The organism is Jatrophihabitans sp., from assembly GCF_051960575.1.
In the GTDB taxonomy this organism is placed as follows: domain Bacteria; phylum Actinomycetota; class Actinomycetes; order Mycobacteriales; family Jatrophihabitantaceae; genus JBQCEE01.
Genome location: NZ_JBQCEE010000121.1, coordinates 1 through 41,592, shown reverse-complemented (window position 1 = coordinate 41,592; position 41,592 = coordinate 1). Strand labels below are relative to the sequence as shown.

Annotated in this window: 31 protein-coding genes and 1 pseudogene; 14 read left to right on the top strand and 18 right to left on the bottom strand. The window is 72.5% G+C overall.

The genetic code is table 11. The annotated features are described in order from the left end of the window. Positions 1–100 precede the first annotated feature (100 nt). Positions 101–1,516 carry a calcium-binding protein gene (locus ACTHMS_RS06630; protein ID WP_440305878.1) on the bottom strand — a complete coding sequence of 472 codons (1,416 nt, stop codon included), beginning with the start codon at positions 1,514–1,516 and terminating at the stop codon, positions 101–103. 105 nt (positions 1,517–1,621) lie between these two features. Continuing rightward, the gene (gene fdh / locus ACTHMS_RS06625; RefSeq protein ID WP_440305877.1) at positions 1,622–4,975 is read right to left on the bottom strand and encodes a formate dehydrogenase; all 3,354 of its coding nucleotides are present in this window, start codon (positions 4,973–4,975) and stop codon (positions 1,622–1,624) included. Between fdh and ACTHMS_RS06620 the strand changes: the two genes are divergently transcribed. After that, on the top strand, positions 4,974–5,981 hold the full coding sequence (locus ACTHMS_RS06620; protein WP_440305876.1) for a 4Fe-4S dicluster domain-containing protein: 1,008 nt from the start codon (positions 4,974–4,976) through the stop codon (positions 5,979–5,981). The two genes, fdh and ACTHMS_RS06620, sit on opposite strands and share 2 nt — an antisense overlap. After that, positions 5,978–7,102, top strand: coding sequence for an NrfD/PsrC family molybdoenzyme membrane anchor subunit (nrfD, locus tag ACTHMS_RS06615; protein ID WP_440305875.1), 1,125 nt, complete (start codon positions 5,978–5,980; stop codon positions 7,100–7,102). Before ACTHMS_RS06620 ends, nrfD begins: the two co-directional genes overlap by 4 nt. Positions 7,103–7,201: 99 nt before the next feature. Here nrfD and ACTHMS_RS06610 read toward each other — a convergent pair whose 3' ends face one another. Next, complete coding sequence (locus ACTHMS_RS06610; protein WP_440305874.1) at positions 7,202–10,546, bottom strand: S8 family peptidase; 3,345 nt, start codon at positions 10,544–10,546, stop codon at positions 7,202–7,204. Positions 10,547–10,722: 176 nt separating this feature from the next. Between ACTHMS_RS06610 and ACTHMS_RS06605 the strand changes: the two genes are divergently transcribed. Together ACTHMS_RS06605 and ACTHMS_RS06600 are read left to right on the top strand one after the other, a co-directional pair. After that, the gene (locus ACTHMS_RS06605) at positions 10,723–12,144 is read left to right on the top strand and encodes an NADP-dependent succinic semialdehyde dehydrogenase (protein WP_440305873.1); all 1,422 of its coding nucleotides are present in this window, start codon (positions 10,723–10,725) and stop codon (positions 12,142–12,144) included. A gap of 54 nt (positions 12,145–12,198) precedes the next feature. Next, positions 12,199–12,648, top strand: coding sequence for a PGPGW domain-containing protein (locus tag ACTHMS_RS06600; protein WP_440305872.1), 450 nt, complete (start codon positions 12,199–12,201; stop codon positions 12,646–12,648). A gap of 12 nt (positions 12,649–12,660) precedes the next feature. On the opposite strand, the gene ACTHMS_RS06595 is transcribed toward ACTHMS_RS06600, so the two are convergent. After that, a complete protein-coding gene (locus ACTHMS_RS06595; protein WP_440305871.1) occupies positions 12,661–13,530 on the bottom strand; it encodes an aldo/keto reductase in 870 nt (289 codons plus the stop codon). 44 nt (positions 13,531–13,574) lie between these two features. Between ACTHMS_RS06595 and ACTHMS_RS06590 the strand changes: the two genes are divergently transcribed. From ACTHMS_RS06590 to ACTHMS_RS06575, 4 genes are all read left to right on the top strand, one after another. Further along, a complete protein-coding gene (locus ACTHMS_RS06590; RefSeq protein WP_440305870.1) occupies positions 13,575–14,987 on the top strand; it encodes a glucose-6-phosphate dehydrogenase in 1,413 nt (470 codons plus the stop codon). Positions 14,988–15,087: 100 nt separating this feature from the next. Further along, positions 15,088–15,849: an SDR family NAD(P)-dependent oxidoreductase gene (locus tag ACTHMS_RS06585; protein ID WP_440305869.1), complete on the top strand. Its 762-nt coding sequence runs from the start codon at positions 15,088–15,090 to the stop codon at positions 15,847–15,849. 16 nt (positions 15,850–15,865) lie between these two features. Then, entirely contained in the window at positions 15,866–17,407 is a 1,542-nt protein-coding gene (locus ACTHMS_RS06580) for a long-chain-fatty-acid--CoA ligase (protein WP_440305868.1), read from the top strand. 88 nt (positions 17,408–17,495) lie between these two features. Continuing rightward, complete coding sequence (locus tag ACTHMS_RS06575; RefSeq protein WP_440305867.1) at positions 17,496–19,052, top strand: serine/threonine-protein kinase; 1,557 nt, start codon at positions 17,496–17,498, stop codon at positions 19,050–19,052. Here the strand turns inward: ACTHMS_RS06575 and ACTHMS_RS06570 are convergent, their stop codons facing one another. Together ACTHMS_RS06570 and ACTHMS_RS06565 are read right to left on the bottom strand one after the other, a co-directional pair. Then, positions 19,053–21,680 carry an ATP-binding protein gene (locus tag ACTHMS_RS06570; protein ID WP_440305866.1) on the bottom strand — a complete coding sequence of 876 codons (2,628 nt, stop codon included), beginning with the start codon at positions 21,678–21,680 and terminating at the stop codon, positions 19,053–19,055. Between the two features lie 116 nt (positions 21,681–21,796). Next, positions 21,797–22,660 (bottom strand): metal-dependent hydrolase, encoded by an 864-nt coding sequence (locus tag ACTHMS_RS06565; protein WP_440305865.1) that lies wholly within the window; start codon positions 22,658–22,660, stop codon positions 21,797–21,799. A 129-nt stretch (positions 22,661–22,789) separates the two neighbouring features. Between ACTHMS_RS06565 and ACTHMS_RS06560 the strand changes: the two genes are divergently transcribed. Then, positions 22,790–24,382, top strand: a complete 1,593-nt coding sequence (locus tag ACTHMS_RS06560) for an alpha/beta hydrolase family protein (RefSeq protein ID WP_440305864.1) — start codon at positions 22,790–22,792, stop codon at positions 24,380–24,382. 125 nt (positions 24,383–24,507) lie between these two features. On the opposite strand, the gene ACTHMS_RS06555 is transcribed toward ACTHMS_RS06560, so the two are convergent. Continuing rightward, positions 24,508–25,125 carry a TetR/AcrR family transcriptional regulator gene (locus ACTHMS_RS06555; protein ID WP_440305863.1) on the bottom strand — a complete coding sequence of 206 codons (618 nt, stop codon included), beginning with the start codon at positions 25,123–25,125 and terminating at the stop codon, positions 24,508–24,510. A 59-nt stretch (positions 25,126–25,184) separates the two neighbouring features. Here ACTHMS_RS06555 and ACTHMS_RS06550 point away from each other — a divergent pair, with 59 nt between their 5' ends. After that, positions 25,185–26,033 (top strand): alpha/beta fold hydrolase, encoded by an 849-nt coding sequence (locus ACTHMS_RS06550; protein ID WP_440305862.1) that lies wholly within the window; start codon positions 25,185–25,187, stop codon positions 26,031–26,033. Between the two features lie 20 nt (positions 26,034–26,053). Here ACTHMS_RS06550 and ACTHMS_RS06545 read toward each other — a convergent pair whose 3' ends face one another. The 6 genes from ACTHMS_RS06545 to ACTHMS_RS06520 form a co-directional block, all read right to left on the bottom strand. Further along, positions 26,054–26,803, bottom strand: coding sequence for a hypothetical protein (locus ACTHMS_RS06545; protein ID WP_440305861.1), 750 nt, complete (start codon positions 26,801–26,803; stop codon positions 26,054–26,056). Between the two features lie 87 nt (positions 26,804–26,890). Beyond that, on the bottom strand, positions 26,891–27,277 hold the full coding sequence (locus tag ACTHMS_RS06540) for a DUF1801 domain-containing protein (RefSeq protein ID WP_440305860.1): 387 nt from the start codon (positions 27,275–27,277) through the stop codon (positions 26,891–26,893). A gap of 84 nt (positions 27,278–27,361) precedes the next feature. Continuing rightward, positions 27,362–28,504 (bottom strand): glycoside hydrolase family 26 protein, encoded by a 1,143-nt coding sequence (locus ACTHMS_RS06535; RefSeq protein WP_440305859.1) that lies wholly within the window; start codon positions 28,502–28,504, stop codon positions 27,362–27,364. Between the two features lie 97 nt (positions 28,505–28,601). After that, entirely contained in the window at positions 28,602–29,747 is a 1,146-nt protein-coding gene (locus ACTHMS_RS06530) for a hypothetical protein (protein WP_440305858.1), read from the bottom strand. A 112-nt stretch (positions 29,748–29,859) separates the two neighbouring features. Continuing rightward, a complete protein-coding gene (locus ACTHMS_RS06525; protein ID WP_440305857.1) occupies positions 29,860–31,026 on the bottom strand; it encodes an SPFH domain-containing protein in 1,167 nt (388 codons plus the stop codon). Positions 31,027–31,088: 62 nt separating this feature from the next. Next, positions 31,089–31,604: a hypothetical protein gene (locus ACTHMS_RS06520; protein ID WP_440305856.1), complete on the bottom strand. Its 516-nt coding sequence runs from the start codon at positions 31,602–31,604 to the stop codon at positions 31,089–31,091. 182 nt (positions 31,605–31,786) lie between these two features. Here ACTHMS_RS06520 and ACTHMS_RS06515 point away from each other — a divergent pair, with 182 nt between their 5' ends. After that, on the top strand, positions 31,787–32,638 hold the full coding sequence (locus ACTHMS_RS06515) for a helix-turn-helix transcriptional regulator (RefSeq protein WP_440305855.1): 852 nt from the start codon (positions 31,787–31,789) through the stop codon (positions 32,636–32,638). A 9-nt stretch (positions 32,639–32,647) separates the two neighbouring features. Here the strand turns inward: ACTHMS_RS06515 and ACTHMS_RS06510 are convergent, their stop codons facing one another. After that, a complete protein-coding gene (locus tag ACTHMS_RS06510; RefSeq protein WP_440305854.1) occupies positions 32,648–33,061 on the bottom strand; it encodes an HNH endonuclease in 414 nt (137 codons plus the stop codon). A gap of 25 nt (positions 33,062–33,086) precedes the next feature. Between ACTHMS_RS06510 and ACTHMS_RS06505 the strand changes: the two genes are divergently transcribed. Further along, positions 33,087–34,001 carry an oxygenase MpaB family protein gene (locus ACTHMS_RS06505; RefSeq protein ID WP_440305880.1) on the top strand — a complete coding sequence of 305 codons (915 nt, stop codon included), beginning with the start codon at positions 33,087–33,089 and terminating at the stop codon, positions 33,999–34,001. A 67-nt stretch (positions 34,002–34,068) separates the two neighbouring features. Here ACTHMS_RS06505 and ACTHMS_RS06500 read toward each other — a convergent pair whose 3' ends face one another. Next, positions 34,069–34,704 carry a TetR/AcrR family transcriptional regulator gene (locus ACTHMS_RS06500; RefSeq protein ID WP_440305853.1) on the bottom strand — a complete coding sequence of 212 codons (636 nt, stop codon included), beginning with the start codon at positions 34,702–34,704 and terminating at the stop codon, positions 34,069–34,071. 87 nt (positions 34,705–34,791) lie between these two features. Here ACTHMS_RS06500 and ACTHMS_RS06495 point away from each other — a divergent pair, with 87 nt between their 5' ends. Then, complete coding sequence (locus ACTHMS_RS06495) at positions 34,792–36,348, top strand: MFS transporter (protein ID WP_440305852.1); 1,557 nt, start codon at positions 34,792–34,794, stop codon at positions 36,346–36,348. A gap of 98 nt (positions 36,349–36,446) precedes the next feature. Here ACTHMS_RS06495 and ACTHMS_RS06490 read toward each other — a convergent pair whose 3' ends face one another. Together ACTHMS_RS06490 and ACTHMS_RS06485 are read right to left on the bottom strand one after the other, a co-directional pair. Then, complete coding sequence (locus tag ACTHMS_RS06490) at positions 36,447–37,988, bottom strand: alpha-amylase (protein WP_440305851.1); 1,542 nt, start codon at positions 37,986–37,988, stop codon at positions 36,447–36,449. Positions 37,989–38,075: 87 nt separating this feature from the next. Beyond that, positions 38,076–39,419: a cytochrome P450 gene (locus ACTHMS_RS06485; RefSeq protein ID WP_440305850.1), complete on the bottom strand. Its 1,344-nt coding sequence runs from the start codon at positions 39,417–39,419 to the stop codon at positions 38,076–38,078. 252 nt (positions 39,420–39,671) lie between these two features. Here ACTHMS_RS06485 and ACTHMS_RS06480 point away from each other — a divergent pair. After that, positions 39,672–41,138 (top strand): annotated as a pseudogene (locus tag ACTHMS_RS06480) (cryptochrome/photolyase family protein); the annotation flags it as partial. An 18-nt stretch (positions 41,139–41,156) separates the two neighbouring features. Here the strand turns inward: ACTHMS_RS06480 and ACTHMS_RS06475 are convergent. Beyond that, entirely contained in the window at positions 41,157–41,531 is a 375-nt protein-coding gene (locus ACTHMS_RS06475) for an FAD-dependent oxidoreductase (RefSeq protein ID WP_440305879.1), read from the bottom strand. Between the last annotated feature and the right edge of the window lie 61 nt (positions 41,532–41,592).

Here is a 41,592-nt window from a genome sequence, read left to right as displayed (position 1 = left end):
GCCCCCCGGCGGGCGGGTGCGGGGGGGTGGCCGGCGCGGGCAACTTACCCCCCCCGGGGCCCCCCCCCCCGACGGCGACCTCTGGACGTTGGACGCTGCCTCAGTCGAGCGGGGCGAGGCTGTAGCTGTAGACCTCGGTGCACCCGTTGTCGTCGGTGAACGTCCGCTTGCCCGTGATGGTGCCGGACGTGTCACGCACGATGCGCTCACCGTCGAACTGCTCGCCCGCGTCGACGCGGGTCACGTGCCGCACGACCTCGCTGCCGCACGTCGCGGTGTCCTCGATGGCGCCGAGGCCGCCCCAGTCGAGGCCGTAGGTGTGCGGCCCCGGCAGGAAGTGCGCGATGAGGTCGAGGTCCCGGTCGGTCATCGAGCCGCTGGCCTCGACGGTGCAGGAGCCGCCATTGGCGGTCGGGTACGAGCCCTTCGTCGACCACTGGCCGCTGCGTGCCGCGATGTCGTCGGTGTAGACGACGATGCCGTTGTCGTGCGCCTCGAGGTGCAGCGTGGTCGCCATCGTCCACTCGGTCGTCTCGACCGTGCCGTAACCGTCCCGGGAGGTGGAGGTGCCGCGCAGCGTCGCCCGCCATCCGGCCGGCAGGTCGGTCTCATGACACGAGACCATCACCTCGGCCTCGCAGATATCGGGATCGCTCGGGGTGTTGGCGTACGTACCGGGTGCACCGCCGTTGCACTGATCGGACCCGCCCTCGCCGTAGCAATGGTCGATGCCGGCGCCACCGTCGAGCCAGTCGTTGCCCGCGCCGCCGTCCATGACGTCGTTGCCGTCGTCGCCCTCGACGTTGTCGTTGCCCCCGCGGGCGTCGATGCGGTCGTTGCCCGCCCCGCCGCTGATGAGGTCGTTGAACGGCGAGCCGGTGATACGGTCGTCGCCGTCGTCGCCCGCCAGCACCGCGCGCACCGACGCGGTGAGGACGTCGTTGCCGGCGTCGCCGTCGAGCTCCGTGCCGGCGGCGGAGGTCGAGAGGCGGTCGTTGCCGCCGTCGCCGAACGCGAAGGCGCGGGTCTCGCGGACGACGATCACGTCGGCACCGGGGCCGCCGTGCAGCGCGCCGTCGGCGCCGACACCCGAGTCGAGGTGGTCGCGGCCGGCGCCGCCGAAGAGGCGGTCGCTGCCGGCATCGCCGTCGAGGATGTCGTTGCCGGCGTCGCCGGAGAGCCGGTCGTTGCCGCGCCCGCCGTCGAGCACGTCGTTGCCGGGACCGCCGCAGATGATGTCGTTGCCGCCGTCGCCGTAGATGGTGTCGTCACCGCCGAGGGCGACGATCACGTCGTTGCCGGCGGTGCCGTGGATGTGGTCGGCGCGCGACGTGCCGACGATGGTCGCGCGGTGACCCAGACAGCGTGGCACGGACGCGGCGTCGGCGGACGCGACCGCGAAGGTCCCCGGCAGCACGAGCACGGACACGGTGAGCAGGGCCGCAGGCAGCGAGCGTCGCCGCGTGCGGGGGTTCCGATGGTGGCGCGCAGCGGTGCGCGCATCGATGAAGGTCATGGCGACGAGCCTGCTGGCGGCCGCCGTGCCCGACCATCCGCCAGACGTAGGTGGTGCGGCGACGACACCCCTACGAACGGGGGATTGCCCGACCTGCCCTCGTGCTCAGCCGCCCTTGCCCTGCGGCTCCACCGTCGGCTCGCCCTCGTCCACCACGTCGCCGCGGCGCCGGTAGGCGTCGACGAACGTCAGCAGCTCGGGCCCGCGCGGGCGGCGTCCGGGGACGATGTCGCACACCGCGGCCTTCGTCTCCTGGATGTGCACGTTCGGGTCGAGCACGAGCGGGAACAGCTCGTTCGCCGCGTCACCCGTGACGTAGCCGTTCGGGCCCCAGTGGTACGGCAGCCCGATCTGGTGCACGACCTGGCCGCCGATCGTCAGCGGCACCATGCGGTCGGTGACGATCACCCGCGCCTCGATCGCCGTCCGTGGCGTCACGATCGTCGCCCAGCCGAGATGCTCGAGCTTGCGCTCGCGCGCCAGCTCGGGGCTGATCTCGCAGAACCTCTCCGGCTGCAGTTCGGACAGGTACGGCACCCACCGGCTCATGCCACCGGCGGTGTGGTGCTCGGTCAGCCGGTAGCTGGTGAAGACGTACGGGTATGCGCCGTGGTTGTCCGGCGGCGCGTAGGCGTTGTCCTTGCGCGGGAACTGCTCGCGCCCGGGGTTCGACCGCTGCGACGGGTACAACGCGTTCGACACCGGCGACTCGTGCGGCTCGTAGTGCGTCGGCATCGGGCCGTCCATCAGCCCGGTCGGCACGTACAGCCACGCCTTGCCGTCGGTCTGCATGATGAACGGATCGGCGCCGCCGATCGCGTCCTGTGCCTTCGCGCCGTCGGGCGGCACGTAGTCGGGGCGCTTGGTCGCCTCGAAGTCAGGGACGTCGTGGCCGACCCACTTGCCCTCCGACTCGTCCCACCAGACGTAGGCCTTCCGCTCGCTCCACGGCTTGCCGTCAGGGTCTGCGGACGCGCGGTTGTAGAGGATGCGGCGGTTCGCCGGCCAGGCCCAACCCCATTCGGGCGCGACCCATGACTGCTCCTTGCCGGGCTTGCGGCGCGCGGTCTGGTTGACGCCGTCGGCGTAGCAGCCGCTGTAGATCCAGCAGCCGCACGTCGTCGAGCCGTCGTCCTTCAGCTCGGTGTAGCCCGACAGCGGTGAGCCGTCGGACGCGTACCCGCTGATCTCCTGCAGCACGGCCTCGGCGCTCGGCTCGTCGAGCGGCCCCTCGGTCGGGTAGTCCCACGCGAGGTCCAGGATCGGCCGGTCGCGCGGGTCGGTCGAGTCCTTGAGCTTCTCGCGGATGATCCGGCCGAGGTGGTAGTAGAACCACAGGTCGCTGCGGGTGTCGCCGTCGGGCTCGACTGCCTGGTGGTGCCACTGCAACAGGCGTTGTGTGTTGGTGAACGTGCCGCTCTTCTCGGTGTGTGCGGCCGCCGGCATGAAGAACACCTCGGTCGCGATGTCCTCGGTGCGCTGCTCGCCGGTCTCGATCTCCGGCCCGTCCTTCCACCACGTGGCGGACTCGATCAGCGAGAAGTCGCGGATCACCACCCAGTCGGTGTTGGACAGCCCGAGCCGCTGCATCTTCGCGTTCGGCGACCCGACCGTCGGGTTCTCGCCGACGATGAAGTATCCGCCACCGCCGCGGTCCATCTGCTGCATGACCGTCGCGTGCGTCGAGTGGTCGCCCGTGATCCGCGGCATGTAGTCGAAGCAGTAGTCGTTCTCGGCCGTCGCCGCGTCCCCCCAGTAGGCCTTCAACAGGCTCACCGTGTAGGCGCGCATGTTGCCCCAGAAGCCCTTCTTCCCGGCGTCGGCGGACACGAAGTCGTCGAGCGTCTGGTGCTGGTGCGCGTGGGGCATCGGGATGTAGCCCGGCAGGATGTTGAACAGCGTCGGGATGTCGGTCGAGCCCTGGATCGACGCGTGGCCGCGCAGCGCCATGATGCCGCCGCCGGGACGCCCCATGTTGCCCAGCAGCGTCTGCAGGATCGCCGCCGTCCGGATGTACTGCACGCCGACCGTGTGGTGCGTCCAACCGACGGCGTAGCAGAACGCGGTCGTGCGGTCGCGGCCCGAGTTCTGCACCAGCGCGTCGGCGACCTTGGCGAACAGCTCCGGCGGGATGCCGCAGACCTCCTGCACCATCTCCGGCGTGTAGCGCGCGAAGTGCCGCTTCAGCACCTGGAAGACGCACCGAGGGTGCTGCAGGGTGTCGTCCCGCTTCGGCTGGCCACCGATCGTCGCGCCGCCGCTGCCGTAGCTGTGCGAGCGTTGCGAGTCGTCGGCCGCCTGGCTCTCGTGCTGCTCGCCGGACGTGTTGCCGCCGGCGCTGCTCTCACCGGCACGGTCCTGGTACTGGGTGTCGCGGTGCCCGGCGGCCGCGGCCGCCTCGGTGCCCTCGTACTGCCAGGTCTCGCTGTCGTAGTGGTGGCTCTCGGGGTCCCAGCCGGAGAAGACGCCGGCGAGGTCCTCGGTGTCCTGGAAGTCCTCGCGCAGGATCGAGGCCGCGTTGGTGTACGCGACGACGTAGTCACGGAACTCGTGACCGCCCTGCAGCACGTGGTTGATCAGCGCGCCGAGGAAGGCGATGTCAGCGCCGGCGCGGATCGGGACGTGGATGTCCGCGACCGCCGACGTGCGCGTGAACCGTGGGTCGACGTGGATGATCGTCGCGCCGCGGGCCTTCGCCTCCATCACCCATTGGAACCCGACCGGATGGCACTCGGCCATGTTCGAACCCTCGATCACGATGCAATCGGAGTTCTGCAGGTCCTGCTGGAAGGAGGTGGCGCCGCCACGTCCGAACGAAGTTCCCAGACCGGGAACGGTGGAGCTGTGTCAAATACGGGCCTGGTTCTCGATCTGGATCGCACCCATCGCCGTGTACAGCTTCTTCATGAGGTAGTTCTCCTCGTTGTCGAGGGTCGCTCCTCCGAGACTGGCGATGCCCATGGTGCGGTTGACCCGCGCGCCGTCCACCTCGTCCTGCCAGAACGCGCGGCGGCTCCCGATCACCCGGTCGGCGATCATGTCCATGGCGGTGTCGAGATCGAGGTCCTCCCACTCGGTGCCGTGCGGGCGCCGGTAGCGGATCTTCTTCTCGCGGTTCGAGCCGGTGGTGAGCTGCAGCGTGGACGCGCCCTTGGGGCACAGCCGGCCGCGGCTGATCGGCGAGTCGGGGTCGCCCTCGACCTGGACGACCTGCTCGTCCTTGACGAAGATCCGCTGGCCGCAGCCGACCGCGCAGAACGGGCAGACGCTGCCGACGACGCGGTCGGCGGTCTCCGTGCGCGGGTCCCACTGCTTCGGCGAGCGGACGGCCTTGCCGCGTCCGAGCCGGTCCGGTCCGGTCAGCTGGCGCACCACGGGCCACTGCAGCGGACTGATGCTCACGAGCCCGATCTTCCCCCCTCGTTGCGAAATGAAACAAGCGGGGTAGGAAGAGCGCATGGGTTTGCTCTCCGGTCCGGAACCACAGGTCGCGCAGGACGCCGGTTGGCCGGAGCGGCCACGCATGGGCTTCTTCACCGACACCTCCGTCTGCATCGGTTGCAAGGCGTGCGAGGTGGCGTGCAAGGAGTGGAACGGCGTCCCGGACGACGGGTTCAACCTGCTCGGCTCGAGCTACGACAACACCGGCGCGCTCGGCGCGAGCACGTGGCGGCACGTGGCGTTCATCGAGCAGCCCCGCCGGCTCGCCGAGCAGGAGCCCGGCTTCGAGCTGCTGCCGACCGGCGCGAGTGGCGCCCCGGTCGTGAACCGCGCCGCGGACACGCTGCTGACCGGTGACAGGGGCAAGCTCGGCACGGATGTCGACGCGCTCGCCCTCGCCGGGTCGGCGGGCATCCCGGACGGCGCCGGCTCGCGCACCGAGTTCCGCTGGTTGATGGAGAGCGACGTCTGCAAGCACTGCACGCACGCCGCCTGCCTCGACGTCTGCCCGACCGGCTCGCTGTTCCGCACCGAGTTCGGCACCGTGGTCGTGCAGGACGACATCTGCAACGGCTGCGGCTACTGCGTGCCCGCCTGCCCGTTCGGCGTCATCGACCGGCGTGAGGGCGACCGCACGGTGAAGAACTCGGGCATCGCGCAGAAGTGCACGCTCTGCTACGACCGCCTCGGCGCCGGCATGACCCCGGCGTGCGCGCAGACCTGCCCGACCGAGTCGATCCAGTTCGGCCCCGTGGACGAGTTGCGCGAGCGTGCGGCGAAGCGACTGGCCGACCTGCACGCGTCCGGGGTGGGGGAGGCGCGGCTCTACGGCCACGACCCGAACGACGGCATCGGCGGCGCGGGCGCGATGTTCCTGCTGCTCGACGAGCCGCAGGTCTACGGCCTGCCGCCCGACCCGGTCGTCACCACCCGCGACCTACCGGACATGTGGAAGAAGGCGGGGATCGCCGCCGTCACCATGCTGGCCGGCGCCGTCGCCGCGTTCCTCGGCGGCAAGCGATGAGCACCCTGCCCGGCGGCTACCAGCCGGCGCAGGACGGCACCGGCCGTGAGGGCGAGCAGAACTTCGGCTCCGCCCGCGCCACGCACGTCGGCCAGGGCGGGCGACGCGGAGGTCGGCGCGGTGGTCGAGGCCGCCGCGGCGAGCAGCCGATGGTGCCGGACGCGCAGTTCACCAGCTACTACGGGCGCCCGGTGTTGAAGGCCGCGCCGTGGGGTGCCGACATCCCGGCCTACCTGTTCCTCGGCGGCGTCGCGGGCGGCTCGGCGCTGCTCGGCGCGGGCGCCGACCTCGCCGGGCTGCCCGCACTGCGGCGCAACGCCCGCCTCGGCGCGCTCGGCGCCATCACCGTCTCGTTCGGCGCGCTCGTGCACGACCTCGGCCGTCCCGAGCGGTTCGTCAACATGCTGCGTGTCGCGAAGCCGACGTCGCCGATGTCGGTCGGCACGTGGATCCTCTCCGGCTTCGGCCCGCTCGCAGGGATCGCCGCCGTCGCCGAACTGACGCCGCTCGTGCCGCGGCCGTTCCGGCCGCTCGTGCACGCACTCGCGCGCCCATCGGGCCTCGGCGCCGCGCTGCTCGGCCCCGCCGTCGCGTCCTACACAGCCGTGCTCATCGCCGACACCGCGACACCGGCCTGGCACGAGGGCTACCGCGAGCTGCCGTTCGTCTTCGTCGGGTCGGCCTCGGTTGCGTCCGGCGGCCTCGCGCTGCTCACAACACCTGTTGCGCAGACCGGCCCGGCGCGTCGGCTCGCGCTCGCGGGCGCCGCGCTCGAGCTCACCGCCGAGACGCTGATGGAGCGGCGGATGGGCCTGCCGGCCGAGACGCTGCACACCGGCAAGGCGGGCACGATGATCAAGCTCGCCAAGGCCTGCAGCGTCGTCGGCGCGGCGGCGGCCGCCGCCTCGAAAGGACGACCGTGGACGGCGCGTCTCGCCGGCGCCGCCCTGCTCGCGGCCTCGGCGTTCACCCGCTTCGGCATCTTCGAGGCGGGCCAGGAGTCGACCCGCGACCCCAAGTACACGATCGTCCCGCAGGCCGAGCGCGTCGCCCGCCGTGGCACGGACGCCGTGCAGGCAGCGCCCGAGACGGATGCCGCGCCCGAGTCGACGGTTGCCTGACCCCCCGCCCCGGACGCAGGTCGCCCGGCCGGACCGCACAGCACGACGCCCGCCGTACCGAGGTACGGCGGGCGTCGGCCTGCTCGACGGGTCAGGCGGTCAGGACGCAGCCCCCACCGTGTAGGCGTAGGGCAGCGCCGCGAGCTCGTCGCCCGATCCACCGAAGGTGCCGTCGTAGCTGCCGAGGTAGACGGTGCCGCGCACCTTCGACCCGACCGCGCCGTTCGGTATCACCGTGACGACGACCCTGCCGGTCTCACCCGGCAGCAGGTTCAGCGGCGCGACGCCGGACTTGTAGGCGCCGGTCTTCGAGTCGACGACCGTCGGGCCGTCCCGCCAGAAGTCCTTGGTGGACGTCGTCACCGCACGGTCGAAGAGCTGGCCGTGCGCGACCGCCGAGACCGTCGCCGTCCCCGACTTCGCCGTCGTGGCGAACGGGCCGGGCTCGCCGACGTCGCCGGACCAGAAGCCGGCCGAGACCGAGCGGGCCTGCGCCCGCGCGTCGACGACGTAGCCGCCGTGCCCGTCACCGACGCTGCCGGCGTAGAGCTCCGGCTCGCCACTGGTGAAGAACACGTCCCAGTTGACCGGCGTCGACGCGCGGATGGTGAAGTCCGCCCGATCGACCTCGGTCGGCACCAACCACTGCGGCGCGACGTCCGACGACGCAGGCAGCCCGAACGACGTCGACCCGTCGCCGAGCTGCGGCAGCGGGATGTTCCCCGTCCTGGTCAGGCGTGGATCGGCGAACAGGTCGAGCGAGTTGCGCGTCGTGTTCGTGATCCGCACCGGGATGCGCACCGCGTGCCCGGACGCCAGCGTCGTCGCCACGGACTTCGGCAGCGAGGCCTGCACCGAGACCGCGCTGTACCCGATCTTGGCGCTGAACGGGTACGAGAGCAGCGTTCCGCTCACCGGGTTCGCCACGGCTAGGGTGAGCACCCACCGGCCCGCCTGCGGCGCACGCGCGAACAGGTTGAACCCGCGCGAGTCGAAGGCGTTGCCGTTGGTCTTGTACGAGGCGACCTGGCCGTTCGGGCCGACCAGCACGCCGACGACGAGCGTCTTGTCGTCGCCGAAGCGCAGGTCGACGTTCAGCGCCGGCTCGTGCGCGGGCACGGTGAGGTAGTAGCTGTTCGCCTGCGCGGGCAGCAGCTGTCGCCCGTTGCCGCCGGTGATCGTGCCGGTGAAGGTCGTCGGGCGACCGGGCACGACCGAGCGCAGCACGAGCGGCATCGACGCGATCCGCCCGTGGTTCGTCGCGAACTGCACCGAGTCGACGACGTCGCCGGGACCGGCCGGCGTGCGGGTCGTGATGCGGAAGGCGGCCACCGCACCCGGTGCGATGCGGGCGCTGCTCGGGCTGACCGCCCGCGTCGTGACGAACTCCTGGGTGGCGACGCTGTAGGTGACGTAGCCGTGGAAGGCGGCCGACCGTCCCATGGCGAAGTACGCCGTCCAGCGCCCGGCGATCGGCTGCCGCACCTCGGCCAGCGCGTAGTTGGACGCGCCCTGCGGCACCGTGTAGTACGCGAGTCGCCCGCGCGGGTCGATCAGGATCGTGCGGAGGACGCCGTCGGGTGCTGCCGGCGCAGCGGCGCGGACCACGAGGCGATCGTGCCCCCGGCCCACCATGAACGGCTTGGCGACGTAGGCACGCTGGATGCCGAACGAGTCGACGAAGTACTTCGACGTGTCGGTGTTGATCGGCAGTTTGCCGCTCACGGTCACCCGCTCGCGGGTCAGGGAGCGCAGGGTCGGTGTCACGATCTCCGTCCGGCCGCTGAGGTTGCGCACCTGCACGGTGGTCGAGCGTCGCGTGTTCGGGTTGTCGACCAGCGCCAGCTGGTTGCGGCTGAGCACCAGGTTCGCGCCCTGCACCCGTGCCGGGTGACCCTGCCGGGTGGGGATGCTCCGTGCCGCATTGACGGCGGCCAGGGCGTTGAGCAAGCCCGCGCCCTGTTCCTGCGCCGGGTGCCCGAGGTCGGTGGCGGTGCTCGTCAGCAGCTGCTTGACCAGGGCCGGCGAGGGGGTCGCGCCACGGTGCGTCTGCCGGTAGGCCTGGATCACCAGCGCCGCGGCACCCGCAGTCAGCGGCGACGACTGGCTGGTACCGCCGAACTGCAACAGGTTCGACGGGTTGCCGGCGTTGTCCAGGCACTCGGCGTAGACGGCGGTGTTCGTGCTGCAGAGCGCCCACCCGTCGTCGCCCGGGGCGGCCAGGTCGGGCACGCGGCCGTTCTGTGCGACACCACCGGAGCTGATCCCGGAGATGTTGTCGCTGATCCAGCGTCCCTTCGAGAAGTTGGCGCCGCCGTAGCCCAGCTGCGAGTAGATGCGGTAGCTCGTCGTCGCCGCAACACCTATCACCGAGGGGTCGGTCGCCGGCGAGCCGACCGTGCCGGTCACGCCCGCGTCGCCGGTGCTGGCCACGACGGTGACACCGGCTGCGACGGCCATCCGGTCGGCGAGGGTGATGGGGTCGTTGCCGTTGTCCGGGTACGGGTTGCCGCCGAAGGACTCGTTCAGCACGTCGACCCGCTGCACCCGCACGGCGTAGTCGATCGCGTCGATGAAGTGGGAGGTCGGTGCGGTCGGGGCGTTGCCGAAGACCTTGAGACCCACGAGCGACGCGCCCGGCGCCATGCCGCGGACGCGGATGGTGCAGCCGGAGGGCAGCGTCGGGTTGTTGCCGTAGTTGTGGAGGTCGTAGACCTTCCGTCCCTGCGCGGCGATGGAACTGGCGTCACCGAAGGCCTCGGCCGCGCCGGACGGCGCGTTCCTGCCCTCGCCGGTGAAGTCCTGGTAGTCGACGAAGACGTGCCGACCGTTCGCCCGGATGAAGTCCGGGTTGTTCGGGTCGATGCCGTCGGCCATGAACGCGACCTTGACGCCGGCGCCGGTCACGATCTTCGTGGCGGCCGGGGCCCGACGGTCGTTCGACGCGTCGTTGGTGAGCTGCAAGGCCTCCGGCTCGAGCAGCGGCTTCCTCGGGTCGGACGTGCAGGCGCCGACGGAAACCTTGCTCGACGGCGTCGCGGTCCGGTTGGTGGTGGTGGCGGTGCGCGGTGCCGGGATCGGCAGGTCGGGGACGATCGCCGCGACCTTCGGGTCCTTGCTCAGCGACGAGATCTGCGACGACGTCAGCGACGCGGAGAACGCGTTGATGAGGCGGAAGCCGTGCACCTTCGTGGCACCGAGCGCGGTCGCCTCCCTCGCGACGCTCGCCTGGTCGGCGGCAACGGCGGCCGGCCGGGCCGAGTGGGGCCCGGCGAGCGGGAGGTCGCTGTGCTGGTCGCGCAGCAACACGATGACGGCGCCCCCGGTGGGCGCCGTCATCGGTGTGGTGGGTGCTGCCTCGGCGGCCGCGGGTGTCGCGACCGCCGCTCCGGCAGTGACGGCGGCCGCGATGATCGATGCGACCGTTGGTCTGGGCAGGGGCATGCAACAGCTCCTAGCTGGGTACGGGTTGCTGGGGTCAGCCGGGCTGACTCTGCTCGGAAGCCGCATTCAGCACAAGTACCTCAGTTGATCTTCGCGCCCCAGTGCGTCGCACGGCCGGTGGCGGACGCGGGCCGGCATGGGGGAAGGTGGAAGAGCAACCCGACGGAAGGACGCGCATGCCCATCGCCACCATCAACCCGGCCACCGGCGAGCTGGTGAAGTCCTTCGACGCGCTCTCGCACGACGAGGTCGAGGCGCGCCTCGAGCGTGCCGCGACGGCCTTCCGTCGGTACCGGCTCACGTCGGTCGACGAGCGGGTCGGCTGGCTGCGTGCCGCGGCCGACGTGCTCGACGCCGACAACGACCGCATCGCCGCGCTCATGACCCTCGAGATGGGCAAGACCCTCGCCGCGGCGAAGGCCGAGGCGGCCAAGTGCGCGAAGGCGCTGCGGTACTTCGCCGACCACGGTCCGGCGATGCTCGAGCCGACGGCGGCGGACGCGAAGGCCGTCGGCGCGGAGCAGGCCTACGTCACGTACCAGCCGATCGGTGTCGTCCTGGCGATCATGCCGTGGAACTTCCCGCTCTGGCAGGCCATGCGGTTCGCAGCGCCCGCGCTCATGGCCGGCAACGTCGGGCTGCTGAAGCACGCGAGCAACGTGCCGCAGACCGCGCTGTACATGGAGGAGCTGTTCCAGCGCGCGGGCTTCCCCGACGACGTGTTCCAGACCCTGCTGATCGGCTCGGCCGAGGTCGAGCGCGTGCTGCGCGACCGGCGCGTCGCGGCGGCCACCCTGACCGGCAGCGGGCCGGCGGGCCAGTCGGTCGCGTCGATCGCCGGTGACGTGCTGAAGAAGACGGTGCTCGAACTCGGCGGCAGTGACCCGTTCGTCGTCATGCCGTCGGCCGACCTGGACAAGGCGGCCGAGGTCGCCGCCACCGCACGGTGCCAGAACAACGGCCAGAGCTGCATCGCGGCGAAGCGCTTCATCGTGCACGAGGCCGTCGCGGACGAGTTCGAGCGGCTGTTCGCGGCCAAGCTCGAGGCCCTGACCGTCGGCGACCCGATGGACGAGCAGACCAAGGTCGGCCCACTGGCCACCGAGTCGGGACGTGAGGACGTCGAGGAGCTCGTGCAGGACGCCGTCGACAAGGGCGCGCGGATCGTCACCGGCGGCGCCCGGCCCGACCGTCCGGGCTGGTACTACCCGCCGACGCTCGTCGCCGACCTCACACCCGAGATGCGCATGTGGCGCGAGGAGGTCTTCGGCCCGGTCGCGTCACTGTTCCGCGTCCCCGACCTCGACGCCGCGATCGAGCTGGCCAACGACAGCGAGTTCGGGCTCGGCTCGAACATCTGGACCGACGACGAGGACGAGCGGCGGCGCTTCGTGCGCGACGTCGAGGCCGGCATGGTCTTCGTCAACGGCATGACCACCAGCTACCCCGAGCTGCCCTTCGGCGGCGTCAAGACCAGCGGCTACGGGCGCGAGCTGACCGAGCTGGGCATGCGCGAGTTCATGAACATCAAGTCGGTCTGGGTGGGCGCCGACTCGGCGAAGCAGGGCGACGGCGACACGGAGGCGAAGACCGAGTAGCGGGCCGCCTCGCGCGCATGGACGGCACACAGGAGGCAGCGGCAGGATGGGCGCATGAGCACGACACGGGCCGTGCGCCGCATCCTGCTCGAGATCCTCGGCTGGCTGCTCGTGCTCGGTGGCATGGCCGCGCTGGTGCTGCCCGGCCCGGGCCTGCTCCTCATCGTGGCGGGGCTCGCGCTGCTCTCGCAGCAGTACACCTGGGCCGAGCGTCGGCTCGAACCGCTCAAGAAGCGGGCGCTCGAGGCAGCCGCCGACAACGTCGCGTCGCCGCCGCGCATCGCGGTGTCTGCACTGGGCGTGCTCGTGCTGCTCGGGCTCGGCGTGCTGTGGTGCGTGCGCCCGGACGCGCCGGGATGGTGGCCCGCCGACGACAAGTGGTGGCTCGTCGGCGGTTGGGGCGCCGGTGTCTCGCTGATGGTGTCGGGGGGCGTGGCCCTCGTGCTGCTCGTCTACAGCTATCGCAACTTCCGCGACATCAAGGCCCACGACCCCACACCGTGAGGTGCGGCCGGGTCAGCCCTTCGCGGCCGTCAGCTGCTGCACCTGCTCGTCGGTGAGCGTCACCTGCGCTCCGCCGACGTTCTCCTCGAGGTGGGCGACGCTCGACGTGCCGGGGATCGGCAGCATCACCGGCGACCGCGCGAGCAGCCAGGCGAGTGCGACCTGCGAGGGCGTGGCACCGGTGGCGTGCACGATCTCGTCGACCGGGCCACCCGGCTTGGCCAGGTCGCCGGCGGCGATCGGGAACCACGGGATGAAACCGATGCCGTTCGCCTCGCAGTGCTCGAGCACAGCTTCGCTCTGCCGGTTGCTCAGGTTGTAGAGGTTCTGCACCGTCGCGATCTCGACGACGCCCCGCGCCTGCTCGATCTCGTCGACGCTCACCTCGGACAGCCCGACCGCGGCGACCTTGCCCTCGTCCTGCAACTCCTTGAGCAGGCCGAACTGCTCGGCCGCCGGCACCTTGGGGTCGATGCGGTGCAGCTGGAACAGGTCGATGCGCTCGACGCCGAGACGCCGCAGCGAGAGCTCGCACTGCTGGCGCAGGTACTCGGGGCGGCCGACCGGACGCCAGATGTCGGGGCCGTGGCGGGTGAGGCCGGCCTTCGTCGCGATGAGCACCTGCTCGGGGTAGGGGTGCAGCGCCTCGCGCAGGATCTGCTCGCTCACCTCGGGGCCGTACGAGTCGGCGGTGTCGATGAAGTCGACGCCGAGCTCGACGGCGCGGCGCACGACGCGGATGCACTCGTCGCGGTCGGCCGGCTCACCCCAGATGCCCTTGCCGGTCAGGCGCATGGCGCCGAAACCGAGCCGGTGCACGGAGCGCCCGCCGATGCTGAAGGTTCCGGAAGCGTGGGCGATGGGTGTGTCGGTGGTGGTCACGTCATCCACGTTACCCACGGCGGGCACCGGGCATACCTGTGCTCGTGACCGACGCCGAACGCAGCCTCCCGCCCACCGTCTTCGTCGTCTACGGCGCCACCGGCGACCTCGCCAAGCGCATGGTGCTGCCCGCGTTCTACGAACTCGCCCGGCGTGACCTGCTGCCCGAGCAGTGGCGGCTGGTCGGCAACGGCCGCGGCGACGTCTCGCACGAGGACTTCGCCGGACGCGTCCACGACGCCCTCACCGAGTTCGGGCCGCTGAAGGACAACCCGTCCGACGAGCACTGGGACGCGTTCCGCGAACGGCTGCGCTTCGCCGGCGGCGGCTTCAGCAGCGACGACCCCGGCAGCCTGCTCGACGTGATCGCCGAGGCGAAGGACGACCTCGGTGACGACGTGCAGTACGTGCACTACTTCGCGGTGCCCCCGTCGGCGTTCGGCCCGCTCACCGAGGGTTTGGCTCAACACGGGTTGAGCAAGGGCGCGCGCGTCGTCTACGAGAAGCCGTTCGGCACGTCGCCCGAGTCGTTCCGCGAGCTCGACGACCTCGTGCACTCGGTGCTCGACGAGGACCAGGTCTTCCGCAACGACCACATCCAGGGCAAGGAGGGCCCCCAAGACCAGCACGTGCTGCGCCTGGCGAACCGGTTGTTCCAACAGGTGTGGAGCAACGAGCACGTCGCCGAGGTACAGATCGACGTTCCCGAGGAACTGGACGTCGCCGACCGGGCTGACTTCTACGACCACACCGGTGCGGCGCTCGACATGGTCGTCACGCACTTGTTCCAGGTCGCGGCCGAGGTGGCGATGGAGCCGCCCGCCAGCCTCGAACCGGCCGACCTGCAGCAGGCCCGCGAGGCGGTGCTCGCCTGCTTCCGGCCGCTCGACCCGGCGAAGGACGTCGTCTGCGGCCAGTTCGAGGGTTACCGCGACCTCGACGGCGTCGCCGACGACTCGCAGCGCGAGACCTTCGTCGCGGCCCGGCTCTGGGTCGACTCCGACCGGTGGCGCGGGGTGCCGTTCCTGCTGCGCACCGGCAAGCGCATGGCCAAGAGCGCGCAGACCGTGAGCCTGGTGCTGCGGCAGCCGGACGGCCCGGTCGAGTCGCTGCCCGAGCACGGGAACGTCGTGACGCTGTCGCTGTCCGGCAGTGGCGCCCTCGGCGTCGGCGTCGTCGTCAAGCAGCCGGGGCCGACGCTCGAGCTCGCGCCCGGACGCGCCGCCCTCGCGCTCGACGACGTGCCCGGCGGCTCGCCGCTGCCGCCCTACGTGTCGCTGATCCACGACGTGGTCGTGGGCGACCGGTCGCTGTTCACGACGAGCGCGGGCCTGGCCAAGGCGTGGGACGCGTTCGCACCGCTGCAGCAGGGACCGCCCACCCCGGTGCCGTACGCGCCCGGGTCGATGGGGCCGGCGGAGGCCGACCGCCTCGCCGGGCCGGTCGGCTGGGTCTGAGCTCGCGCGGGCCGGAGGGCGCTGCAGGAACTGTCAGTGGCCCGGGCCAAGATGGGCGCTGTCGCAGTGAGCGTCCAGTCACCGAGTCCGAGGAGCCTGCATGACCGTCGTCGACCTGTTCCGCCTCGACGGGAAGGTGGCCGTCGTGACGGGCGCGTCGTCCGGACTCGGCGTGGCCTTCGCGCAGGCCCTGGCCGAGGCGGGCGCGGACGTCGCGCTCGGCGCCCGTCGGGTCGAGCGGCTCGCCGAGACGGCCGCCCTCGTCGAGGGAGCCGGACGCCGCGCGATCAGCGTCGGCACCGACGTCGCGAACCCTGACGACTGCCAGCGCCTCGTCGACGAGACGGTCGCGCAGCTCGGGCGCGTCGACATCCTGGTGAACAACGCCGGTGTCGGCACGGCGGTGCCGGCCACCCGCGAGACCCCCGAGCAGTTCCGGCGGGTGATCGACATCAACCTCAACGGCTGCTACTGGATGGCGCAGGCGTGCGGCCGGGTGATGGGCGAGGGCAGCAGCATCATCAACATCAGCTCGATCCTCGGCATCACCACGGCGGGGCTGCCGCAGGCGGCGTACGCGGCGAGCAAGGCCGGGCTCATCGGGCTCACCCGCGACCTCGCCCAGCAATGGACCGGCCGCAAGGGCATCCGCGTCAACGCGATCGCGCCGGGCTTCTTCACCTCCGAGATGACCGACGAGTACCCACCCGGCTACCTCGACGCCATGACGCCGAGGATGATCATCCCTCGCAAGGGTGACCCGGCCGAGCTGGCCGCGACCGTCGTCTTCCTCGCCTCGCCGGCCGGCGGCTACATCACCGGCCAGACGCTCGCCGTCGACGGCGGGCTCACCATCACCTGACCCGGGGAGAGGCCTCATGTCGTTCAACCTGGCGACGATGCTGCGCGAGTCGCGCACCGAGAACCCCGACAAGCCGCTGTGCTGGATCGGCGAGCTCTCGTTGAGCTACGCGCAGGTCGACCACATCTCGGGACGGGTGGCCGCCTCGCTGCGCGGGCTCGGACTGCAGCGCGGCGACAAGGTCGCGGTGCAGCTGCCCAACCTGCCGCAGTTCCTGTTCTCCTACTTCGGCATCCTCAAGGCCGGTCTGGTGATGGTGCCGCTGAACCCGCTGCTGATGGCGCCCGAGGTGGCCTACCACCTCGAGAACTCCGACAGCCGCGTGCTGATCACCTTCGAGTCGTTCGCGACCGAGGCCGTCAAGGGCGCCGCCGAGGTCGACGGCGTCACCAGCTTCATCGTGAACCTGCCGGGCAACGACGCGCGACCCGAGGGCACACGGTCTTTCGACGAGCTCTACGCCGCCGACCCGATCGGGCACCATGACGGCGGGGACATCGAGCCGACGAACGCCGACGACACCGCCGTGATCATCTACACCAGCGGCACGACCGGGAAGCCGAAGGGTGCCGAGCTCACCCACTTCGAGCTGTTCATGAACTGCACCACCGCCGGCACGCTGTTCGGCTTCCAGCCCGACGACGTCGGCCTCGCGGTGCTGCCGCTGTTCCACGTCTTCGGCCTGTCGAGCGTGCTGAACACGACCGTCCGCTTCGCCGGCACGCTGGTGCTGGTACCGCGCTTCGAGCCGGGGCAGGTCGTCGACGAGATGGAACGGCGCGGGGTCACGATCTTCTCGGGCGTCCCGACCATGTACTTCGCCCTGCTGCACGCCGACACGACCGGACGCGACCTGAGCCGGCTACGGGTCGGCTGCTCCGGCGGCGCGGCGATGCCGGGCGAGGTGATCAAGGCGTTCGAGGAGAAGTTCCCCGGCGTGGTCATCCTCGAGGGCTACGGGCTGAGCGAGACCGCGAGCACCACGACGTTCAACGTCAACGCCGAGCAGCGCAAGGTGCTCTCGATCGGCAAGCCGATCTGGGGTGTCGAGGTGAAGGTCGTCGACGACGACGACCGGCCGTTGCCGCCGGGCGAGCAGCACGTCGGCGAGATCGTGATCCGCGGGCACAACGTGATGAAGGGGTACTACAAGAACCCCGAGGCGACGGCCGAGGCGTTCCGCGGTGGCTGGTTCCACAGCGGCGACCTCGGCTATGTCGACGACGACGGCTACTTCTTCGTCGTCGACCGCAAGAAGGACCTCGTCATCCGCGGCGGCTACAACGTCTACCCGCGCGAGGTCGAGGAGGTGCTCTACGGCCACCCGGCGATCGCCGAGGCGGCCGTCGTCGGCCGGCCGGACGAGAAGCTGGGGGAGGAGGTCGTCGCCTTCGTCGGCCTCAAGCCCGGCGCCACCGCCACGCCGGACGAGATCGTCGCCTGGACGAAGGAGCGGCTGGCCGCCTACAAGTACCCGCGCGAGATCCGCATCGTCGACGACCTGCCGAAGGGGCCGACCGGCAAGATCCTGAAGAAGGAGCTCCGCCCCCGCCTCTGACCGGCCGTGTGACGGCGCTCCGACCCGCGTGTCGGGTGGGTGCCCGCCTGGGTAGGACCTTGCGCATGGGTTCGTCGGAGGCACGGGCATGAGCCGGGCGGGGGTCGCCGTCGGCGGCCGCTACCGGCTCGAGGAGCCCCTCGCGTCCGGGGGCATGGGCACCGTCTGGCGGGCCTGGGACGAACGGCTGCAGCGCATCGTCGCGGTCAAGCAGCTGCACCTCGACCCCGCCCTGCCGGCCGCCGAACGCGACCTCGCGGTCGCCCGCATGCTGCGCGAGGCACGCATCACCGCGCAGCTGCGGCACCCGAACGCCGTGCCGGTCTTCGACGTCATCGACGATGACGGCCGGCCGAGCCTGGTGATGCCGTTCATCCCGTCGCGCAGCCTGCACCAGGTGCTCACCACCGACGGTCCGCTGCTGCCGCCGGTGGTCGCGCGGCTCGGCGTGCAGATCGCGGCCGCGCTCGCGTCGGCGCACCGCCTCGGCATCGTGCACCGCGATGTGAAGCCGGGCAACGTGCTCATCGACGACGAGGGCGTCGGGCACCTCACCGACTTCGGCATCGCACACACGCCCGACGACCCCACGCTGACCAGTACCGGCATGATCACCGGCACCCCCGCGTACCTGGCGCCCGAGGTGGCGCGCGGCGCGCCGTCGGACACCGCGAGCGACGTCTGGTCGCTCGGCGCCACCCTCTACGCCGCGGTCGAGGGGCACCCGCCGTTCGGCACCGAGGGCACGCCGATGGCGGTGCTGCACCGTGTCGCGTCCGGCCGCCCCGAGGCGCCGCGGCGCAGCGGCGAGCTGACCCCGCTGCTGCAGGCGATGCTCGCCGCCGACCCGGCCGTCCGGCCACGGATGGTCGACGTCGTCGACCGGCTGTCGCGGCTCACCGACGCGCCGACAGCCAGCCTGCGGGCCGAGGCACCCACGGATGTCGTGCCGCCCCCGGCGACGCGAGCGACGCCGGCCGCCGCACCGTTCGTCGCGGCCGCCTCCGCGCCGCCCTTCGTCCCGCCATCGGCGCCCGCGCGACAGCGCCGCCGGCGTCCGTGGCTGCCCGTGCTCGCTGTGGCGCTCGTGGCCGCGCTCGCCGCCGTGGTCGCGATCGTGCTGCTCAGCGGCGGGGGCGACGGCGGTCCGTCCGCGCCGCCGAGCACCGCACCGCCGGGCTCGTCGTCCGCGGCCACGCGCTCGTCGCAGCCGCCCTCGACACGGTCGACGACGTCGGCCGTCCCGGCGCCGCCGGCGTCGAACCCGGGCGACGGCCACGGCAAGGACGACGGGAAGGGCAAGGGGAAGGGCAAGGACGGGAAGGACGCCGCCGCCGCGCCCACCGCCGCCGACCTGTCGCAGGCGATCACCGACTACTTCACCCTCGTGCCCGGCGACCTCGACGCCGCCTGGCAGCGGTTGACACCGACCTTCCAGCAGCAGCGCGCCGGCGGACGCGCCTCCTTCGACGCCTACTGGCGCAGCATCGACCACGTCGACGTCGCCGACGTGGCGGCCCGCCCGCCGTCCACCGTCACGGCGACGCTCACCTACCACTACGCCGACGGCCGCACCGTCACCGACGCGACCACCTTCACCCTCGTCCGACAGGGTGGCGTCCTGAAGATCGACAGCGAGACCTGATCAGCGGCGCAGGGCCGCCAGCTGCGCGGCGAGCGGCAGGCTGATCGTGAACGTCGACCCGAGGCCGGGGGTCGACTCGACGGTCAGCTCGCCGGCGTGCCGGTCGACGATCGTCTTCACGATCGCCAGCCCGAGCCCGGTGCCCTTGGTGTCCTGGGCGGTCGAGGCGCGGAAGAAGCGGTCGAACAGCTTGTCCTGCTCGGCGCGGGGGATGCCGACACCGGTGTCGGTCACGGCCAGCTGCGCGCGGTCGCCGACGATGTCGAGCCGCACCGTGACCCGGCCGCCGGCAGGCGTGTACTTGGCGGCGTTCGCGAGCACGTTGACGATCGCGCGGTCGAGCTGGCGCGGGTCGCCGTGCACCATCACCCGGCGGGTGCCGTCGAGCTCGAGGTCGAGCACCTGCTCGCGCTGGGCGACGAGGTGGTGCACCGCGTCGACGGCCTCGAGCACGACAGCCGTGAGGTCGACGGCCACCGTCGGCGCGGTGCGCACCTCCGCGTCCAGCCGGGCCAGGGCCAGCAGGTCCTCGACGAGGTCGGACAGGCGCGCGGCGTTGCGGTCCATCGCCTCCAGCATCTGGCGGCGGTCGTCGTCCGGTTCGTCGTCGAGCAGCAGTTCGAGGTAGCCGCCGATCGTCGTCAGCGGCGTGCGTAGCTCGTGCGACACCGTCGCGACCACCTCGGTGCGCATCTCGTCCACCCCGCGCAGGCGCTCGGCGGCCGCGCGCTGCTGGTCGAGCGCGTCAAGCAGTGCGCGCTCCGACTCCTGCCGCACCGCGAGCTCCTCGGCGTTCTCGCGGGCCAGTTCCTCACCGGACGTGCGCAGCGCATCGCGGGCGTGGTCGAGGGCGACGGCGGCGCGGCCGACGGCGATGAGCACCTCGTTGAAGGCGGCGGCCATCGTGCCGACCTCGTCCCGGGTCGTGACCGCCACCTGCCGGTGCGCGGGCGTCGCCCGGGCCGCGTCGAGCTCGCCGCGTCCGAGCGCGTGCATCGCCTCGGTGAGCTCGGTGAGCGTGCCACTCGCGAGACCGGTGGCGACGTCGGCCACCTCGATGACGCTGTGCGCCACCATGCCCGGCAGGATCAGCCCGACGCTGATCGTGAGGATCGCGACGGCGACGAAGATGTCCTCGAGGATGGCCGTGCGGGTCGGCGTCCCGGACGAACTGGTGACGGCGAGCAGGTACCCCGCGCCGTCGAGGGCCAGCACCAGCAGCATCGCGCCGGTGAGCTTGAAGTGCAGGCTGAACGGCACCCGCTCGCGGCCGGACGCGACACGGTCCTGGTGGCGGCGCCAGGCGTAGAACGCGCTGCCCGAGTAGGCGAGGGCGAGGCCGAAGAGCACGACCGGCAGGCCGAACTGCCGGAAGCCGAGGATGGTCGCGATGAGCCACACCACTGCGGCGCCGAGCCCGAGCGCGACCGTGCCGCGCGGCGCCCGCCACGGCCGCTCGCGGTCGGGGGAGTCGCGCCGCAGCAGCCAGACGGCGACGCTCGGCATGGCGATGCCGATGAGGTAGGTGAAGTTCGCCGCCGCGATCATCCAGACCGGGTCGCCCGCGAGCAGGAAGATGATCGCCAGCCCGGCGGTGAGCAGGGTCGCGACGACGGGTGCGTCGAACCGGTTGCGTCGGCCGAAGGTCACCGGCAGCAGCCCGTCGTCGGCCAGTTGCGACAACGTGCGCGCAGCGCCGGCCAGTGGCTGCGCCGTGCCGTGCAGCATGTTGAGCACCATGAACCAGATCGCCGCGCTGTGGGCTGCCGCGCCGAGCAGCGGCGCGAAGGTGGGCCCGAGCAGGTGGGCGAGCCCGGTGCGGTCGGCCCCGCCGAGGCCGGACGCGCCGAACAGGCCGAGCCACACCACCGGCAGCACCAGGAAGTAGAGCCCGGCCATGCCGGCGCTGGCCTTCATCGCCCGCGGCAGCGAGCGCACCGGGTCCTTCATCTCGCCGACGTGGCAGGTGGCCGCCTCGAAGGCGGGCGCGGCGAAGCCGATGAGATAGAGCCCCGCCATCGCGCTCGAGATGCCGCCGAAGACGCCGTGGAACGGTTGGGTCAGGTGCCACGACGTCGCGCGGTGGACGTCGACGTCACCCGCGACGATCGGGACGAGCGCCGACAGGAACGCCAGTCCGGCCGAGCCGACGGCGATGACGCGCACCACCGCGGTGACCCGGCCGATGCCGCAGAGGTTGAGCACGGTGAAGGAGATGACGATGGCCGTGGCCATGAGCGGGACCGGCACACCCGGCAGGTACCAGTCGTGCACGGCCTCGGCCGCGAGCAGCGCCGTGAGCCCGCACGTCGGTACCCAGCCCCACCAGTAGCAGACGCCGGTGAGATTGGCGAAGACCGGGTTGTAGCGGCGGAACGCCTCCGAGCAGGTGGCCGCGATGCCGCCGATGCGGTCGGGCCACATGAGGCTGAGCTCGGTCCAGCCCGGCGCGGCCGCCCACGCCAGCAGCAGGCCGACGACGAGCAGGGGCACCGCGGCGCTGCCCTGCGCGACGACGAGCGCCGTGATGAGGAACAGGCTCTGGTTGCTGCCGCCCATGGCGATCGCCGACGTCCCGAACCACCCCAGCGTGCGGGGGTGCGGACGGACGGGGGACGGCTCGGGCATGCTCGATGCCTCCGGACACGGTCCGCGCGGCGCACGGGCTCATCGGGTCCATCGGCCACCCGCCGGGGCAGGTGAGTCCCGTCCCGAAGTGAGGACGTTGGTCCCGTGCGCGCCGGTCAGTGCACGTGGTCGGCGAGCCGGCCCTCGGCGCCGAAGAGTTCGGCCGTCCAGCGCTCGAGCAGCGCGGTGCTGTCGATGTCGTCGGGGTGGAAGCCCGGCCGGTTGTAGGCCTTGATCCGCTCGCGCACCTCCTTGGCGAGGAACGGCGAGTGGCGCAGCCCGGCCAGGCTGCGCACCAGCCGCACCGGGTTGTACGCGGCGCGGTCGCCCGCCAGCGAGAGCAGCGTGTAGAAGGTCGTGCGGGCCAGGAACCCGACCGTCACCATGCGCATGACCCGGATGCGCAGCTGCTCGCTGCCGCCGACCGCGCGGTACACGTCGAAGGCCACCGCCTTGTGCTCCGACTCCTCGAGCGCGTGCCAGAGCAGCATCTCGCGCACCTCGCTGGTGCCGAGCAGTTCCTGGGCCCGCGCGTCCGAGAGCAGTGTCTCGCCGAGCGCGGCGGTGTAGTGCTCGAGCGCCGCGGTCATGGCCAGCCGGGCGAGCGGCGGCATCGTGCGGTCGGCGCGCGCGAGGTTCTTCTTGACGGTGCGGTCGACGTGGTGGGTCGGGAAGCCCATCTCCTGCAGCCGGTCGTTGAGGGCGCGGTGCTCGCGTCCGTGGGTGACCTCCTGGCCGATGAAGCCCTTCACCTGCTCGCGCAGCTCGGGATCGGTGATCTGGTCGGCGTAGTGCCGCACCGACCGCACGAAGAAGTCCTCGCCCTCGGGGAAGGTCGCCGACAGCACGGCCACCACGTGGCTCATCACGAGGTCGCCCTGCACGAAGTGCTTGGCGAGCGACTGCGCCGGATACGCGAACCGGATGCGGCGGGTCTTCACGCTGCGGGCTGGCACGGGGGCGGCCGTCTCGCTCGTCATGCTGGCTCCTCGAGTTGGCATCGCGCCGCGATCCCGCGATGCTGCTGGGGGACGCGCCGGTATGGCCGCGTACCAAAATTGATGCTACGTCGAGTAACGGCAATCGGTCCAGACCACCGAGGAGGACACGTGCGGACGATGCGATGGGGAGTGGCCCTGCTCGGGATCGCCGCGGCGGTGGTGGTCCCGTCCGCCACCGGCGCCGGGGCGTCGACCGGGACGTACGCGCCGGACTACGCGCGCGCTGTCGTCGCGGCCGCCACGCCGTTCGGCGGGGCGCCCGCGCCGGGTGTCGACGGCATCGACCGCGAGTGCTTCGCGCCTGCGACGCGCATCGACCCGATGGCCGTGCTGGGCGTCGCGACGAACCCGGCGTGGATCGCCCGTGACGCGCTGAACCAGTACTGCGCCACGCTGCGGTTGCGCGACCAGGCGGTGAGCCCGGCGTTCACGTCCGCGCTCGTGCAGCAGGGCACGGACCTCTACCTGCAACAGACGTTGCAACAGCTCGCCGACCTGCCGAGCCACCTGCACGGCGGACTGACGACGCTGGTGCCCGGCGCGCTGGCGGCCGACCCGTTCCGCACGCTGACGAGCTGGCAGCAGCTCACCGGCGGCCGCGTGCAGCCGGTGGTCTTCACCGCGACCGACGGCGCCCAGCTGCGCGGGCACCTGTTCCTGCCGCCGGCGTCGCTGCCGCGCCCGGCCGCCGGCTACCCGGGCGTCGTGATCACCGACGGCTCGGTGCAGGCCTACGAGAACCTCTACTACTGGGCCGCCGAGGGGCTGGCGCAGTACGGCTACGAGGTGCTGACCTACGACGTGCAGGGGCAGGGCAGCTCCGACCTGCTGCCCTCGCCGTGCCTTCCGACGAGCTGCCCCGGCGTGCCGTACCAGCAGAACTACAACTTCTACCAGGGCGCCGAGGACTCGCTGTCGTTCTTCCTCTCGGACGCCAACCCCGGGCGCGCCGTGCTCGACGCGCAGCGCGTCGGCATCGCCGGCCACTCGCTCGGCGCCGGCGCGGTGAGCTGGGTGGGGCAGTGCGACACCCGCGTGCGCACGATCGTCGCGTGGGACGACCTGCAGCCGGTCGACCCGTCGCAGTGCGCGGCGAACGTGACCGTGCCCGCGCCGTACCGCGCGACGACGCTGCACACGCCGGCGCTGGCGATGACCAACGACTACGAATTCAACGTGCAGCCGCAGCTGTCGACGCCGAACCCGCACGGCGGGACGAACAGTGGCGGCGGCGCGGGGGACAAGGGCTACCAGTCGCTCGCCGCGGCGGGCGTCGACAGCGAGTTGATCAGCCTGCGCAACGGCACGCACCTGACCTACAGCTACATCGACTACGTGCTCTCGTCGAACCAGCTCAGCGAGCGGTTCGCCTTCTACTGGACGCTCGCCTGGCTCGACCAGTACCTGCGCGGTGGGAGCGACCCGCTGACGCCGCAGCCAGCCTTCACCCGGCTCACGAGTTCGGCGGCCTATGACGACAGCGCCGACGTGAACGCGTCCGGACCGGTGTCGATCGGTGCGGGTACCTACGACCCGGCCCGCGGCAACGTGCCCTACCGCATCGCGGGCATCCCGATCCCGGGATCGCTGTCGTTCTACTTCTACTCGCAGTACCGGCTCACCGACCCGGCCACTGGATCCGTGCGCACCTGCGGCGACCTGCTCGCCGGCTGCCCCGCCGTCACCCCGCCCACCCCCTGAGCGCAGGGTGACGGGCTGCGTCCGCGGGTGACGGACTGCGTCCGCGGGTGACGGATCTCGAGGTCGAGTGACGGCGAATTCGCCGTCACTCGATCTTCGGATCCGTCACCCGATCTTGTGGTGCGTCAGCGGGTGGTCGCGAGGCCCTCGATGAGGCGGACGAGGGCGGCGGTGGTCTCGGCGCGGGCGGTGGCCGCGGCCTCCGCGGTGCCGGCCCGGGCGACGTAGAGGGCGGCCTCGTCCAGCGCGCCCAGCAGCACGTGCGAGAGCGGCTCGGGCGGCTGCCGGTCGATCTGGCCGGTCTCGATCGCCGCCACCACCAGCGACTGCACGAGCCCGAGGCCGTAGCGCAGCCCGATCTCGCGCCAGCGCTCCCAGCCGAGCACGGCCGGACCGTCGACGAGGGCGATGCGTTGGATCGCGGGCTCCGCGCACGCGTCGAGCCAGGCGGCGGCGCCGAACCTCATCATCGCCAGCGGGTCGGCGAGCCCCGACCCGCCGACCGCCTCGTCGAGCCGGGCGGTCAGCTCGGCCTCGGTCGCCTCGAAGACGGCGGCGAACAGCTCGACCTTGTCGGCGAACTGGTGATAGAGCGCGCCTCGCGTCACCCCGGCCGCCCGCACGATCGCCTCGGTGCTCACGGCCGCGAACCCGTGCTCGGCGAACAGCTCGCGGGCAGCGGTCACCAACGCCGCACGGGTGGCGGCGGAGCGGTCGGCCTGCGTCCGACGGTTGTCTTTCATACAGGCAGTACGTATGTTTGTAGGGACATCATCGAGGACGCTAGCCCAGGAGGGCCGCCATGCCGACGATCGACATCCCAGCCGGACGCCTCGCCTACCGCGTCGCCGGGCCGGACGACAGCACGGCACCGGCCGTCGTGTTCGTGCACGGCGTGCTCGTGAACGGCTCGCTGTGGCACGGCGTGCAGGACATCCTCGCCGCGCGGGGCGTGCGCTCGTACGCGCTCGACCTGCCGCTGGGGTCGCACACGGTGCCGATCGGCGACGGCGCCGACCGCACGCCGCGCGGCGTGGCCCGCATGATCATCGACGCGATCGGAGCCCTCGGCCTCGACGACGTCACGTTGGTGGGCAACGACAGCGGCGGTGCGCTGTGCCAGTTCGTCCTCGACACCGACGCCACGCGCATCGGTCGGCTGGTGCTCACGAACTGCGACGCCTTCGAGCAGTTCCCGCCGCCGCCGTTCGGCGTCCTCATGGCCGTCGGTCGCCGTCCGGGGCGGCTGCGCCTGTTCATGCGGCAGGCGCGTCCGCGGTTCGTGCGGCATTCGGTGCTCGCGTACGGCGGCCTCGCCGCGAGCCGACTCGATCCGCAGCTGACGGCCGGCTGGGTCGAGCCGATGCTCGCCGACCGCGCGGTCGCCGAGGACGCCGCGGCGTTCATCGCGGCGATCCGCAAGGACGACCTGGTCGAGGCGTCGTCCCGGCTCGGGCGCTTCGACCGCCCGATCCGGCTCGTCTGGGGCGAGCGTGACCCGTTCTTCAAGCTCGCCCTCGCCGAGCGGCTGGTCGAGGCCGCACCGCACGCGCAGCTCGTGCGCGTGCCGGGCGCGAAGACCTTCGTCGCCCTGGACGCCCCCGGCCGGCTGGCCGACGAGATCGTCGCCTGCAGCACCGCCGCCGTCTGACGAGGCGCGGCGCGCGGCGGTCAGCGCTTGCCGATGCCGAGCACCTGCCAGGCGCGCAGCGCCACCCCGAGGGCGAGCAGGTCGTGGCTGCCCGGGTCCGCGTCCGGATCGACGTGGCACAACTCGTGCAGCAGCCGACGGTCGCGCCGCACCTCGTCCTCCGTCGCTCCGAGGGCCTCGGCGGCTCGGGCGGTGCCGCCGAGGTCGAGCACCGCCGCCGCGGCCGCGACGGACCGGGTGCCCTGGCGGGCGTCGTGGTCGAGCGCGGGTCCCAGCCAGTGGTGGACGAAGATCTCCAACGACTCGCGGTCGTGCCGGGCGAGCGCCGCGAGCAGCCGGTCGACGGCGAACGTCGACCGGGCGGCGGGCCCGAGCGCGCGGTCGCGTCCGGTGACCATTTCGGCGGGCACCGGCGACAGGGTGACCGTGGCGCCGATGCAGACGCCCGTGTCGTCCAGCCGCGACGACACGAGCAGGTCGAACCAGCGCGGCTCGGTCGGGCTCGGGCACGGCACGAGCACCCGGCGCGGCGCCGGCAGGTCGCCGCCGAGCGCGGCCACGATGGCACCCGCGACGTCGGCGGCGACCGGGTCGTTGCCGGCACGGTCGCAGACCTCGAGGTACGAGACGCCCGGGCCGACCGCCCGGGGGTCACCGCCGTTGGCGAGGCAGAACTCGTCCCACGCCGCATTCACGGCGACGATCACGCCGTCGCTGTCGAGCAGCGCCACCTCGGCCGTGCGCAGGCGCGACGCGCGCGGTGTCGGCACCTCGCACCCCCATCCGCTGGTCGCGATGCGACGACGGTAGATCGGCTCAGGGTCGCGCGGAAGAGGGCGCCGCCGCTGCGGTGTCGATCAGTGCGCGAGCCGCCGCCAGCCGCCGGCCCGGTTGCGGGCGACGACCGCGCGCAGCAGGGCGACGAACGCGGCCTCGTCGGGGAAGGTGTCCGGCGCGATGCGGATCGACCGGGCCGTTGCGTTGCCCTCGCCCTGGTTGATCAGCCCGGCCGGGTCGGGGACGTCCGGGTCGTAGACGAACACGGTGACGTGCCGCTTCGCCGCCAGCAGGGCGCAGACGTTGCCGTCGAGGACGAAGTACGGCCGGTCGGTGCGCTTGATCGTCTCGACGATCCCCGGATCGGCGGCGTGCACGATCGCGCGCACCCGCTCGGCGATCACCCGCTGCCACGGCAGCAGCCCGTCGAGCCAGGCGTCGACCCGCGGGTCGCGCGCTGCGTCCATGCCCGGGAAGGGTAGGCCGACCGCCGATCTCGAGATCCGTCACGCGATGCGGAGATCCGTCACCGAATGCACAGGGCGGGTCGGTCAGCCGGCGAGGTACCCCGCGAGGCCGCCGGTGAAGGCCGCGAACGAGTCGGCCGAGCTCTCGATCCGCCAGTCGCACTCCTTGGCGAAGTCGAACCAGACCAGCCCGCGCACGCGGGGCCACGAGGCGAGCGTCGTCCACATGTCGCGGATCCACTGCGGCTTGTCGCCGCCGACGTCGGTGGTGCCGACCTCGCCGATGCTGATCGGCTTCGTGCTCAGCGAGCTCAGCTGGGCGACGCCGGGGCCGAACACCTGCGCGAACGACTGCCAGGTCGAGCCCCAGCTCTGCGTGGTGCCCCAGTTGTAGCCGTCCAGGGCGACCTCGTCGACGTTCGCGTCACCGGGGAAGAGGCCGCCGAGCGGGGTGCTGCCGGTGAACGGCACGTTCGGGCACCAGACCCACGTGACGTTGCGGACGCCGGCCTTCGCGAAGACGGCACGCACGTGGTTCCAGGCCACGACGTACGAGCCCGGCTTGTTGCCGTTCACGCCCTCGGCCCACGGGTACCAGCTGCCGTTCATCTCGTGCGCGAAGCGCAGCCGCACGGGCGCGCCGTAGGCCTTGATGCCCTGCGCCCAGCTGCGCAGGTAGCTGTCGAACGCGCCGCTCGTGATGCGGGCGAGCGAGTAGGTCGGCTGGGTGACGCCCTGGCTCGGGTCCCACGGCTCCCACGTCACCTCGGGGACGGCGTGGTGCTGGGCGATCGCCGCGGCGCTCGCCGTCGGGAAGGCGCTGTGCAGCGACCAGGCGACGTAGAACATCACGACACCGGGCGCCGAGCCGGTGGCGCCGGTGAGCTGGTCGAGGCCGCTGAGATCGCTCGGCACGCCGGGGCCGGTCACGCCCCAGCTGCGCGCGACGGTCGGCGTCGTGCTCGGACGCGGGCTCGCGGCGGGTCGCTGCGTGGGGGCGGGCGCGGTCGTCGTGCCGGCGCTGCGCGAGGCGGGCGCGTGATGGTGCGGGCGGTGGTGGGTGCGGTGCTGGTGTGCCCGGTGCGGGTGACGCCGGGCCGCCGCGCCGGCGGCGCCACCGCCGACCAGCTCGGCGACCAGGGCGGCGACGACGGCGAGGGCGGCGGCGAGCAGCACGGCGCGTCCGTGGCGTCGGGTGCGCGGTCGAGCGGGCGGGACGACGGTCACGGACTCTCCTTGCTGGCGATCACCGGGACCATCGACCCGGGCCGGGCGGTACTTGAGTCCTGGGCCGGTCAGCCTTCCGGCCGACGCCGACCGCGGGTCATCTCCGGCGCGCGAGCACGATGGCGGTGATGATCGCTGCGGCCACGAGCAGCCCGACGAGGACGGCGACCGCGATCTTGACCTTGCTGTACGGGCGGTCGCCGTGCACGGCGCCGGTGTTCGCGTTCACGATGACCTGGTAGGTGCGGCCGCCGTACACGTAGGACGCGATCCACAGCGGCAGCAGCAGCAGCTTGAACAGCACGTCGGCGTACCGCACGTCCATCGACGAGACCCGCTGCTCGTCGCCGCCGATGTCGCGCTCGCAGTCGTCGTGCACGACCCGCTCCATCTCGGCGCGGGCGCTCGCGTACCCGACGTCGGGATCGACGTCGTAGCGCAGGGCCGCGTAGCCGGCGAGGTAGTCGGGCACGAACGGCACCGCGTCGGTCAGCGACCACGGCCCCGCCTCGGTGAGCCGCTCGGGAGCGAGCTTCGTCGACCCGGCCACAAGCACGTCGTCGAAGTCGCGCACCACATGGCCGGACGCGTGGCTCCAGCGCGTGTGCTGCACCTGCCGCGTCTCGGTGCGGGTGCCGCCCTGGCCGTCGGACACCGTGTAGGTCTCGGTCACCCAGTAGTGGTCGCCGCGCTGGCCCTGGTAGTCGGTCTCGGTGTGCGCGTCGTAGGTCCAGTGCGGCACGTAGGTGCCGGCGATCGCCTCGGTCGAGCCGACCCGCTTCAGCGCGTTCGGGGCGAAGCGCCGCGAGCGCACCCAGGTCACGAACGCGTCGTTCGCCGCCCGTCGGTCGATCTTGAAGGGCACGACCGCCTCGGGTGTGATCACGCCGTCGGGCTCGGTCTGGGCGACGAGCGCGCCGTTGCAGAACTGGCAGGTCGTGGCGAGCATGTCGGTCTCGGTCTGCGCTCCGCAGTTGCGGCAGGCGAGCACCTGTCCGGCGATCGTGGCCACCGGCTTCGCCGGCAGCGCCGCCCACTCGGCGTAGGAGTGCTCGTCGATGCTGCCGTCGCCGGCCCGCACGTCCTGCTCGAAGCCGCACGCGCCGCACCGCAGCACGGTCGTCCCCGGCGCGTAGGACAGCTGCGCCCCGCACGAGCGGCACGTGTAGTGCAGGTCGCTCGGCGGTGCGTCCGCGCCGGTCGGCACCGGCGTCGCCGTCGGCACCGGCGCCGCCGTCGGCACCGGCGCCGCCGTCGGGATAGGCAACGGCGGCGGTGCCGCGTCCGGCAGAGGCGGCGGTGCTGCGGCCCCCGGCAGGGGAGGCGGGGTCGTCATCCTCGTCGCGTCCGCGCCGTCACGCCTGCGGCGGCTCGGGCGCCGGTGAAGCGGGTGGCGCCGGTGGCGCCTGCGGCGTCTGTGGCGGCAGCGGCGGCGGCACGGCCGCGAACAGCGACGCCACCTCCGGCACCGTCGAGGCGGCGACCCAGCCGGCCATGCCCTGCCGCCAGACCAGCGTGTCGCGGGTCAGCTCGCCGGACGCGATGCGGGCGGGCAGGTCGGCGATCGCGACCGGTCCGACCTGTTGCCCGTCGATGCCGAGGTACAGCGGCGCCGCGGTCGGCAACGGCGGAGGACCCGAGGGGGCAGCAGGAGCCGGCGCCGCGGCCGCGGGACTGAGTACCGAGCCGACCTGCTGCCCGAGGGCGACGCCGACGCCCAGACCCAGTCCGCTGTTGCCGCCGTTCGGGTTCTGCGCGGCGTCCTCGATGGCATTGGCGGCCTGGAACTTCGTGTACTGGTTCAGGTCGCCGAGCACGCCCATCGAGGTGCGCTTGTCGAGCGCGGCCTCGACGTCCGGCGGCAGCGACACGTTCTCGATGACGAATCGCGGCACGCGCAGCCCGAACTCGGCGAGCGACTCGGTCAGCGTGGTCGCCAGCCCGGCCGCGATCGTCTCCTGGTTCGCGGCGAGGTCGAGCACGGGGATCTTCGCCGCCGCGATCGCCGGTGCGAGCTTGCCGACGATCGTCTGGCGCAGGAACTCGCCGACCTCGTCGGTGCGGAACTGCGGGTCGGTGCCGACGAGCTGCCGCAGCAGCTTGGCGGCGTCCTCGACCTGCAGGCTGTAGGTGCCGAAGGCGCGCAGCCGCACCATGCCGAACTCGGCGTCACGCAGGGTGATCGGGTTCTGCGTGCCCCACTTGAAGTCGGTGAACTGCCGGGTGGCGACGAAGTAGACCTCGGCCTTGAACGGCGAGTTGAAGCCGTACTTCCAGCCCTTGAGGTCGGACAGGATCGGCAGGTTCTTCGTCTCGAGGGTGTACGTGCCGGGCGTGAAGACGTCGGCGATGGTGCCCTCGTTCTCGAACACCGCCGTCTGGCCCTCGCGCACGACGAGCTTCGCGCCGAGCTTGATCTCGTTGCCCTGCCGCGGGAAGCGCCACACGATCGTGTCGCGGCTCGTGTCGAGGAACTCGACGATGTCGATGAACTGACCCTTGACGCGGTCCATCAGTCCCACGGTGAAGTCCCCTCCCGCCGTGGCGCACCCGCGCGCACGGTGCGATCACGCTACCGGCCCGGTCAGCCCGCGGGCAGCACCCCGCGCCTCACCACGACACCGCGCAGCCGGGGCAGCCCCAGCCAGCCGGCCGCGCACGCGCGCGGGGCGTTCCGTGCCATCACCGCCGCCCGGGGCAGGACGACGATGCGCCGGGCCCTCGGGGCGAGCACGAAGGGCCGCAGCCACACGACGGTCGTGCGTCCGGACCGGGCGGCCGCCCACCGCACGCCGCTGGTGCGCGCGGTGCAGCCCGCCCTGGCACGCCGGCCCGCGGCGTCGCGCCAGCCGGTGGCCAGCGACGTCGCGGGCGGCAGCACGATGCCCTTGATCAGCAGCGACGTCGTGCCGGTGTTGACGAACGCGAGCGCGACATCGCCCGCGACACCGGGATACAGGACGTGTCGGAACGCCCCGTAGGCTGGTGCAACCGTTACTTTGCGTGACAGAACCGGACGGTGTCGGACGGGTCGGGACGCAACCGCCTGCACCGCCACCACGGTGATCGCAGTGACGGCGAGTGCCAGAACCACTGGCACGACGCGACGACGGAGACGGCCCACGCGCTCCTATCGTCCGCGCGCGCGCGATCCGAAGCGCGCACGGGGACGGTCATGTCGGGACGACCAGGAGTGAGACGGTAGGCATGCGGGAACAACGTCCCGAAGTGGGACGGAGCGAGCTCAGCAGCGAGCCGCTGGAGCGGGTGTGGCCTCCGACAGTGGTGATCGACGCGCGCACCGCGCGGATCGTCTCCGCGACCGAGGGCGCGAACGCGGTGCTCGGCCGCCCGGCCGGCGGCGTGACGGGTCGGCGGCTCGACGAGGTGCTCGACCCGACCAACGACCCGCCGACGCCCGCGCTCGAACTGCTCGCCGGCGGCCGGTTGACCGGGTACGAGGTCGTGCACCGCGTCCGTGCCACCCGGGCGACGCTGTCGTTCTGGGTGCGCGCCGTGCCGTTGCCCGCTGGGCCGGATGCGGTCGCGTTCCTGCTGCCGCGTCCCAGCGGTCGACCCGATGCGTCCCCGCCCTCGATCGCCGCGAAGGCCAGCGGCGTCGGCGCGCTGCGCCCGGACGGCGTGGTGAGCTGGGTCAGCCCGGAGGTCGAGACGCTGCTCGGCCGCCCGGCCGCGCACCTCGTCGGCCGCCGTCTGGTCGACTTCGTGCCGCCCGCCGAGGTCGCCCGGCTGCGTCGGACGGTCGAGGCCGCGCTCGGCGCGCGGCAGGTCGCGTCCCGGCCGGTCGAGATGTCCACCCCAGGCCGCGGCGACCAGTCGCTGCAGCTGCTCGTGCTCCCCGCCGACGAACGTGCCGCGGTCTTCGCGGTCATCCCGGGCGTGCCGCTCGAGCGACCGTCGACGCCGGCGGCGGGCCATCCGGCGCTCGATCGGCTGTCCGGACGCGAGGGCGACATCGCGCTCGCCCTGGCCGCGGGCGACCGGGTGCCCGCGATCGCGCAGAAGCTGTCGCTCTCGCAGGGCACGGTGCGCAACTACCTGTCGGCGATCTTCCGGAAGGTCGGCGTCTCGACGCAGCAGGAGCTCATCGAGCTGTTGCGCGACGTCGGCTGACCAGGCCGGTCAGGCGCTGCGGCTCGGGCGCTCGGCCGGCAGGCGCTCGAGGCGGCGCCGTTCGCGATGCAGGTACGGCCGGGCCCGCCGCTGGCCGCCGCGTCGGTCGATGGCGGCGTCGAGCCGGTCGAGCGACGCGACGATGCGGTCGACGTCGGGGTGCCAGCCGCGGCGCCGGCACTCGTCGGCGAACGCGGCGAGCGAGCCGTGTCCGCGCTCGGCGTTGCACCGGCGGCAGGCGGCCACCTCGTTCTCGGCCCACGACGGGCCGCCCTTGACGCGGGGGACGAGGTGCTCGGTGGTGGGCCGGACGAGCGCACCGAAGGCACGCCCGCACCACACGCAGGTCGCGCCGTCGCGGTCGAGCGCCTGCCGCAGGCGCGCGGCCCGGCCGAGCTGCACAGGTTCGTCGGCCATCCCCATCGACTGTAGGCATCATGGACGGGTGGTGACGAGCGTGCGGGCGCTGCCGGTCACGCCCGCCGAGCTGCGGGTGCGGCTGGCCGAACTGGTCTTCGAGCGGGTCGCCGGGCCGGAGGGGCCGGCGCGGCACGAGGAGATCGTCGCGCCCGGCCCGCGCTGGTTCACCCCGGACCGGCCGATCTGGCGGGTGCACGCCGACGCCGCGATGTTCGTCGGCGGCCTGCGCGCGCTGCTGCTGCAGTCGCTGCACCCGCTGGTGATGACCGGCGTCGCGCAGCACTCGGCGTACCGCGAGGACCCGTGGGGCAGGCTCGCGCGTACCAGCTACTTCCTCGCCGTCACGACCTACGGCCCCGAGGACGCCGCCGAACGCGCGGTGGCCCGCGTGCGCGGCATCCACCAGCGCATCAACGGCGTCGCCGCCGACGGGCGCGCGTACCGCGCCCGCGACCCGCACCTGCTGCGGTGGGTGCACGTGGCCGAGGTCGACAGCTTCCTCGCCGCCTACCAGCGCTACGGCATCGGCGGCCGCCTCGACCGGGACGAACGCGACCTCTACGTCGCCGACACCGCGACGGTCGCCGAGCGGCTCGGCGTCGTCGACCCGCCGCGCACGGAGGCCGAGCTCCACGAGCAGCAGGCCGCCTACCGTCCGGAACTCCGGGCGACCCCCGAGGCGCGGGAGGCGGCACGGTTCCTGCTGCTCAAGGCGCCGCTGCCGCTGCCGGCGAAGGTGCCGTATGCGGTGCTCGCGTCGGCCGCGATCGGCCTGCTGCCGCCGTGGACGCGCCGGCCCCTGCGGCTGCCCTACCTGCCGCTCGCCGAGCGGACCGTCGGGCGGCTCGGCGGCCACGGCGTCACCGCGGCGATCCACTGGGCGATGAGCGCCCGGTCGGGCGCGGACGCCGCGGCGGCCGTCGTCGACGCCGACGTCGCCTGACGCGCCTTGTCCCCCGGGGCAGTCGTCTCCCTGGCTCCGAGATGCCTGCGGCGGGGGACGCGCGGTATCAGGCCGGAGCGGTGAGGCCCCGTTCGATCACGTCCAGCACCACGGTGACGGCCTGGTCGCGCTCGGCCTCGGGCAGGTCGCGCAGCGGGCCCTCGACCAGCAGCATCGACATCCCGTGCACCGCCGACCAGGCGGCGTGTTCGGCGCCCGGACGGCGCGCGGCCGGCAGGGCGCCGACCTCGAGCATCCGGTCGAGGGCCGCGGTCAGCAGCTCGTAGGGGCCCGCCTGGTCGGCCGGCGGCGCACCCTTGACCAGGTGCTCCTCCGGGCGGATGGCGAACGCGGTGCGGAACAGACCCGGTTCGGCGACGGCGAAGTCGATGTAGGCGCGGCCGATCGCGGACAGCTCCGCCATGGCCCGACGCCTGGGGTCGCGCACCCTCACCGTGGCGATGCGGGCGCGCATCAGATCGGCGAGCTCGGTCATGCAGCGCTCGGCGACGGCGTTGATCAGGCTCTGGTGATCGGCGAAGTGCCGGTAGGCGGCGTTGTGCGAGACGCCGACGGCGCGGGTGACCGCGCGCAGTTGCAGGGCCTCCGGTCCCTCGGCGCGGGCCAGGGCCAGGCCGGCGTCGACGAGGCCGGTGCGCAGGTCGCCGTGGTGGTACGGGCGGTCGGCCGTGGCGCGGGGCATGTCGTCAGTGTCGCATGTTGACAGGGTCCACATCGACCGGCATGCTGCTCGATGTAACCAGTGTCAACATCGAGAGGGGACGAGATCATGTCCCTCGCTTCCACCGCCGCGACGGCCCGTGGCACCCGGCGCGGTCTCGTGCTCGCCACGGTCTGCCTCGCCGCCTTCGCCATCAACCTCGACACCACGATCGTGAACGTCGCCCTGCCCGACCTCGGGCGGCAGCTGCACGCGACGACGCGTGACCTGCAGTGGATCGTCGACGGCTACAACCTGGCCTTCGCCGCGCTGGTACTCACCGCCGGGTCGCTCGGTGACCGGTTCGGCCGCCGCCCGGCCCTACTGGTCGGCCTGCTCGGCTTCGCCGCCGCGAGCGGTGCCGGTGCCCTCGTCGACAGTGCGGGCGCGTTGGTGGCCGTCCGGTTCGTGATGGGCGTGTGCGCGGCGCTGATCTTCCCGACCACGCTGTCGGTGATCACCAACCTGTTCCCCGACCGCGGCGAACGCGCGAAGGCGATCGGCGTCTGGGGTGCCGTCACCGGGCTCGGCGTGGCCGTCGGCCCGATCAGCGGCGGTCTGCTGCTCGCGCACTTCGCGTGGCAGTCGGTGTTCGTCGCCCTGGTGCCGGTGGCCCTCGTTGCCGCGGCGCTGGCGTTCTGGCTGGTGCCCGAGTCGAGCGATCCGGGCGAGGCGCGGCTCGACCCGATGGGACTCGTGCTGTCGTCCACGGCCATCGCGACGCTCGTCTACACGATCATCGAGGCGCCCTCGCGCGGCTGGTCGTCGTCGGCGTCGGTGCTCGGCTTCGTCGCCTCGGCCGTGCTCACCGTGGTCTTCGTGCTGGTCGAGCGGCGGCGCGAGCACCCGATGCTCGACGTCACGCTGTTCCGCACGCCGGCGTTCTCGGCGGCCAGCGGCTCGGTGACGGTGGCGTTCTTCGCGCTGTTCGGCTTCATCTTCCTGATCACGCAGTACTTCCAGTTCGTGCGCGGGTACGGCACCCTCTCGACCGGCGCGCGCATCCTGCCCGTCGCGATCACCATCGCGATCGGCTCGGTCGTGGGTGCGCTGCTCGCCGCGCGCGTCGGCACGCGGGCCGTCGTCGTCACCGGCCTGCTGCTGTTCGGGTCGTCGTTCGCCTGGATCTCGGTGTCGGACGCGTTCATGCCGTACTCGCAGATCATCGGGCAGATGGTGCTCATGGGGCTCGGGCTCGGACTGACGACGGCGCCGGCCACCGAGTCGATCCTCAGCGTGCTGCCCGCGGCGAAGGCGGGCGTCGGCTCGGCCGTCAACGACGCCACCCGGGAGGCCGGCGGCACGCTCGGGGTCGCGGTCATCGGCAGCGTCTTCACCTCGCTGTACGCGAGCCACCTCACCGGCGGCTTCTCGACGCTGCCGCAGCCGCTGGCCACGGCCGCGCGTGACTCGGTCGCCGCCGCCTACACGATCGCCGGACGCGCCCCGTCGCTCGTCCCCGATGCGAACTCGGCATTCATGAGCGGGCTGCACGTGGCCTGCATGGTCGCCGCGGGCGTCTGCTGGGTCGGCGCGCTCGGCGCCCTCGCCCTGCCGGGCCGCCGCCCGGCCATCACCGCGGAGGTCGCCGGCCCTCGTCCGCTGCCGTCGCCCGCCGCCGCGTGACGCGCAGCCCCCACCCCCGATGATCTCGGGGAAACCCCGGCTCTGACCGGTGTTTCCCCGAGATCATCTTCGTGTCCGGGTCGGCTGGTGTGTCCGTGCTACAGCTTCGACGCCCAGTCGATGGCGATCGCGTCCTTGCCCGCGACCGTCATCGTCGCGGTGCCGTCGGCCCGCACCCGCACCATCGCGCCGAGGCAGGTGCCGTGCCGCTTGCCGCCGTGCACGACGTCGCAGTAGCGCCCCGGGCGCAGCCCGGTCTGCACCGTCACGGTGCGCGCGGTCTTCGCGTTGTCGACCAGGAAGTAGCCCTGGTCGCCGCGCGAGAAGCCGAGCACGTTGTCGATCCGGCTGAAGACGTGGCGCACGGGCGCATGGCCGACCGCGTTGTGGAACCGCACGAGGCCGAGGACGCCTCGGTTGCGGTCGACGCAGACCCAGCCCTTGCCGCACGTGGTGTTCGTGACGTACCCGGCGGCCGTCGCCGGCGGCGAGTCGTAGCTGTTGGTGAAGGCGAACGCCGAGTACACCTGCGGCGTGCCGTAGCCGTAGGCCAGCAGGAACTCGTTGGCGATGATGTTGGTCGCGCCGTCCTTGTACGACAGGGTGTCCGACCCGCGCTCGGTGTCGTGGTTCTCGACGAAGACCAGCGACTTGCTGCTGGGCACCAGGCCGGCCTGCTCGCCCCACACCCGCAGCCCGGCGATGTTGCCGGTGCCGTCGGCCGTGTAGCTCTTGAAGGCGTTCTTGAGCTGGTAGCTCGCGTCGAAGCCGAGCACCGTGCCGGCCCGCGTGAACGACAGCTGCGACCCCTCACCCGGCGACCCGGGGAAGACCTCGAGCGCCCACTGCGGGCGGGTGCCGTCGATCGTGTCGTGCAGCGAGTTGCGGATGGTGATGAGGTCGGCGACCCCGATGTGCTTCGCGGCGTCGACGCGGAAGCCGGAGACGCCGATCGCGAGCAGCCGGTTGAGGTAGGCGACGATCTTCGCCCTGGTCGGCGCCGAGTCGGTGCGCAGGTCGGCCAGGCCGAGCAGTTCGCACTTGGTCAACTGGTGGTAGTCGTTGAAGTCGTCGACACCGCCGCTGGCCGACGGGCAGTCGTTCGGGCCGGTGCCCTTGTGGTGGAAGTTCGCGCTCGTGTACAGGCCCGGGTAGTCGAAGTGGGTGTACTCGACACCGGTGTAGCTCGTGTGGCCCTGCCCGGTCATGTGGTTGATGACGGCGTCGACGTAGACCTTCACGCCGGCCCGCCGGCAGGTGGCCACCATGTCACGGAACTGCGTGGCCGTACCGAACCGGCTGGTGAGCCGGTAGTCGACCGGCTGGTACACCTCCCACCACGGGTGCAGGATCGGCGCGTCCGACGAGGTGTAGTCGCGCGAGAGGGAGTCGGCCGGCGGTGCCACCTGGACGCCCGAGTAGCCGGCCGGCCCCAGCACGGTCGTGCACTCCTTGGCGATCGACGGCCAGTTCCACTCCCAGAGGTTGGCCTGGACGTCGCGGATGACGTGATGGGCCGACCTGGCGGACGGCGTGGCGGCCGGCGCGTCGACCGCGGTCGCGGTGACGGCGACGCCGGCGAGGACGGAGGTGAGCCCGGCGGCGAGCAGCCGTCGGGTCCGCCCGTGGGGGACGTGCATGAGGACCTCCTTGGAGTCGAGATCCTCAGCACGCTGCCAGGAAAGGGCGGTGTTCGTAAACCCTTTCGGCAGGAATTGGACGATTCGTCAGGCCCGCAGGCGCACCGGCAGCCGTTCGAAGCCGCGGAGGATGCGGGTGCTGCGGCGCTCGGCGCCCGGCCGCAGCTGCAGGTCGGGGTACCGCTCGAACAGCAGCCGCAGCCCGACCTCGCCCTCCATGCGCGCCAGCGCCGCGCCGAGGCAGTAGTGGCGTCCGGCCGAGAAGGCGACGTGGTCCTTGGCGTTCTCGCGGGTCACATCGAAGCGGCCCGGGTCGTCGAAGACCTCCGGGTCGCGGTTCGCCGCGGCCAGGATCGTCGTGACCAGCGTGCCCTGCCGGATCGGCGTGCCGGCGACCTCGGTGTCGGTCTGGGCGGTGCGGCCGGTGAGCAGCACGGGCGGGTCGAAGCGCAGGATCTCGTCGACCGCGTTGGCCCAGCCGTAGGGATGCGCGCGAAGGTGCGCCAACTGCTCGGGGTGGTCGTGCAGCAGCGCGGTGCCGTTGCCGAGCAGGTTCACCGTGGTCTCGAACCCCGCGGCCAGGACGAGACCTGCCGTGGCCTTGAGCTCGCGGTCGTCGAGGCCGACACCGTCCTCCTTCGCCGCGACCAGCTGGCTGAGCAGGTCGTCGCCGGGGTGGTCGCGCAACGAGCTCAGGTGCGCGTCCAGCCACGCCTCGAAGCCCGCGAGGGCGTCCTCGACCTGGCGGAAGACCTTCCAGGTGAGGCCGAGATCGAGGCTCGGGGCGGCCGCCGCGCCGAACGCGAGCACCCGGCTGCGTTCGTCGGCCGGCACGCCGAGGATCTCGGCGATCACCGTCACGGGCAGGAGGGCGCAGTAGCGCTCGACGAGGTCGACGCTGTCGCCGGAGTCGGCGGCGCCGGCGAGGTCGTCGAGCAGTCCGGCGGCGATCTCCTCGGTGCGCGAGCGCAGCTTCTCGACCGCGCGCACGCTGAACACGCGGGTGACCAGCTTGCGGTAGCGGGTGTGGTCGGGCGGTTCGGTGACGAGCAGCGACGGCGGCTCCAGCGGGCCCAGGCGCTCCTCGTCGGTGGCCCAGAGGAACGCCTTGCCGATCGGTCCGCCGATCTGGTTGCGGTCGAAGCCGGCCCGGAAGTCGTTGCTGCCGAGCACCTCGCGCACGACCGGCAGCGAGGTGGTGAGGTAGCTGAACCTGCCGCGGTAGAGCGGTCCCATCGAGCGCATCTGCTCGAACAGCGGGAACGGGTCACCGCCGCGCGCCGCGAAGATCATCTGACCCTGCAGGTCGCCGCGGCGCGCCGCGAGGGTCATCACCGTACGCGGCAGCAGGTGGCCGAGGCCCCAGCGCACCGCGGTCTTCGCCCCCGGGGTCACCCGGCCGGGCGTGAAACGCTCGCGTACCAACGTCATGTCGCGAGGCTAGCCGGTGGTCCGGTGCGCGGCAGCGGCAGCGGTTTTGACGCCACCGCGCACCTTCGGCTCACCTCTCCGCCCCGATCAGCAGCGTCGGCCCGGTCGGGTGTGCCGTTCCAGCATGCGCGCGGCCACGCTGGGTGACCGGAGCACAACGGCATGTGATCAGCAGTCCTTCGCCACGCCCGGTCCGGGACGCCGGGGTGCCCGTCCCGGGCATCGTGGCCCGTTCTCGGGCAGGGTGGACGGGTGACCCCCCGCCGCTGGCTGTTCGGTGACCAACTCGGCCCGCACTTCCTCGACTCGCCCGACCAGCCCGTGCTCATCGTCGAGTCGCAGCGCGTCTTCGCCCGTCGCCGGTTCCACCGGCAGAAGGCGCACCTGGTGCTCTCGGCGATGCGGCACCGCGCCGCCGAACTCGGCGACCGGTGCCGGTACGTGCGGGCCGACCACTACCGCGACGCGGTCGACGAGCCGGTCACCGTCTGCCACCCGACGTCGTACGCCGCCCGCGAGCTCGTGCAGTCGATGCCCGATGTCGAGGTGCTGCCGGCGCGCGGCTACGCCGTGGGCATGGACGAGTTCGCCCGCTGGGTCGACGGACGCGGCAAGCGGCGGCTGCTGCTCGAGGACTTCTACCGCGACACCCGGCGCCGCCTCGACCTGCTCATGGACGGCGCCGAGCCCGCCGGCGGGAAATGGAACTACGACGCCGAGAACCGCGAGCCGCCGCCGAGGTCGCGCACGCTCGACGTCGGCGAGCCGTGGTGGCCCGAGGAGGACGAGATCGACGAGCAGGTACGGCGCGACCTCGATGCGTGGGAGGCGTCCGGGGCGGTGCGGTTCGTCGGCCGCGACGGGCCGCGCCGCTTCGCCGTCACGCACACCGAGGCGTCCGCGGCGCTCGAGCGGTTCGTCACGACCCGCCTGCCGACCTTCGGCCGCTACGAGGACGCCATGCTCGCGGACGACCAGTGGATGGCGCACTCGCTGCTGTCGCCGGTCATGAACCTCGGGCTGCTCGACCCGCTCGAGGTGGCCCAGCGGGCCGAGCAGGCCTACCGCGACGGGTCGGCGCCGCTCGCCGCCGTCGAGGGGTTCGTGCGGCAGGTGATCGGCTGGCGCGAGTACGTCTGGCACCTCTACTGGCAGCAGGGCCCGGGCTACCGGCGGCGCAACGCGCTCGGGGTGCGGCACAAGGTGCCCGCCTGGCTCGAGGACCTCGACGCCGACGCCGTCGAGGCGCGCTGCCTGTCGACGGTGCTCGAGCAGCTGCGCGACAGCGGGTGGGTGCACCACATCCCGCGGCTGATGGTGCTCGGGAACTACGCGCTGCAACGGGGGGTCCATCCGGCGGCGATGACCGACTGGTTCCATCGCAGCTTCGTCGACGGTTACGACTGGGTGATGCTGCCGAACGTCGTCGGCATGTCGCAGCACGCCGACGGCGGGATCATGGCCACCAAGCCCTACGCCTCGGGCGGTGCGTACATCGACCGGATGAGCGACTTCTGCGGCGGCTGCCGCTACAACCCGAAGGTGCGCGTCGGCGACGACGCCTGCCCGTTCACCGCCGGCTACTGGGCCTTCCTCGACCGAAACCGCGAGCGGTTCGCCGGCAACGCCAGGCTGCGGCAGCCCCTCACCGGTCTCGACCGGCTCAAGGACCTCGACGAGGTGCGCGAGCAGGAGCGCCGCCGCGGCACCCGCGCCCCCGGACGTCGCCGCCCGCGGTCAGGCGAGGCGGGCGAGGGCGGCGGCCGCGGCGCGGTTGCCGGACACGAGGGCACCCTGCTGCGACGGGGTGTCGCGGTGGTCGCCGCAGACGATGACGCCGTCGGGCCCGGTGCTGACCGGACGCCGCAGCGGGGTGCCGGCCGCGAAGTCGGGCAGCGCGTGCGGCAGGGGATAGGCGCCGACGAGCTCCCAGCGCGACGTGTCGGTCTGCCACAGCCGGTCGAGGTGCCGCCGCACCGCCTGCTCGGCCGCCGCGGACGCGTCGGCGCCGAGCGTCGAGGCGCTCACGAGCTGCCGTCCGGACGGCGCGTAGTCACACGACACCCCAGACATCACCACCGTGTTAACCACCCGGCCCCGCTGCTCGCCCACGACGCCCAGCACCCGCCCGCGTGCGGGCCGCTCGTCGGCGGCGACGTGGACCGTGGTGAGC

Coding starts and splice junctions, on each gene's coding strand:
- ACTHMS_RS06630 (WP_440305878.1), bottom strand. CDS start 1,516: ATGACCTTCATCGATGCGCGCACCGCTGCGCGCCACCATCGGAACCCC.
- ACTHMS_RS06620 (WP_440305876.1), top strand. CDS start 4,974: ATGGGTTTGCTCTCCGGTCCGGAACCACAGGTCGCGCAGGACGCCGGT.
- nrfD (WP_440305875.1), top strand. CDS start 5,978: ATGAGCACCCTGCCCGGCGGCTACCAGCCGGCGCAGGACGGCACCGGC.
- ACTHMS_RS06610 (WP_440305874.1), bottom strand. CDS start 10,546: ATGCCCCTGCCCAGACCAACGGTCGCATCGATCATCGCGGCCGCCGTC.
- ACTHMS_RS06605 (WP_440305873.1), top strand. CDS start 10,723: ATGCCCATCGCCACCATCAACCCGGCCACCGGCGAGCTGGTGAAGTCC.
- ACTHMS_RS06600 (WP_440305872.1), top strand. CDS start 12,199: ATGAGCACGACACGGGCCGTGCGCCGCATCCTGCTCGAGATCCTCGGC.
- ACTHMS_RS06585 (WP_440305869.1), top strand. CDS start 15,088: ATGACCGTCGTCGACCTGTTCCGCCTCGACGGGAAGGTGGCCGTCGTG.
- ACTHMS_RS06580 (WP_440305868.1), top strand. CDS start 15,866: ATGTCGTTCAACCTGGCGACGATGCTGCGCGAGTCGCGCACCGAGAAC.
- ACTHMS_RS06575 (WP_440305867.1), top strand. CDS start 17,496: ATGAGCCGGGCGGGGGTCGCCGTCGGCGGCCGCTACCGGCTCGAGGAG.
- ACTHMS_RS06570 (WP_440305866.1), bottom strand. CDS start 21,680: ATGCCCGAGCCGTCCCCCGTCCGTCCGCACCCCCGCACGCTGGGGTGG.
- ACTHMS_RS06565 (WP_440305865.1), bottom strand. CDS start 22,660: ATGACGAGCGAGACGGCCGCCCCCGTGCCAGCCCGCAGCGTGAAGACC.
- ACTHMS_RS06555 (WP_440305863.1), bottom strand. CDS start 25,125: ATGAAAGACAACCGTCGGACGCAGGCCGACCGCTCCGCCGCCACCCGT.
- ACTHMS_RS06550 (WP_440305862.1), top strand. CDS start 25,185: ATGCCGACGATCGACATCCCAGCCGGACGCCTCGCCTACCGCGTCGCC.
- ACTHMS_RS06540 (WP_440305860.1), bottom strand. CDS start 27,277: ATGGACGCAGCGCGCGACCCGCGGGTCGACGCCTGGCTCGACGGGCTG.
- ACTHMS_RS06510 (WP_440305854.1), bottom strand. CDS start 33,061: ATGGGGATGGCCGACGAACCTGTGCAGCTCGGCCGGGCCGCGCGCCTG.
- ACTHMS_RS06500 (WP_440305853.1), bottom strand. CDS start 34,704: ATGCCCCGCGCCACGGCCGACCGCCCGTACCACCACGGCGACCTGCGC.
- ACTHMS_RS06495 (WP_440305852.1), top strand. CDS start 34,792: ATGTCCCTCGCTTCCACCGCCGCGACGGCCCGTGGCACCCGGCGCGGT.
- ACTHMS_RS06490 (WP_440305851.1), bottom strand. CDS start 37,988: ATGCACGTCCCCCACGGGCGGACCCGACGGCTGCTCGCCGCCGGGCTC.
- ACTHMS_RS06485 (WP_440305850.1), bottom strand. CDS start 39,419: ATGACGTTGGTACGCGAGCGTTTCACGCCCGGCCGGGTGACCCCGGGG.